Annotated in this window: 38 protein-coding genes and 9 pseudogenes (1 of these 47 running past the window's edge); 22 read left to right on the forward strand and 25 right to left on the reverse strand. The window is 67.7% G+C overall.

All coding sequences use genetic code 11. The annotated features are described in order from the left end of the window. Positions 1–109: 109 nt before the first annotated feature. Positions 110–520: pseudogene (locus ACFU8W_RS39385) on the forward strand (transposase); the annotation flags it as partial. A gap of 656 nt (positions 521–1,176) precedes the next feature. On the opposite strand, the gene ACFU8W_RS39390 reads toward ACFU8W_RS39385, so the two are convergent. The 3 genes from ACFU8W_RS39390 to ACFU8W_RS39400 all read right to left on the reverse strand — a co-directional run bounded on the left by ACFU8W_RS39390 (position 1,177) and on the right by ACFU8W_RS39400 (position 5,255). Continuing rightward, a complete protein-coding gene (locus ACFU8W_RS39390) occupies positions 1,177–1,833 on the reverse strand; it encodes an SMI1/KNR4 family protein (RefSeq protein WP_384048319.1) in 657 nt (218 codons plus the stop codon). Positions 1,834–1,974: 141 nt separating this feature from the next. Beyond that, complete coding sequence (locus tag ACFU8W_RS39395; protein WP_384048321.1) at positions 1,975–2,562, reverse strand: hypothetical protein; 588 nt, start codon at positions 2,560–2,562, stop codon at positions 1,975–1,977. 50 nt (positions 2,563–2,612) lie between these two features. Then, positions 2,613–5,255, reverse strand: coding sequence for a SpoIIE family protein phosphatase (locus tag ACFU8W_RS39400; RefSeq protein WP_384048324.1), 2,643 nt, complete (start codon positions 5,253–5,255; stop codon positions 2,613–2,615). A 780-nt stretch (positions 5,256–6,035) separates the two neighbouring features. On the opposite strand from ACFU8W_RS39400, the gene ACFU8W_RS39405 reads away from it, so the two are divergent. The 4 genes and pseudogenes from ACFU8W_RS39405 (at position 6,036) to ACFU8W_RS39420 (ending at position 11,814) form a co-directional block, all read left to right on the forward strand. Further along, entirely contained in the window at positions 6,036–6,449 is a 414-nt protein-coding gene (locus tag ACFU8W_RS39405) for a winged helix-turn-helix domain-containing protein (RefSeq protein WP_384048327.1), read from the forward strand. Then, complete coding sequence (locus tag ACFU8W_RS39410) at positions 6,446–6,988, forward strand: transposase (protein ID WP_384048330.1); 543 nt, start codon at positions 6,446–6,448, stop codon at positions 6,986–6,988. Before ACFU8W_RS39405 ends, ACFU8W_RS39410 begins: the two co-directional genes overlap by 4 nt. A gap of 335 nt (positions 6,989–7,323) precedes the next feature. Continuing rightward, positions 7,324–7,833 (forward strand): annotated as a pseudogene (locus tag ACFU8W_RS39415) (IS6 family transposase); the annotation flags it as partial. A 237-nt stretch (positions 7,834–8,070) separates the two neighbouring features. Beyond that, on the forward strand, positions 8,071–11,814 hold the full coding sequence (locus ACFU8W_RS39420) for a S8 family serine peptidase (protein WP_384048333.1): 3,744 nt from the start codon (positions 8,071–8,073) through the stop codon (positions 11,812–11,814). 109 nt (positions 11,815–11,923) lie between these two features. On the opposite strand, the pseudogene ACFU8W_RS39425 reads toward ACFU8W_RS39420, so the two are convergent. After that, a pseudogene (locus ACFU8W_RS39425) lies at positions 11,924–12,082 on the reverse strand (acetyl-CoA carboxylase carboxyl transferase subunit alpha/beta); the annotation flags it as partial. Positions 12,083–12,170: 88 nt separating this feature from the next. After that, complete coding sequence (locus ACFU8W_RS39430) at positions 12,171–12,419, reverse strand: hypothetical protein (RefSeq protein WP_384048335.1); 249 nt, start codon at positions 12,417–12,419, stop codon at positions 12,171–12,173. 379 nt (positions 12,420–12,798) lie between these two features. Here ACFU8W_RS39430 and ACFU8W_RS39435 point away from each other — a divergent pair, with 379 nt between their 5' ends. Further along, positions 12,799–13,014, forward strand: a complete 216-nt coding sequence (locus ACFU8W_RS39435) for a hypothetical protein (RefSeq protein WP_384048338.1) — start codon at positions 12,799–12,801, stop codon at positions 13,012–13,014. Positions 13,015–13,141: 127 nt separating this feature from the next. On the opposite strand, the gene ACFU8W_RS39440 is transcribed toward ACFU8W_RS39435, so the two are convergent. Beyond that, the gene (locus ACFU8W_RS39440) at positions 13,142–14,125 is read right to left on the reverse strand and encodes a hypothetical protein (protein ID WP_384048341.1); all 984 of its coding nucleotides are present in this window, start codon (positions 14,123–14,125) and stop codon (positions 13,142–13,144) included. A 312-nt stretch (positions 14,126–14,437) separates the two neighbouring features. On the opposite strand from ACFU8W_RS39440, the gene ACFU8W_RS39445 reads away from it, so the two are divergent. Beyond that, a complete protein-coding gene (locus ACFU8W_RS39445) occupies positions 14,438–14,671 on the forward strand; it encodes a helix-turn-helix domain-containing protein (RefSeq protein ID WP_384048344.1) in 234 nt (77 codons plus the stop codon). Between the two features lie 212 nt (positions 14,672–14,883). Here the strand turns inward: ACFU8W_RS39445 and ACFU8W_RS39450 are convergent, their stop codons facing one another. The 12 genes and pseudogenes from ACFU8W_RS39450 to ACFU8W_RS39505 all read right to left on the reverse strand — a co-directional run bounded on the left by ACFU8W_RS39450 (position 14,884) and on the right by ACFU8W_RS39505 (position 30,162). Next, complete coding sequence (locus tag ACFU8W_RS39450; protein WP_384048347.1) at positions 14,884–17,805, reverse strand: LamG domain-containing protein; 2,922 nt, start codon at positions 17,803–17,805, stop codon at positions 14,884–14,886. 178 nt (positions 17,806–17,983) lie between these two features. Further along, a complete protein-coding gene (locus tag ACFU8W_RS39455) occupies positions 17,984–18,178 on the reverse strand; it encodes a hypothetical protein (protein ID WP_384048350.1) in 195 nt (64 codons plus the stop codon). Positions 18,179–18,245: 67 nt separating this feature from the next. Further along, a complete protein-coding gene (locus ACFU8W_RS39460; RefSeq protein ID WP_384048353.1) occupies positions 18,246–22,247 on the reverse strand; it encodes a glycoside hydrolase domain-containing protein in 4,002 nt (1,333 codons plus the stop codon). A 521-nt stretch (positions 22,248–22,768) separates the two neighbouring features. After that, positions 22,769–23,398, reverse strand: a complete 630-nt coding sequence (locus tag ACFU8W_RS39465; protein WP_384048356.1) for a bifunctional 4-hydroxy-2-oxoglutarate aldolase/2-dehydro-3-deoxy-phosphogluconate aldolase — start codon at positions 23,396–23,398, stop codon at positions 22,769–22,771. A 63-nt stretch (positions 23,399–23,461) separates the two neighbouring features. After that, positions 23,462–24,019, reverse strand: coding sequence for a PfkB family carbohydrate kinase (locus tag ACFU8W_RS39470; RefSeq protein WP_384048439.1), 558 nt, complete (start codon positions 24,017–24,019; stop codon positions 23,462–23,464). A 56-nt stretch (positions 24,020–24,075) separates the two neighbouring features. Continuing rightward, positions 24,076–24,483, reverse strand: a pseudogene (locus ACFU8W_RS39475) (PfkB family carbohydrate kinase); the annotation flags it as partial. Positions 24,484–24,553: 70 nt separating this feature from the next. Next, positions 24,554–25,504, reverse strand: a complete 951-nt coding sequence (locus ACFU8W_RS39480) for an aldose 1-epimerase (RefSeq protein WP_384048359.1) — start codon at positions 25,502–25,504, stop codon at positions 24,554–24,556. A gap of 6 nt (positions 25,505–25,510) precedes the next feature. Further along, positions 25,511–26,377 (reverse strand): SMP-30/gluconolactonase/LRE family protein, encoded by an 867-nt coding sequence (locus ACFU8W_RS39485; protein WP_384048361.1) that lies wholly within the window; start codon positions 26,375–26,377, stop codon positions 25,511–25,513. 33 nt (positions 26,378–26,410) lie between these two features. Next, entirely contained in the window at positions 26,411–27,181 is a 771-nt protein-coding gene (locus ACFU8W_RS39490; protein WP_384048364.1) for an SDR family NAD(P)-dependent oxidoreductase, read from the reverse strand. Between the two features lie 89 nt (positions 27,182–27,270). Next, positions 27,271–28,257 (reverse strand): substrate-binding domain-containing protein, encoded by a 987-nt coding sequence (locus tag ACFU8W_RS39495; RefSeq protein WP_384048367.1) that lies wholly within the window; start codon positions 28,255–28,257, stop codon positions 27,271–27,273. Positions 28,258–28,288: 31 nt separating this feature from the next. Next, on the reverse strand, positions 28,289–29,344 hold the full coding sequence (locus tag ACFU8W_RS39500; protein WP_384048370.1) for an ABC transporter permease: 1,056 nt from the start codon (positions 29,342–29,344) through the stop codon (positions 28,289–28,291). Continuing rightward, positions 29,341–30,162 (reverse strand): ATP-binding cassette domain-containing protein, encoded by an 822-nt coding sequence (locus ACFU8W_RS39505; protein WP_384048374.1) that lies wholly within the window; start codon positions 30,160–30,162, stop codon positions 29,341–29,343. Before ACFU8W_RS39505 ends, ACFU8W_RS39500 begins: the two co-directional genes overlap by 4 nt. Before the next feature lie 140 nt (positions 30,163–30,302). Here ACFU8W_RS39505 and ACFU8W_RS39510 point away from each other — a divergent pair, with 140 nt between their 5' ends. From ACFU8W_RS39510 to ACFU8W_RS39530, 5 genes and pseudogenes are all read left to right on the forward strand, one after another. After that, the gene (locus tag ACFU8W_RS39510) at positions 30,303–31,022 is read left to right on the forward strand and encodes a GntR family transcriptional regulator (protein WP_384048377.1); all 720 of its coding nucleotides are present in this window, start codon (positions 30,303–30,305) and stop codon (positions 31,020–31,022) included. 97 nt (positions 31,023–31,119) lie between these two features. Continuing rightward, a pseudogene (locus tag ACFU8W_RS39515) lies at positions 31,120–31,973 on the forward strand (fumarylacetoacetate hydrolase family protein). After that, positions 31,970–33,004, forward strand: coding sequence for a mannonate dehydratase (locus tag ACFU8W_RS39520; RefSeq protein WP_384048380.1), 1,035 nt, complete (start codon positions 31,970–31,972; stop codon positions 33,002–33,004). Before ACFU8W_RS39515 ends, ACFU8W_RS39520 begins: the two are co-directional and overlap by 4 nt. A gap of 257 nt (positions 33,005–33,261) precedes the next feature. Beyond that, complete coding sequence (locus ACFU8W_RS39525; RefSeq protein WP_384048383.1) at positions 33,262–33,981, forward strand: GntR family transcriptional regulator; 720 nt, start codon at positions 33,262–33,264, stop codon at positions 33,979–33,981. Positions 33,982–34,244: 263 nt separating this feature from the next. Beyond that, positions 34,245–34,595 (forward strand): annotated as a pseudogene (locus ACFU8W_RS39530) (enolase C-terminal domain-like protein); the annotation flags it as partial. A gap of 268 nt (positions 34,596–34,863) precedes the next feature. Here the strand turns inward: ACFU8W_RS39530 and ACFU8W_RS39535 are convergent. From ACFU8W_RS39535 to ACFU8W_RS39545, 3 genes are all read right to left on the reverse strand, one after another. Then, positions 34,864–35,700 carry a carbohydrate ABC transporter permease gene (locus tag ACFU8W_RS39535; protein ID WP_384048386.1) on the reverse strand — a complete coding sequence of 279 codons (837 nt, stop codon included), beginning with the start codon at positions 35,698–35,700 and terminating at the stop codon, positions 34,864–34,866. Next, the gene (locus ACFU8W_RS39540) at positions 35,700–36,533 is read right to left on the reverse strand and encodes a carbohydrate ABC transporter permease (protein ID WP_384048389.1); all 834 of its coding nucleotides are present in this window, start codon (positions 36,531–36,533) and stop codon (positions 35,700–35,702) included. Before ACFU8W_RS39540 ends, ACFU8W_RS39535 begins: the two co-directional genes overlap by 1 nt. 235 nt (positions 36,534–36,768) lie before the next feature. Then, complete coding sequence (locus ACFU8W_RS39545) at positions 36,769–38,058, reverse strand: ABC transporter substrate-binding protein (protein WP_384048392.1); 1,290 nt, start codon at positions 38,056–38,058, stop codon at positions 36,769–36,771. Between the two features lie 497 nt (positions 38,059–38,555). Between ACFU8W_RS39545 and ACFU8W_RS39550 the strand changes: the two genes are divergently transcribed. Then, entirely contained in the window at positions 38,556–40,352 is a 1,797-nt protein-coding gene (locus tag ACFU8W_RS39550; protein WP_384048395.1) for a beta-galactosidase family protein, read from the forward strand. 180 nt (positions 40,353–40,532) lie between these two features. On the opposite strand, the pseudogene ACFU8W_RS39555 reads toward ACFU8W_RS39550, so the two are convergent. Next, positions 40,533–40,775 (reverse strand): annotated as a pseudogene (locus ACFU8W_RS39555) (IS3 family transposase); the annotation flags it as partial. Between the two features lie 1,201 nt (positions 40,776–41,976). Here ACFU8W_RS39555 and ACFU8W_RS39560 point away from each other — a divergent pair. Further along, positions 41,977–45,804 carry a discoidin domain-containing protein gene (locus ACFU8W_RS39560; protein ID WP_384048397.1) on the forward strand — a complete coding sequence of 1,276 codons (3,828 nt, stop codon included), beginning with the start codon at positions 41,977–41,979 and terminating at the stop codon, positions 45,802–45,804. Between the two features lie 670 nt (positions 45,805–46,474). Further along, the gene (locus ACFU8W_RS39565) at positions 46,475–46,669 is read left to right on the forward strand and encodes a hypothetical protein (RefSeq protein WP_384048400.1); all 195 of its coding nucleotides are present in this window, start codon (positions 46,475–46,477) and stop codon (positions 46,667–46,669) included. Positions 46,670–46,675: 6 nt separating this feature from the next. Here the strand turns inward: ACFU8W_RS39565 and ACFU8W_RS39570 are convergent, their stop codons facing one another. Further along, positions 46,676–48,325, reverse strand: a complete 1,650-nt coding sequence (locus tag ACFU8W_RS39570) for an IS4 family transposase (protein ID WP_384048403.1) — start codon at positions 48,323–48,325, stop codon at positions 46,676–46,678. Positions 48,326–48,459: 134 nt separating this feature from the next. On the opposite strand from ACFU8W_RS39570, the pseudogene ACFU8W_RS39575 reads away from it, so the two are divergent. Then, a pseudogene (locus ACFU8W_RS39575) lies at positions 48,460–48,709 on the forward strand (helix-turn-helix domain-containing protein); the annotation flags it as partial. 2 nt (positions 48,710–48,711) lie between these two features. On the opposite strand, the pseudogene ACFU8W_RS39580 reads toward ACFU8W_RS39575, so the two are convergent. After that, positions 48,712–49,271: pseudogene (locus ACFU8W_RS39580) on the reverse strand (tyrosine-type recombinase/integrase); the annotation flags it as partial. Between the two features lie 139 nt (positions 49,272–49,410). Between ACFU8W_RS39580 and ACFU8W_RS39585 the strand changes: the two are divergent. The 3 genes from ACFU8W_RS39585 to ACFU8W_RS39595 all read left to right on the forward strand — a co-directional run bounded on the left by ACFU8W_RS39585 (position 49,411) and on the right by ACFU8W_RS39595 (position 52,035). After that, on the forward strand, positions 49,411–49,818 hold the full coding sequence (locus ACFU8W_RS39585) for a hypothetical protein (protein ID WP_384048406.1): 408 nt from the start codon (positions 49,411–49,413) through the stop codon (positions 49,816–49,818). A gap of 86 nt (positions 49,819–49,904) precedes the next feature. Further along, complete coding sequence (locus ACFU8W_RS39590; RefSeq protein ID WP_384048409.1) at positions 49,905–51,377, forward strand: hypothetical protein; 1,473 nt, start codon at positions 49,905–49,907, stop codon at positions 51,375–51,377. Positions 51,378–51,792: 415 nt separating this feature from the next. Next, the gene (locus tag ACFU8W_RS39595; protein ID WP_384048412.1) at positions 51,793–52,035 is read left to right on the forward strand and encodes a hypothetical protein; all 243 of its coding nucleotides are present in this window, start codon (positions 51,793–51,795) and stop codon (positions 52,033–52,035) included. 1,779 nt (positions 52,036–53,814) lie between these two features. Here the strand turns inward: ACFU8W_RS39595 and ACFU8W_RS39600 are convergent. After that, positions 53,815–55,647, reverse strand: coding sequence for an exo-alpha-sialidase (locus tag ACFU8W_RS39600; protein ID WP_384048415.1), 1,833 nt, complete (start codon positions 55,645–55,647; stop codon positions 53,815–53,817). Between the two features lie 173 nt (positions 55,648–55,820). On the opposite strand from ACFU8W_RS39600, the gene ACFU8W_RS39605 reads away from it, so the two are divergent. The 3 genes from ACFU8W_RS39605 to ACFU8W_RS39615 all read left to right on the forward strand — a co-directional run. After that, positions 55,821–56,129 carry a hypothetical protein gene (locus ACFU8W_RS39605; protein ID WP_384048418.1) on the forward strand — a complete coding sequence of 103 codons (309 nt, stop codon included), beginning with the start codon at positions 55,821–55,823 and terminating at the stop codon, positions 56,127–56,129. A 51-nt stretch (positions 56,130–56,180) separates the two neighbouring features. Beyond that, entirely contained in the window at positions 56,181–56,534 is a 354-nt protein-coding gene (locus ACFU8W_RS39610; RefSeq protein ID WP_384048421.1) for a hypothetical protein, read from the forward strand. 1,010 nt (positions 56,535–57,544) lie between these two features. Continuing rightward, positions 57,545–57,671, forward strand: partial view of a hypothetical protein gene (locus tag ACFU8W_RS39615; RefSeq protein ID WP_384048424.1) — the 5' portion only. The gene runs 125 nt beyond the window's last position; only the first 127 of its 252 coding nucleotides appear in the window; the start codon lies at positions 57,545–57,547; its stop codon lies off the right edge, out of view.

Genomic DNA, 57,671 nt, shown 5'->3' on the forward strand with positions numbered 1-57,671 from the left:
CCTCCGGGGACGGGAACCACGGAGCCGCTCTACCTACAGGAGCTCACAGCCCGGGAGCCGTCGAGGCTTCCAGGTTCCCGTCACTGCCCATTAGGTACCCGGGCGCAAGCGGCACATCGTGACTGACTGCCTCGGCCTGCTCCTGGTTGTCGCGGTCACCGCCGCGAACATCGGCGACCGGGACGCCGCCGCGGGCCTGTTGATGCGGCTGCGCCGCCTGCACCGCGACATCACTCTCGTCTGGGCCGACGGCGGCTACACCGGCTCCCTCGTCGACTGGTGCCGTCAGAAACTCGCGCTGACCTTGGAGATCGTCAAACGCACCGACGACATGGAGGGGTTCGTGGTGCTGCCCAGGCGCTGGGTGGCAGAGCGCACCTTCGCGTCGTTGATGCATTCGCGCCGACTGGCCCGGGACTACGAGACGTTGCCGGCCAGCAGCGAGGCGATGATCCGGTGGTCGATGGTCACGCGGATGGGGCGGCGTCTGGCGCGGGCACGGGCCGCCGGCCGACGCTGAATGCCCCCGACGTCTCCTGCAGGAGCCACCCGCGCTCCGCCAGGCGCCGGGCCTTCGACCGCACTCCCCGACCTTCGCCGACGTTGCCTCCAAGCCCAGCTGAACCGTGATCTCCCTGGCCTTCAGCGGCCCTTGGCCCGCGGGCTGCCGCTCGTCAAGCACACCCAGAATCCGCTGGTAGTCCAGTGCCAGCACTGTCACCGGCAGTCCTTCGCGCCAAGGCGGCACGATCGAGCTCGGCACCGGCGCGGGCGAGGACACGGTTTCCGCCTCGGCCTCGGTCACGGCGGTGGTCTCGGCAACCGATGCTGCCAGGGCTTCGACCAGCTCTTCCCGCGCGATCACCCGCCGTTCCAGCTCGATCTCCGCAGCCTCCAACACCCCGGCCAGCCACGCGACTTGCAAGCGGCTCCCTGAACAACGCGGGCACACGGCCGTGTTGTACACGAGTACGACCGTAGGGCGGCAAGCGGGAACGCGATGCTTAACAAGGACACGCACTGGGTGGATATCGACGGTTTCCAGGACTGCGATTCCACAGCCGACGTGATCACGTGCGCACAGCATCCATAGCTTCCTGACTCTTTCCGCGAAGGGCTGGCCCGTGAACTCACCTGGGGTTCGGGGGCCAGCCCCTCAGCATGCGGCGGTGACATTCAGGCCGTGACGGGCCGCCATCCGTCCTGCTCGTAGGTGGGGTCGGGGTCGAACCAGGTCAGCCCGTCGCCAGTCGGCGTCATGTAAGGGCACATTCCCAGGATGCGGGTGGGGCGCGCCTCGGTCAGGGCGGTGGCGCCGTCTTCCAGCCATTCGGCCAGGCCGACGTCCAGCGATATCGACTCCTGCGCATCCACCCATGTGCCCAGCAATCCCGTTGCGGGGTCGAGGTATGTGCCGTCCATCATGGCGTATTTGGCGCTGGCGGTGACGGGCACGTAGGGCAGGTTTTCCTGATCGTACAGGGCCGGCAGGGGCCCACCGTGAGCAGTGATCACGTGCTCGAGGGGGAGCCACGCCTGGCCGTTCGGCATGAAGTCCACCGCGTTAGCCTGCCTGTGCCACGGATCGTCCTCGCCCCGTGGTGCGAACGGCTGCTCGCCGAGCTCGTCCAGGTCCGCTCCGCGCACCCCGTCGTGGATCAGGTAGAGCGCTCTCATCGCCAGCGGTAAGGCGACGCCTATGGCCTGTTCGGTTTGCTCTATCTGCTCAGGTGTCGCCGGCTCCCGCAGCAAGCTGTGAGAAAGCGGCGCGTACCTGCTCAGCCACTCCTCTATACGCCCCCATGCCGCCTCAACCCGAGCGTGTTCGGTCATCCGTGCCGTCCTTGTCCCTGGAAGTGATGTCGAGCCTGGAACACCGTAGATACACCGACGCACACGGCGCGCCAACGACTGCGCTGTGATGCGAACAGGATGGGTAGGGGTGCTGCTCACCCCGGCCCCGGGCATCGCAGTTCATCCGCCCTTCTGGTTCAGGGACGGATCACATGCAACCACGACGATCGTGCGCGGAACGGGGTCGGTGGAAGCAGCAGTGGGTGTCCAGTCGCACGGCAGGGTGGGACGAACGTCCCCCGGCTCATCGGACGGCGCCGGCTCCGGTGCGTGAACGGGCCGCGTGTTGGCATTGAGGACTTTCGTCGCGGTGTACCCGGCCACGCCTATCACCAGGCCCGCTGCGACGAACGCCTGCATGGCCCGACTCACTCGCAAGCCCCCTGTCCCGCATCGTGATGCACGCTCACGAACAGCAGCCCAGCCTTCCTGCGTAGCGGCAGCGCGGGTGGTGCGGTCAACCGCCTGGGGCTGATCCTCGGCCCGATCGTCGTCGGCATGATCTACGCGAGCGGCAACGTCGTCAGCGCCCTCGTGGCGCTGGGCTGCGTGGCACTGGTCGGTCGGTGCGGTCGTCGCCGGCGTCTTCGCGGACGAGACCGCCAACCGTCCGCTGAAAGAGATCTCGCCTTGACGTTGCGACGCTCCACCCGATCGGATCAGGGTCCCGGTCAGATCAGGGCGATGGCCGCCGCGGGTGGTGGCCATCGCCGCGGGGATGATCCGTAAGTCCTGGGCCGTCACTGACCCCGTCCGGATCACCACTGCATGTCGTCCAGCAGCGGCAGCAGGTCCATCTGCTGCTCCCCGTGCAAAGACTGCTCGGCCCAGATGATCTTGCCCCGGGCGGTGTACCGGGTGCCCCACCGATGCGAGAGCTGGGCGACCAGGAACAGGCCGCGGCCACCCTCGTCCGTCGTGGCCGCCCGGCGCAGGTGCGGGGAGGTGCTGCTGCCGTCGGCGACCTCGCAGATCAGACTGGCGCGGTCGTACAGCAGGCGCAGCCGGATGGGAGCGGTGCCGTAGCGGATGGCGTTGGTGACCAGCTCGCTGATCACCAGCTCGGTGCTGAAGGCGACCTGGTCCAGCCCCCAGGCCTCCAGCTGCCGACTGGTGTCGGCGCGGATGCGGGAGACGGCCGCGGGATCGGCCGGCACGTCCCAGTCGGCGACCTGGTTGGCGTCCAGCGTCCGGGTGCGGGCCACCAGCAGGGCGATGTCGTCGCTGGGGCGCGGGGGGAGCAGGGCGTCGAGGACGGCCTGGCAGGTCTGCTCCGGGGTCCGGCCGGGGCCGGCCAGCGCGGAGCGCAGCAGTGCCAGGCCGGCGTCGATGTCGCGGTCGCGGTCCTCGATGAGCCCGTCGGTGTAGAGAGCCAGTCGGCTGCCTTCGGGCAGCTGCAGTGTGGCGGTCTCGACCGGCAGGCCGGCGCCCAGGCCCAGGGGTGGGGAGACGGGGACGTCGGGGAAGGTGACGGTGCCGTCGGGGTGGACGAGGGCGGGCCCGGGGTGGCCGGCCCGGGCAAGCTCGCAGCGTCCGCTGACCGGGTCGTAGATGGCGTACAGGCAGGTGGCGCCGGTGATGGACGCATCACCACCCCCGTCCTCGGCCCTCTCGTCCTGGTCGATGTGGGCGACCAACTCGTCGAGGTGTACGAGAATTTCGTCGGGGGAGAGGTCGAGGGAGGAGAAGTTGTGTACGGCGGTGCGTAGGCGGCCCATGGTGGCCGCGGCGTGCAGGCCGTGGCCGACCACGTCGCCGACCACCAGGGCCACTCGGGTGCCCGGGAGGGGGATGACGTCGAACCAGTCCCCGCCCACGCCTGCCTGTGCGGGCAGATAGCGGTGGGCGACCTCCAGGGCGGTCTGCTCGGGCAGGGCCTTCGGCAACAGGCTGCGCTGGAGGGTGACGGCCAGGGCGTGCTCGCGGGTGTAGCGGCGGGCGTTGTCAATGGAGACCGCCGCCCGGGCCGCCAGCTCCTTGGCGAAGGACAGGTCTTCCTCCCCGAAGGCATCACTGTCGGAGCGCCAGAAGTTGACCACTCCCAGCAGGACGCCGCGGGCCTGCAGTGGCACCGAGATCAGGGAGTGGATGCCGTAGTCCAGGATCCTACGGGCACCCTCGGAGTCCTGGGCGTGCCAGCCGTGAGAGGTGGCCAGGTCGGCCTCGAGCATGGCGCGGCCGCCGACCACCGCGGCGGCCATAGGGGTGGTGGCAACGAACCGGATCAGCTCGCCGACGGGGTAGAGGGGCTGGTCCTTCCGGATGCCGGCAACGGCGGTGCGGCGCATGTCGGTGCTGGCCCCCAGGGGCTCCGCGCCGTGCAGGACCGGGTCCAGCAGCTCGACCGTAGCGAAGTCGGCGAACCGGGGCACCGCCACCTTCGCCAGCTCCTCGGCGGTGCGCACCACATCGAGGGTAGTCCCAATCCGCACGCCAGCGTCGTACAGCAGCTGCAGGCGTTCTCGGGCCACCTCGGCTCTGCCTGCGAGCGCGCGCAGCTCGGTGGTGTCGCGCAGTGTCGCCACGCTGCCGGGGGGCCCTCCGTAGCGGTCGGTGGGCCGAACGTTGACGGCCAGCAGCCGGTCCCCGGCCAGATGCACCTCATCCGTCGCTGTACGTCCCGAGGTCAGCAGCTCGGCGGTGTCCGGACCGAGGCCGAGCTCGGCGACGTGCCGCCGCTCCGCATCCGGCGGCAGCTCCAGCAGCCGCCGCGCCTCATCGTTGGCCAGCAGCAGCCGCCCGTCGGCCCCGACGATGAGCACGCCTTCCCGGACGGAGTGCAGGACCGCGTCGTGGTGCTCGTACATGCGGGTCATCCCGGCGGGGCCCAGGCTATGCGTCTGCCGCCGCAGCCGCCGGCTCACCAGCGCCGACCCGCCCCCGGCGAGGGCTAGCGCGGCGGCCGTGCTCCCCAGGAGGACCGGCAGCTGACGGCCCACGGCGTTGCTCACGGTCTCGACCCTGACCCCGGCGGAGACCATGCCGACGACCTCGCCATCGGCATTGGTGACGGGCACGATGGCCCGGACTGCGTCCTGCGGTTTCCCCTTGAAGTCCTCGATGAAGGTTTCGCCTCTCGCCGCTCGCGCGATGTCGCCTGGGGCACGCTTGCCGATCAACGCCGGCTGGGAGGCGGTATAGCGGATCCCGGCCGTGCTCAGCACGGCGATGAAGTCGACGCCGGAACCTCGCTGTGCCGCCTTGGCGCCGGGCTGGAGTGCCGACGTGGGATCGGGTGAACGCAGGGCCTCCACGATGCCCGGAGCGTGCGCGAAAGACTCCGCGGCGGCAAGCGAGCGATCGCGAGCGTCATCCCGGCCACCGTTCTCCGCCTGCAGCACCAGGGCCACCACCGCGGCGACGACGAGCAGCACCACCACCGCGATCTGCAGGACGAGCACCTGGCGGGCGACGCTGTACTCACTCGGGGTTCCCAGACGCCGTCCAAGGGAGCTGGGCGGGCCCTCTTTATCGGACCGATGAACTCGGCGTGTGTCAGCAAGTGGGCTCGCGCGGGAGATGAGGGATCGGCGAACCGCCGCCCAAGGACGGAAGCGAAATACACCCATTCTTAGAGGATTGCTCACTTCTGCGTGGAATAATAATCGTTGCACGCCCTAAACTTCGCTTTTTGCCGATAGTTCACCGGCCCAAGCCGGAACCCGACCATAACGAAACCCCCTGAGCACCCGAGGTGAGGCCATATCTCAGACATATAAGAGGATGCGGAGTGTCCGAGGAATCGCCACGTACACCCGATGGTCGCCGCAGGAATGTCCCGCACCGCCACGCACACGGCCCCGGGCCCGTGACATCGACTGAGTGCCAAGGGCCGCACTGCGATCTCTCGATTTCGTGTCAGTACGCGACCTGCGCCTATACAGCCCGGTGACAGTACCGACACCCCCGATCTCTGGTAGAAGGAGAACTGGACCTACGTCGACCCCGCTTGTACTGCACTGTCAACTACATACCCTTTACTGATTTCGGCGTTTCGGGGTCTGGATTTGTGTCGGGACTGGTGACGCGGTCCGTCCGGGCTGGTACGCCGAAGGCATGCGGTATCCGGACGGGGGCGGGCTGACCGCCGAGCAGCGCAGGCGCCGGGAAGAGGTGCGGAGCGGGCGGTTGACCTCTTCGAGGAGGGCGTGGAAGTCCCGGGCATCGCCCGGGAGTTACGGGTGAGTGAGAAGTCGGTCTACCAGGGGCGCCGTAGCTGGAGGACGGGCGGACGCGAGGCGCTGCGTTCCAGAGGCCCCTGCGGCTATGACTGTCGGCTCGGCCCACACCTGCAGGCCAAGCTCGCGATGTGGCTTGATGAGGGGCCGGCCGCGCACGGCTGGGCGGACGACCGGGTGTGGACCGCCGCGAGGGTGCGCACGCTGATCAGGCGGAAGTTCCACCTCTCCTACAGCGTCTGCGGGGTCACTCGGCTGCTGCACCGGATGGGCTGCAGCGTGCAGATGACCGCCCGGCCCGCCGCCGAACGCGACGAGGACGCGATCACCGCATGGCGGGAGGTGACCTGGCAGGAGGTAAAACCCTCCGGGCGGCGACCGGCGCGTTCATCTGCTTCGAGGACGAAGCGGGCGTGACCGGTCGGCCGCCCAAGGGCCGCACCTGGGGCCGGCGCGGCATCACCCCGAGGGTCAAGGTGTCCGGCCGCAGCCGGGGACGGCTCTCGGTGGCCGGTCTGCTGTGCTTCCGGCCGGGCCTGCTCGCCCGTCTGTGCTACCGGCTGCGTCGGCATACCGGCCGCAAGGGCGAGCGTCGCTCGCTGGGCGAGGCGGACTGCATCCGCCTGTTGGATGGCGCCCACCAACTCCTCAAGGCTCCGCTGATCGTGGTGTGGGACCGGCTGAGCACCCACATCTCCAAGACGATGAAGGCACTCGTTGCCGAGCGGGACTGGCTGACGGTGGTCCTGCTGCCCGGGTATGCGCCCGACCTCAACCCGGTCGAGGGCCTGTGGGCGCACATCAAGCGGAGCCTGGCCAACCTGGCCGCCCGCACCCTCAGCGAGCTGGAGACTCTGCTCCGCAGGCGGCTCAAGGCGCTGCAGTACCGGCACCGCATCCTCGGCGGATTCCTCGCCGGGACGGGCCTCGCTCTCGACAGACCGGACAGACCCTAATACGCCGAAGTCAGTAAAGGGTGGCCGGCCCATTCCCCCTCTGCCCCGTGAGCCACCACACCGTCGGGAAATCCGTGGACCTCTGGGGCCAGGGAGATGGCGGCTCCTCGGCCCGTGCTGGCAAGTGGGGTGAGGCCGTCGGGGGTGCCGAAAGTGATCTGTGGACGGTTGCAGATCACGCGAGGATCCTCGTCGGGCTCCAGGTCGTAGGACTCCCACAGGCGTTGTCAAGTTCGACTCGGGCCGGGGGATGATCTTGGTGTAGATCGTCGCGAGGAGAGGCTGCGGGTGGAGAGCGGGACGGCACCGTCGGTAACCGGTTTCCGCCCGAGGTAATCGGTCACGCTGTGTGGCTGTATTGCCGTTTCCAGATCTCCCACCGGGAGGTCGAGGAGCTCCTCCTTGAACGCGGCATCGCGGTCTCCCATGAGACGGTCCGGGCCTGGTGCGCCGCGTTCGGCCCCGCCTACGCCACGCAGTTGCGCCGCCGGCAGTCGCGTCCCGGCGACAGATGGCATCTGGATGAGGTGTTCATAAAGGTCAACGGGAAGATGCGGTACCTGTGGCGCGCGGTCGACCAGGACGGCAACGTCCTCGACCTTCTCGTCCAGGACCGCTGCGATACGGCCGCAGCCAGGCGCTTCTTCCGCAAGCTTCTCAAGGGCCTCGAGTACGTACCCCGCGTGGTCGTCACGGACAAGCTCCGCAGCTACGGTGACGCCCACCGCGAGGTCATGCCGTCGGTCGAGCACCGCAGTTCGAAGTACTTGACCAACAGAGCCGAGAACAGTCATCAGCCCACGAGGCAGCGCGAGCGCGCTATGAAGGGCCTCCGCTCCAGCGGAGCGCCGAACTCCCGTATCCCACCGGTACCACTGCCAAGTGCAATGACCCGGAGGGCACTTGTGCCGGCCATCCGCTTCGCAATCCACGTGCGGCCGTGCATCGCAGCGGACGCTGGCGGGAAGGCGCCATGCCCATTCCCGCCAGGACCCGTCCAGGTCCGTGCGCCACAGACCCCACCACACTCTTCGCAGCACTCGGGAATCATCCCCTCCCGGGTCCGATGAAGAGAGGGATCCATGACCAGAGTTCCCCCGAGACGCAGGGCCGGGCTGTTGTCGGCCGGACTCGTGCTCGTCCTGCTCCCGGCCGGTACGGCGGGGCAGGCCGCCGCGGCCGGACCGGACGGCGGCGGCCAGGCGGCCGCACACCCCACGGCCACTGCCCACGCCACCCACACCGTCACGCTCGTCACCGGCGACAAGGTCACCGTCACCGACCTTGGCCAAGGCCGGAAGACAGTCAGTGTAGAACGCCCGAAGGGCGCCACCGGCGCCGTCCGCACCGAGACGACGAACGGTCGCATCACCGTCGTCCCGGACGAGGCGCTGCCCTATCTGAGCGCCGGCACCCTCGACGCGCGGCTCTTCGACGTGACCGAGCTGATACGCCAGGGCTTCGCCGACGGAGACGAAGGCGCGGCGGACGGGCTGCCGTTGATCGTCACCTATGGCAGGAGCGCGCGGACGGCGCCGAGTGTGCCGCAGGGCGCCGAGAAGGTGCGGTCCCTGCCCAGCGTCGGCGGCTCCGCGGTCCGCGCTGGCCAGGAGCGCGCGTTCTGGCGGTCCGTGGCCCCGCAGGCAGCCAAGCCCGCCGCCCACGCGGTGACTTCGGGCGGCGCGGGCTTCGCCGACGGCATCGAGAAGATCTGGCTCGATGGGCGCGTCAAGGGCGACATGGCTGAGTCCAACGCGCAGATCGGCACGCCGCAGGCCTGGGATTCCGGACTCACCGGCAAGGGCGTGACGGTCGCCGTGCTGGACACCGGCGTCGACGCCGGGCACCCGGATCTCGCGGGACGCGTCTCCCAGTCGAAGAGCTTCATCGAGGGGCAGGAGGTCGCCGACCGCAAGGGACACGGCACCCATGTCACCTCCACTGTCGGCGGTAGTGGCGCCGCGTCGGACGGCAAGGAGAAGGGTGTCGCGCCCGATGCCACCCTCGCTGTCGGCAAGGTCCTCAGCGACCAGGGCTTCGGCAGCGAGTCGCAGATCATTGCCGGGATGGAGTGGGCCGCGCGGGACGTGCACGCCAAGGTCGTCTCGATGAGCCTCGGTTCATCGGAGGGCAGCGACGGCACCGACCCGATGGCGCAGGCCGTGAACACGCTCTCCAAGGAGACCGGCGCCCTCTTCGTCATCGCCGCCGGAAATTCCGGTGCCCCCGGCACGATCGGCTCGCCCGGTGCCGCCGACTCCGCGCTCACCGTCGGCGCTGTCGATTCCGCCGACCGGGCTGCGTCCTTCACCAGCCAGGGCCCCCGCACCGGCGACAACGCCCTCAAGCCCGATGTGTCCGCGCCCGGCGTGAGCATCCTCGCCGCCCGCTCCCAGCTGATCAGCGGCAGCGGCTACTACACCTCGCTGAGCGGTACGTCGATGGCGACGCCGCATGTCGCGGGCGTCGCCGCGCTGCTCGCCCAGAAGCACCCCGACTGGACCGGCGCGCAGCTCAAGGACGCGCTGATGTCGACCTCGAAGCAGCTCGGCGCGTCCGCGTACGCACTGGGCGCGGGCCGGGTCTCCGTGCCCGCCGCGATCAATGCGCAGATCACCGCGACCGGCAGCGCCGACCTGGGCTTCTACAGCTGGCCCTATGCGGACAACAAGCCGGTGACCAAGACGCTCACCTACGCCAACTCCTCGGACCAGCCGGTCGAGCTGAGCCTGGCCGCGCAGGGCGCTCCCGACGGCGTCGTCTCGCTCGCCGACACGTCGCTGACCGTGCCCGCGCACGGCACCGCGTCCACCACGGTGACCGGTGACGGCGCGAAGGCCGCCGTCGGCAACACCAGCGGACAGATCGTGGCGAGCGCCGACGGTGCCGCCGTCGCGCACACCGCCTTCGGCCTGGTGAAGGAGAACGAGCGGTACACGCTCACCGTCCACCTCAAGGACCGCGACGGCGCCGCGACCGCCGCACGCCTCGTGCTGCAGCAACTCGCCAAGGGCAGCGACCCGGTGCCGGCGTATGTCGGCGAATCCGGCACCCTGGAGCTGCGGCTGAACCCGGGCACGTACAGCGTGACGTCCTTCCTCGACGTGCGCGGCAGCCACGGCGCCGACTCGCTCGGCCTCGGCTTCCTCGCCGCCCCCGAGGTCACCCTCGACCAGGACCGCGAGGTCACGCTGGACGGGCGGCAGCTGAGGGAGATCAGTGCCAAGGTTGACCAGCGTACCGAGACCCGGCAGCTGCTCATGGAGTACAGCCGCAAGGCGAACGGCGCCGACCTGCTCGGCGCGGTACAGGTGCCCCTGACCTACGACAGCGTCTTCGCCGCTCCCACCGACAAGGTCACCGACGGCACCTTTGAGTACCGCACGGTCTGGCGGCTCGGCAAGCCGCTCCTGGAGGTCGAGGCAGGTGGCAGGCCGCTGGACGGTGCCACCGTCCAGTCCGGTAGCGCCCTCACCGACGGCCGCAGCACCGTGCCCGTCGTCGACGCGGGCAGCGGGGCACCGACCGACTACACGGGCAAGGACGTGCGCGGCAAGGCCGTCGTCGTCCGCGCGACCGGAGCGATCTCGCCGGTCGAGCTGGCTCAGGCGGCCCAGGACGCGGGCGCCAAGGCCCTGTTCGTCACCGACGACAAGCCGGGCCGGCTGATGGCCTGGTTCGGCAACGCCGACCGCACCGACCGGTCGCTGCTCATCGCCACGGTCAATGCCGCGGACGGCGCCCGGCTGCTGGCCGCGGCCAAGTCCGGCGAGCGCGTCAAACTCACGAGCACCCGCAACACGCCCTACGTCTACGACCTGTCCGACGGCCACCCCGGCGCCATCCCGGGCAACCTGACGTACACCCCGAAGCAGAGCGAACTCGCCCGGCTGGACGACAAGTTTCACGCGGTGAAGCCCGCCCAGGGTGGTGAGTTCCGCTTCTCCATCACCGACACCTTCCGTTACGGCGTCGGCTTCCTGGAGCGCATCGACTACCCGGCCGAGCGCACCGCATACGTCTCCACCGGCCCCGGCCAGAAGTGGCACGAGTCCGTGATCACCGTGCCCCGTGCCATCGAGGAGCGCAGCGGCCTGGTCACCTACCGGGGCGGCACGCGCAGTGAAGTCGACTGGTTCAAGCCGGTCTGGCACCCCTGGCTCGGCACCGGGCTCGCCTGGGGCCAGCAGCGGGCCGGGAACGACCTCCAGTTCAACACCCCCGGCTGGGGCGACTCCGGACCCGACCACACCGGTTTCGGTGACGTGTGGAACGACAAGTCCATCCAGCAGACCACCGAGGTCTACGTCGACGGGGTGCGCGTCGACCGGCGTACCGGCTCGGCCGGGTACGCGCGGAAGGCCGATCCGGCCGAGCGCACCTACAAGGTCGTTACCGACACCGCGCTCGACCCCGAGCGCTGGAAGCTGTCTACGAAGGGCCACTCCGAGTGGACTTTCAAGTCCGCCGAGACGCCCGCCGACAGGTGGACGGTCCTGCCGCTGCTCAACCTCGGCTTCGACGTCGACACCGACCTCGCGGGCGACGTCCGGGCCGGGCAGCGCCTGCCCGTCGGGATCTACTCCGAGTACGTCAAGGGCGCGTCGGGTACCGGGACCATCGGCGACGGCACCCTCCAGGTGTCGTACGACGACGGCCAGACCTGGACGTCCGTCGGCCTGGACCGCGACGGGAACCAGGCCGCCTGGCGCGGCACCCTGAAGGTGCCCGCGGACGCGCAATTCATCTCGCTGCACGCATCCGCCCGCGACGACCGGGGCGGCCAGGTCACCCAGGAGATCATCCGGGCGGTCGGCGTGAAGTGACGCGCCCCGGCCGCAGGGGCCATGGGGTGAGCCGCACGCGGCGCAACCCCGAATGACAGGACGGCGCCGTCTCCCATGGGACCCGGGAGACGGCGCCGCTCGTCGACTCAGCCGTCGGTTCAACGGTGCCGCGGACGACACCCAGCTCCACCAGGTCCTGCGGACACAGCCCGAGCTCGTCCGCGGTTTGCCGGACTTGGTCGGCCGGGCGTTTGAGGATCGCGGCCGCCAGTTCGGGCGCGATGATGGAGGAATAACTGTCTGGCGTGACCCCTGAAGGAAATTGCTGGGGATGCCGGACACCAGGCCGGTGCTGCCGCTGGTGTGAAGCACGCAGCCGACTCCGCTGTGTGTCGCTACAACACGCCGGTCAGGGCGTTGTTCTTCCACTGGTCGACGATCTCCAGGTACCCGGCGATGACCTTGGAGTGCGGAGCGCAGCCACCCTGCTTGGCGACGACGATCCGGACGTGGCCCTTGACGCGGGAGGAGGTGGCCAGTCCGCGGCGAGGGCTGTGGCCGATGAAGCGGATCTCGATCACGGCGCGCTCGCCGGCGCGAGTGATGACGTCGCCCACGGATTCCAGCTCCAGTCCACCCTGCATGACGGTGTGCCAACGTAAGTGCAGCCGCCGGAACGCAGGGTTGTTGGGCTCGTCGGCGAGGCCGGCGGCCTCCTTCCAGGCATTCAGGCGCGCACCAGGCAGATGGCAGGGCGGGAGCCATAGGTCACGGGCACCATGCGGGGCCAGGTCTTGGAGACGCGCATGTCGGGCGTGCAGGGCCCATGGCGAGGACCTGGACCACCTGCTACCCGAGGCCGCCGACGCCGCCCGACGATGGGCCGAGATGCACGGCGTGAACCTCGACGAGGCCCAAGGGCGCATCGCCATGGCTTACGGCACAGTCGCCGCCGTCATTGTGGAGGGCACGTCCCCCTACGGCTCGGGCCTCACACATGCCGCTCGGTAGGCCGGCCTGACCGTGATCGAGGTCAACCGGTCCGGCAAGGCGGAACGCCGCGGGATCGGCAAGTCCGACCCGAGCGACGCCTACGCCGTCGCCCGAGCCGTCGTCTCCGGACGGGCGGCGAGCGCTCCGAAGGACGGGGCCATCGCCGGGATACACGCCCTACAAACCGCGGCACGCTCCGCGATCAAGGCCGCAGTGCGACGCTCAACCAGATCGCGCACCCGCTGATCACCGCACCCGACGCCATCCGCGCCAGCGGCGGTGGGTGGCGAACACCGTCCCGTGCGCCCCGAGCTTGGGGCAGGCGGGCATCAGTCGGGCGGTACTGGCGTCGACGCCGGGCGCGACGCGCTGGTCATGCCCACCCCCGGCGGGCGGCGATCCAGCCCAGCTGGATTCGACTTTCGGCCCCCGCCTTGAGCATGAGTTCGCCGATGCGGCGCTGGATGGTACGGCGGGAGACGCCGAGCTGGCCGGCGGCGGCCTGGTCGGTGAGGCCGGCCAGGACGAGGGCGAGGACGCGGGCATCCGTCTCGTCCAGGCCGTCGGGGCGGATCTCGGTGACGCCGCCCACGGTGTTGGGAGAGAGCGGGTATGCGCGCTCCCAGGCGAGTTCGAAGTATGCGAGTAAGGACTCCAGCAGCCCGCAGGCCTGTATCAGGATGGAGGCGGGGGAGGTGCGGTGGGCCGGGATCAGCGGCACCATGGCCACATCGCGGTCGGCGATCATGAACTTCACGGGGACCGATTCCGCGACACTGACCTGCTGGCCGGCTGCCAGGGCGTCCAGCGCCTCTCCGACCACGCCCGGCTGGCCGAGCATGTCGCGCTGCACGATGGTGCGGTAGAGCACGCCGCGGCGCACACCGGCGGTCTCGGCGGTGTTGTGCTCGCGCTGCACGACGGTGGTCTCCTGCACCATCATCGCCCGGATCTCGTGCCGGGCGGACTCCTGGAGTTGTATGAAGCGGTGCCGGACGGCGCAGGGGTCGGTGATGACCTCGACGATGCCGCCGCCGCTGGCGGCCGCGTCACGGTACTCCTCGGTGAGCACGAGCAGGGCCTCCTCGGCTGCCCGCAGGTCGTCGCGGCGTTGCCGCAACGTTCCGCCGAGCGCGACGGCTGGGGGCGCGGCGGTGAAGACCGTGGCCACCGACGGCTCGCCGTCCGCACCGGACACCGCGAGGCCGCGCCGGGCCAGTGCGGTGAGCAGCGGCATTATCTCCGCCGGTTCACGGCCGGTTTCGGCCGCCAGCAGGTCGGCGTTGGCGCCGGCCCGGGCCACCAGGAGGCGGTAGACACCCTCCTCGGCAGGGCCAAGCCCGAACATCGAGAGCACGGGACCTCCTCGTGGTCGATCAAGCGAAGTCCCAGCCAGAATATGGGGGCTGTCGCTCCGTCAGTCACGCTGGGCGGGTGTGACACGAAGGAAGGGGACCGCCAGCCTCCGTACCCGGCTCGGAGTGGCGGATGTCGCCGTGCTCGCCGCCTACGGCTCACCGGACGCGCCGCCCGCAACCTCGCCGCCCTGTGGCGCACCGGCCGCGAGCCAAGGACCTTCCGTGACTGCGAGATCGAACCTCATTGACGACAGGCGACGCCGTTCCTCGGCGTTGCCGGCATCGACGACGCGATCGCACTCGTCGACCGAGTGCTCGGGCGGCTCCTCGAGTACGAGTCCAGCCACCGGGGCGAACTGCTGCCCACCCTCGAGAGCTTCGTCGACAATCAGCGCTCCTGGCAGAAGACGGCGGGCGCCTTGCATGTGCATCGGCAGACAGTGCTCTACCGCATCCGAATGGTCGAAGACATCAGACCGGGTCGTGCTCGGCCCGGCACCGGCCGCCCGCTGCCGCGTGGCAGCGGGCCACTCAGACAGCGCTGACTCGCACCGAGCCAGCCACAGGTCTGCCAACTCCTCAATCGCCGCGATGCGTACGGGAGACGCCGCAGAGGCAGGATGGGACAAAGCCGCACGGGCCCACTTCTTGGTCACACTCGAAGAACCCGTGCGGCCGCTGTCACGTCACGGCCCCGGTCGATCAGCAATTGCGGACCGAATCGTAATCGGTGGCGAGCTCATGGCCATGCGTGAAGTCATTGATCGTTCCCTCGATCCTGACCGCCGGCGATCACCAGCCCGGTCTTCGCCGAGCTGGTGATCGTGTAACTGGTTCCCTTGAAGACGAGTCCTGACAGTGTTCCTCTGAAGCCGCGGGCGTCGGCGGCGTCGCGCAGTTTCGGGTTTGTGCCGTCGGGAGCGAAACCGAACAGGTCACTGATGATCACGTCAGCGAACTTGCCCGCGCCCACGAGGTTGAAGGTCATGACGTCCCCTGCGGACACCGCGGTGGCGGAGGAGGCGGGGAACGTCAGGGCCTTGCCGAAGCCCGGCCTGCTACTGGCCCAAGTGGCCCCGTTGGTGGGGACTGTGGTACCCGTGACGCCTTCGCGGGTGGTTGTCCCGGTGCCTTCGTCGAAGGCGAAGCGGAGCACCAGGCCGGGATCGGGCGTGCCGCCGGAGGTGACGCCGACAGTCGGGTCGGTCGCCGCAGCGGCCGCGGCGATGTCGCTGGCGGTGAGCGCGCGGTTGTAGACGCGTGCTTCGTCGATGCTGCCGAGGAAGTCGCGGGACGAGTCGGCCGGGGAGCTGCCGACGACGGCGGGGGTGCCGGTCGAGGGGGTCAGCGCGCCGGTCTGGGTGCGGGTCGCTTGGAGTGCTCCGTCGATGTAGATCTTCACGGTGGCGCCGTCGTAGACGGCTGCCACGTGGTGCCATCCGCCTGTGGGGACGGTTGACGTGGTCTTCAGTTCGACCCACCTGTCGTCGATCACGAGCGCGAAGGAGATCTGCCCGCCCGCGCCGCCGCGAAGGACATAGCCGGCGTTGCCGGAGGCCCAGGTGTCCTTGGCGATGATGCTGCCCTCAAAGATCTGGGTCGGCCAGCTGGTCGCGTTCACCCAGGCCGAAACGGTGAGGGCGGAGGTAGGGTTGAGCGCGGGCCGGTCGTCCAGCGCGACGCTCAGGTGCAGCAGTTCCGCGGCCTGGCTGATCGGCCCTTGGGTGGTCACCCCGGCGAAGGCGGTGAGTTGGCTGAGGAATGACGGATAGTCGCTGAAGCGGGCGAAGGTCTGGGCGGTCAGGGCGGGCCAGGAGGCGTAGGCGCCGATGGTGCCGTGGTCGGGTCGTGGCACGGGCGCCTGGGAGTCGCTGAGCGACAGGGCCCGCATCCAGTCCGCGACGAGCAGTTCGTTGGTGACGAAGTTCTTCATCTCGGCCTGTTGCTGGGCCGTCAGCTTGTCCGCGATGAGGTTACCACCGATGGCGAAGTCGAGGACCGTCCGCACGGGCACCAGGGTTCCGTCGGCGTGGCGGCAGTTCCACACGCCCTGTCCGGCCACATACAGCGCCAGCACGTTTTGCAGCAGCGTGTTCGCCGAGGCAATGAGGCTCTTCGCGGTCGAGGCATTGCCCGCGTTCTGCTGGTGGGTCGCGGCCCGGTACATCATCCAGACGTTCGCTGCGTTGAAAGACGCGACCTGGTTGGTGTACTTGGGCAGGACTTCCAGCAGGTTGTGGTTGGCGCCGTAGTCCGCGAGCTGCTGGCCTGCGGGAACGAGTGACTTCCAGTGGGTGGCGTTGTCGGTGAGGTGTTGCAGGACCGTGGCGGAGCCCACGGTGGTCTGCAGGAAGTCCGTGTCGCCGCTGTAGTTGACGTAGTTGTCGACAGTGGTGAAGACGGTGAGGTCGTTGGCGGAGTACCACGGCCCGACGCCATTGCCCTGGACCTGGTCGACCGCGTAGCAGCCGTAGATGTTGCGGCCGAGCCAGTCCGTGGTCTGGGCGCGCATCACGGCCGGGTCGAGCAGGGCGAGCATGACGGACGCGTAGGAGGTGTCCCAGAAGTAGGTGACGGTGTTCGAGTACTCCGGAGCGCCGGTGACGTAGACCCGGTCGTAGCCACTGAACGAACCGTTGCGGCCGAGCAGGGCGTTGAACGATGGTCCGAGGTTGGTGCGCTCGCAGGCCAGGACGGACAGGATGCTCATGTAGTACAGCCGGGCGATGGCGTTGCCGGTCGGGCTGTTCTCGGGGGTCAGGACCGGTAGGCAGCCCGAGTAGTGGGTGTTGCCGGCGGTGAACGCCTGGGCCCAGCGCTTGGACCAGGCGTGGCCGGCCTTGCCGAAGACGGAAGCGAAGGACCGCAGGCTCGCGTTCGCGGTGTCGACGACGTGCTGACCCTCAGCGACCGCGGCGAGCGGCTTGCCGGTCGAGGTGTCACTGACTGCCATGACGACGTTCACGGTCCGGGTTGCACCCGGGGCGATTCTGAGGTTCCAACTCGCGGTGCCGGCGGCTCCGGAGGCGGTGAACACGACGCCGGAGTTGGCCGCGAACGCGGTGACGGCGGCACTGGAACCGTCCGAGACCATGACGTTCGCAACGGGGGAGCCGACGGTGCGTGCGGTGAAGTTCGTCCCGCTCGGCCGAGGGGCGGACCAGGACCAGCCCGTCGTCGCCTTACGGATCCGAGGACTCAGACTCATCGACAGCGTGGTGGACACGGTCGCGGAGGTCGGGTTGGTGACTGCGATCCGCATGAGCAGTTGGTTCGACTCGAACGCCAGCCGGGTTGCGGTCTGCACGGTCAGCCCGGTTTGCGTCGTGGCCTTGCGGCGAATCTCGTAGGCGGACCAGCGGAACGTGGCCGTGTTCAGCGCGGAGCCGTCGACGGTCAGCGTGCCACAGCTGCCGGCCTGCACGTAGGGGGCGAGGGTGAAGTTCGCGAAGCCCGCGACGTTCGCTGTGACGTTGACCGCGCCCCAGAAGTTGCTGACGGCGGGCAGACGACGCACGTTCGCCTTCGGGAGCCAGTCGCTGGTGAGCGAGTCCAGCGGTGGGATCGTGCCCGTGGCCGCGCTGGCGAGGGCTGCCGGCAGGGCGGGCGCGAGCCAGGCCGCGGCAGCGGTGACCGCCGACCACTTCAAGACACTGCGTCGGGTGGGGTGATGAGCCACGACGGGCCTCCTCAGAACTGGGTGGAGCCGGGACGGGGGGAAGGGAATCCACTTGCCCGCACCCGGCCTCACTCGCGTCAGTTGAGGCCGGGCACGGGCAGAGGATTGCGAGGTTCTGTCGCGATCTGCGCCCGCGTTGATCACGGACGCCGGGGTGGTGAGAGAGCGGCGGTGCGGTTCACCGAGCGAGGGCAGCCGTGAAGGATGTGGCGCGCCGGGTGACCTCCGCCCTGTCGCCGTTCGCGACCGCGTCCGGGGACCACGTCGGTGCCCGCACAGACGGCGGCGGCGCCGTGCGCCAGTATGCGGCGGCGTTGTCGGCGTTGACGCCGCCCGAGGCGATGAGCGGGACGTCCGGGTAGGGGCGGTGCACGTCCTTCAGTAGTGGGGCCCGAAGCCTCCCACCGGGAAGATGTTTCGGTCTTGGTTGTGCTTGCTGGTTATGGGGTGGTTTCGCGGATGGCGATGGCGTCGTAGACGAACCATGAGCCGGTTTGGGTGGTGATGGTGATGACGTTCTCTCCGGCGCGGAGTTGGTTGGTGGGCAGGGGGAAATCGAAGGTGGCGGGGCGGATGTTGCCACTACTCCCGTCGCCCCAGTGGTAGCCGTCCCCGCCGCCCGCCGGGAGCTGGATGGTGGTGGCGGTTTGTTCGTTCAGGCTGAGGGCCAGTTTCGGAGGGTTGGTCTGTTGGGTGTCGACCAGCCATGCGGTGAGGGCAAGATCGTTTTCGGGGGTTTGGGGGAGGTCGAAGCGCAGAGTGAAGGTGTGGGATCGTTTTCCGGCCCAGGCGTCGGACGGTCCGGGGTGGATGTAACTCCACGCGGACGCAGGGTCGCTGCTGCCGACGGTGAAGTCGACATCGTTGGGGAAGGTGCTGGGGTAGTTGGCGTAACGGTTGGGGGTGAGAGCGAATCCTGCCGTCGCCACATCGATGGCTCCGACCACCGCGATCGCGTGGTGGACGGTGGCGGCAACCTCGTGACGGGACGTGTCCGCCCCAGCCTTCACCGTCGCGGCAAGACTCTGCGCGCCCGAGGCGTTGGCCGGCGGGGTGACGGTGAAGGTTGGGGTAGCAGTCGCACCGGCGGCGAGTTGCAGCGTACGGGTAGCGGGTTCGACCTGCCAGCCCTGAGGGGTTTGCAGCGAGACTTCCGTGTCGCGGGCCTGGCTGTCGTTGTTGACCAGCCGGACCTGGAACGTGGCCGGGGTGTCCTGCAAGAGGGTCAGCGCGGCAGGTGCAGTCGTCACCGCGATCTTCGGGAGGCCGTGCACGTAGAGCACGCCGTCGGGGAGTTCGGTTCCGTCGGCGGCGACGGCGGTGAAGGCGATCCGGTGAAGCTCTTCCGGAGTGCCCTCGGCAACCCGCAGCGTCAGGTCCTGGCCGGTTGTGCCGTTGGCCGGGACGTTCAGCGTGCCGCTGGCCGGCTCGGTGCTCAGGCCCGCGGGAGCGTTGGTCCGCCAGTTCACCTTGACCGCTGCGCCGGTGAGATTCTTCGCCTCCAGCCTGACCGTGCCGCTCTCGCCGGGACCGACCCGAACCTTGTCAGGTGTGGAGTAGATGATTGCGGGTGACTGCGGTGACTGGGAGAACGGCAGTCGCTTGACGCCCCACGCCTTGTTTGGCTGATCACCCATCCACAGCTCCAGCGTGCCGCCCTCGGTCAGCTGGTCGTGGTAGAACCAGGCATTGTCCAGCTTCCGCCCGTTGAGCGTGGCGCGCTGGATGTACATGTTGGCCACGGAGTTGTTGTGGGTGACGATCCGGAACTGCTTGCCCGAATAGTAGTCTCGGTTCAGGCCGATGGTGACCTTGTCGAAGACCGGGGAGGTGATGTCGTAGATCGGCCGCTGCAGGCTCCCCCCGGTGACTTCGAACAACCCCATCGCCATCAGAGCACTTATCCCGCCCATCTGGCCCTGATCCTCGTCATGGTGGCCATACCCGTCGGTGGTGGAGGTCGATCCGAAGACCGTCTCCTGCACCTGCCGCACCCAATACTGGGTCAACCACGGATAACCCACATAGTTGAACAGATGTGCCACCTCCAGACCCGGCTGGTTGCCGTAACTGACGTAGCCGTTCCCGTATGTTCCAATGAAGTCGTCCGCTTTGGCGTGCTCGAAGGCGTAGTTGAGCTTGTCGGCGTACGCGGCCGGACCGCCCAGCCGATTCGCCAGACCCATCACGTCGTGGACGGTGAACCAGGTAGCCTGCCAGGCGTTGGACTCCACGAAATCATTCCCGGACAGCGGGTCGAACCGTTCCAGCCACTCGCCGTTCGAGCCCCGGGGACGGATGAACCCGGTGGACCTGTCGAACAGGTTCTGCCAGTTGCCCGACCGCTTGGTCAGATAGGCTCCAACATTGGTTTCGTCCCATACCTCGATCTCGTTCAGCCCCACGTTCTCGCCTGTGCCGCCGGTCGCCTCGAACCGGACCCAGCTGACGTTTCTCGGCCGGAAGGTCACCGCCTTGTTCGTGCCATCGGTGGGGATCCCTCTCACCATGACCGTCGACCCGTCGCTGAACGTCAGAACGCCGGAGTTCACGTTCGACCTCGGGTCCGCCCGATCGCTGATCACCACCTTGTGGACGCGTCTCTCCTCACGCCAGCCGAGCTTGATCCACGGGTTCCGTTCCGTGGACACCCACTCCACATTTTGAGACGACCCCATGCTGGAGCGGGCCGGTCGGCCGTCCACCGCCCGCACACCGGCAAAGTTCGAATCGTTCACCTGCGAGGACACCGACACCTCGGCGAACTGCGAAATGTTGAGCCCCGACTTACCCAGCCGTCGAGCCAACCGCCCCAACGTCCAGTCCTGGAATGCGAACTCCACCGTCTCCCCGGCGCCATCTCCCGCCCGGTCGTGCGGCACATAGCCATAATCCATGTACGGCCGTGCGCTCCCGCCATTTTCGTCCCAGCTGGAGTACCCGTACCGCTTCATGTCAAACAGGCCGCCGATGGAGTGGGCGTCGAGCATGGCCTCGTAGGCCAGGTCGGCATCGAAGTCGCGGATCCCCTTGTTGAAGGCGCCGGTGATGAACGACGTCACCGCCGAGCCAGTCATCACGAACGTGTAGTCGCCGGCCGCGGGGCCGCGCGGCAACAGCCCCCCGTCCTGGTACATCCGCAGCTGGGATTGGACGAAACTGCTGTAGATCTCCGGGTAGGCCAACCCCAGCACGGTGTTGAGGTTCCACTGGGTCAACCACAACGCGTCGTAGTTGTATATCGCGAACCGAGGCACACCGTTCTTGTCCAGCGGGATCTGCTTGACTTTGCCGTTCCGCCACGTGTTGTCCAGGTACTTGCCGTCCACGTCGCTGATCGCGCTGCGCCCGCACAGCACGTGGAACAGGTCGGTGTAGAACTTGACCTGCTGCTGCTCGGAGCCGCCCTCGACATCGATGCGGCCCAACATCGCGTTCCAGTGTCCCTGGGAGGCCTGCTTAACCGCCTCGAAATCCCAGCCCGGCAGCTCTGCTTGGAGATTCTTGCGCGCCCCCGCCGCCCCGGTGAACGACAGCCCCACCTTCATCTGCACGACCGCACCGGCGTCCAGCTGCTCGTAGCAGGCGTACACCCCCATGTTGCTGCCCGACAACTCCTCGATCGCCGACCCACCGTTGGCCAGGCTCCCACCCGCCCAACCACGCAACGAATCAAACGGCTTGTCGAACTGAATGTTGAAGAACAGCTTGCTGACTTGCTGCGACGATTGCCTGCTTCCCTGCAGGACGACGTAGCCTTCGATCTCGTCGTCACTGACCTTGGTGGCTTGGGCGTTCTTCATCGTCGCTTCGCCCATCGCACCGCCGAGGTTGATGAGGATCTCGCTCCGGCCGGCGTTGTCGTAGGTGTAGCGGTGCAGGCCCACGCGATCGGTGCACGTCAGCTCGGCGGTGATGCCGTACCGGTCCAGATGCAGCCGGTGATAGCCCGGCTCGGCGACCTCACCCACGTCGTGGTTCACGTACGACTGCCAACCGGTCTGGCCCTGCAGTTTCGACACACCCGCGCCTGTTGTGGGCATCACCTGCACCCCGCCGAGCTGCCAGCAATGAAGATGACTGAAACCCTTGACCTGGTTCTGATTCCGGCGGTACCCCGTCCCCCACGCAGCGTTTGTGCTCGTATCCGGCCGCAACTTCACCATGCCGAACGGGTTGCTTGCCGACTGGAAGAAGAAGAAGCGCGCGATGTCGGCCTCCACCCACGGATTGACCAGGCGCACATAATCCCGGCCCGCCTCGGCCGGAAACGCATCCCCCGGCGCGGATGCCCAGGCATTGCCGCCGGAACCGCCAACTCCCGCAACGCCTGCGGCCAGCACTCCACCGGCGGACAACAGAAGATGACGACGGGCCAACTGACCACTTGCCTGTTGCTCGGTCACTTCGCGCTTCCCTTCACTTGCCTTTGGCTCGGTCACTTTGCGCTTCCCTTCGGGATTGATTCGAGTGATGAGGGCGTGATCGGGGCCTGCCTCACCTGTCGGCAGGCTCTTGCTCGGGAGAAGCACCCCGGCCGTTCGGGGCGCGGTCGTAGCTGTAGCCGCCGAGCCTGGGACCGGTCAGCACAGGCCTGCCCCCGCGGGCACGGCTTGCGCGGCCAAGTGCAGTCCGATGGCGCTCAACGTGCCTCGATTGAACTGTCGCCGACTGATGTCGGACATGCGACATGGCGACTCCTTGATCGATGGGGGCAGGGCAGTGGTGCGGGACCATCCCGGGGTTGACGTGTGGAAGATGCGGAATTCGGTTGGCGGGGCCGTCCCCGCTGTGGGGCGGAGAGGGCTCGGCCCGCCGGTTGTCTCAGGCGATGACCAAGTCGTTGAGCACGCCTTGAGGTTGTTGAGCGCGACGCCGGTCATGGGTGTCGATCCGCTACGCGAAAGAGCGGTGCGTGCGGACCCTTAGCTGCACGCCCTTGGCCACGCCCGGCGCGTTGGGACTACCTGGTGAGGGGATCCGTGAACGTCGCTGCGCGGCGTGTGATCTCGTCCCAGTCGCCCTCGGCGACGGCTGTCGGGGGAACCACCTCGGTTCCGGCGCAGACGGCGATGGCTCCGTGGGCGAGGTATTCGGCGGCGTTGGCTGTGTTGACTCCACCGGAGGCGACGAGGCGGATGCCCGGGTAGGGGCCGTGGAGTTCCTCGAGGTAGCGGGGGCCGAACCCGCTGGCGGGGAAGATCTTCACGGCGGCTGCGCCGAGGTCGACGGCTTGGGCTACTTCGGTGGGAGTGAGGGCGCCAAGGACGACGGGCAGTCCCGCCTCGTGGGCGGCTGCGGCTACTTCGGGGCGGCAGCCGGGTGTGACGAGGAAGCGGGCGCCCGCGTCGATGGCGAGTTCGGCTTGGCGGCGGGTGAGGACGGTGCCGATGCCGACGTGGGCGCCGGTGGCGGCTGCTTGGGCGAGGTGCCGGGTGACGTCGGGGGTGGTGAAGGTGAACTCGACGTGGTGGATACCGCCTTCGGCGAGGGCCGCGCACAGGGCCGGCGCGTCGGCGATGTGGGGCGCGCGGACGACGGCGATCACTGGGTTGGCGGCGAGCTCCGCCGTAAAGGACAGGGGCGTGGTCATGGTGTGGTGCTCCCTGGTCGGGGTTGTCGTTATGCGGGTGCGGAGGCCGATCAGGCTGTGCGGTCAGGACAGGGCGGGTGAATGGATACCGGCGGCGGTGACCCGGGTCGCGGCCCATTCGTCGGGGGAGGCGGCGAGAAGGGCGGCGGTGAGCTCGGGGGAGAGCGGGACACCGTGGTCGCCGTGGGTGGTAAGGGCGGTTGCGGCGGTGAGGTGGCCCAGACGCAGGCAGGAGTGCTGGTCCAGGCCGCGCAGGGTCGCGGCGAGGTAGCCCGCGGCGAACGCGTCGCCGGCGCCGGTGGGTTCGACGACTTCGACGACGAGCGCGGGTTCGCTGACGGTGGTGATGTCCGCGTTCAGCACGGTGACCTGGTGCTCGGAGTTCTTGACGACCACGGTTGCGGGGGCGGGGAACGTTGCCCGAATGGCGGCGTGGCTGCTGAGGCCGAAGGCGGCTTCGGCCTCGTCGGCTCCGAGGAGGAGCAGGTCGGCGGCGTTGCATAGTTCGAGCAGGACGGCCGGGTCGCGGCCGTGCCAGAGGGCGGGCCGCCAGTTGAGGTCGAAGCTGACGGTGTGGCCGGGGCGGGGGCGGTGAGCAGGGCCCGGATCAGGCCGAGGCAGCTGTCCGAGAGCGCGGGGGTGATGCCCGACAGATGCAGTAGTCGGGCGCCGGAGAGGAGTCGGTTGAACACGGGGTTGATGAGGGTGTCGGGGCCGAGGGCGGAGGCGGCGGAGCCGGTGCGGTAGTAGCGCATCCGGTTGTGCGGGTGGGTTTCCTTGATGTAGAGGCCCGTCGGTCGTAGGTGATCGATGGTGACGGCCGAGACATCGACCCCGCGTGCGGTGAGCTCGCTGATGATGCGTCGGCCGAAGCCGTCGTTGCCGACGCGGCTGATCCAGGCGGTGGTGAGCCCGTGCCCGGCGAGGCCGCAGGCGACGTTGGACTCGGCGCCGCCCACGCCGATCCGGAACTCTTCGACGGACTCGGTGGGGCCGGGGTGTCCGGGCTGCAGGACGGCCATGGTCTCGCCGAGGCACACCGCTTGCGGGTTGTGGACTGCTGGTTCGGTGTCGACGTAAGCCATGGGTCTGTGGTCCTTTCGTGGTCTGTCCGGTGCCGAAGGGTGGTGTGCTGCTCGCGTGCGGCCGCCGGCTTCAACGAAGGTCGGTGATGGTGAGGGTGATGTCGCTGGTCCAGACGGTGCCCGCCGGCAGGAGGGGTGCCTGGCCGCGGGTGGGGCAGGCCAGGGAAGGGGCGCCGGGCAGGACGTTGGCGGGTTCGATGGCGACGACGTAGGCGCGGCGGTACCAGGGGAAGCCGCTGCTCGCGTGGCACTCCTGCCACAGCCAGGCATGCGGGAGGACGGACGCGTCCCACTCGACGCGGATGCCGAATCCCGCGTTGGGGCTTTCGATGGCGAAGGAGCCGGTCCGGAAGTCGGTGAGGCAGGCGAACACGGCGCGCCCGCTGTCCGGTCCGGGGCACTGCCGCAGGTCCAGGACGTCCCCGTCGACGGTGGGCGCGAGCGGGAACGCCGCGCGGACATCGGGTGGCAGGACCGTGCCGGGCTGCTCGGCGTCGGTGAGGACGGTGCGGGCCGCGGCCGTGATGGTGCAGTGCTCGTCGATGAACGGTGCCCCGAAGCCCGGGTGCTGGACCCACATCACCGGTACCGGTTCCCCGGAGGTGTTGTGGACGGTGTCACGGACGTGCAGGGCCGGCCCGTCCAGGCGCAGGCTGCGGGTGAGGCTGAGCGGGGCGGTGATCAGGTCGGTGGCGAGGCGGACTTCGGCCTCGTTCGCGCTCTCGACCGTCCAGGCGACGACGGCCGCCTCGCCGTGGTAACCGCGGCGGACGCCGTCGACGGTCCGCTCGGCGCCGGCGTTGGGCACGAGCTGCTGCCAGCCGCCGCCGTAGCGGGCGAGCCAGTCGGTCTGGCTGTCGCCGGTGACGGGTGCCCCGGCCAGGTCGCGGCGCCCCCACGGCGTGCGCCACAAGACGTCGATGCCGCTGGTGCGTTCGGTGATGGACGTGATGTCCGCGCCCTTGTCGGGGCGTACTTCGACCGACAGATGGTCGCCGTGCAGCCGCAGAGAAGAGGTCATGGCCGGTCAGCCTCCGAACCGGTGGGCGGGCAGGCCGCGGACGCCGAGGCCGCGGACGGCCAGGACGGAGCCGGCGGGCCCGGCCGGGCTGGCTCCGAGGCCTTCGCGCGCCGTGGTGACGTAGAGGATGTCGAGGTTCGGGCCACCGAAGGTGCAGGAGGTGGGCTGGTCGACGGGAAGGGAGACTTCGGCGAGGACGCCCCCTTCGGGGGAAAGGCGGAGGAGCCTGCCGCCGCGCCACATGGCGATCCACAGGCAGCCGTCGGCGTCGACGGTCATCCCGTCAGGCTCTCCGGCGGCTTCGGGGAAGCGGGCGAGGGTGCGGCGACGGGCGGGGGCGAGCCGGTCGGGCAGCACGTCGAAGGCGTTGACCTCGTGGGCGACGGTGTCGATGAGGTAGAAGGTGCGGCCGTCGGGGCTCCAGCCGAGGCCGTTGGGCTGTGTCAGGCCGTCGAGGACCGGTTCCGTCACCCAGTCAGGGGTCAGGACGTGGAGAGCCCCGCGGCCGGCGGCGAAGTCCATGGCGCAACTGCCCGCCCACAGCCGTCCTTGCGCGTCGCACTTGGCGTCGTTCATCCGGCGCCCGGGCGGCAGGACAGCCCGGCGGGTGGTCCAGCTGCCGTCGGCATGGACATCCGTGAACCCCTCGGTGGTGGCCGCGACGTATCCACCGGACGCCTTGGGGACGGCGGCGCCGACGAAGGTCGGCAGGGTGAGGGTGTGCGGGCGGGGCACGGCCGGGGCAGCGGTGTGAACGCGGCCGGTGAGGATGTCCACCCAGGTCAGCTGTCCGGTCTCACTGTCCCAGAACGGTCCTTCTCCGACGCGGGCCTCCCCGGGTATCGCGACGGTGATGTCGATGCTCAACTTCACTGCTCCGATCGTGGGTTGAAGGATCGTCGGTGATCAGTCGGGGAGGGCCACGGCAACTTGGGCGAGCAGGCCGCCGTCGACGGGTAGGGCGATGCCGGTGATGAAGGAGGCGCGGTCGCTCGCCAGGAAGGCGATGGCCTCGGCGACCTCCTCGGGACGGGCCACCCGCCCGAGCGGATGGCTGCGGCCCCACGTGGCGACGAGTTCGTCCGTCTCCTTCGGGCTGCCGGCGAACCCGGCGGCGGCGGTGCGCAGCATGGGGGTGTCGACGGAGCCCGGGCAGACGGTGTTGGCGCGGACACCGAAGGCGGCCTCGTCGACGGCGAGAGAGCGGGCGAACGCGTTGAGGGCTCCCTTGCTGGCGGTGTACGCGGCGACGTTCTTCTGGGTGACGAAGGCCTGGACGGACGAGACGAGCACGATCGAACCCGCGCCGCGGGCGCGCAGGGCGGGCAGGGCGTGCTTGGTGGCGAGGAAGGCGCCCTCGACGTTGACTGCCATCACCTCCTGCCAGGTCGTGCGCGGGGTGTCGGCTGCGGTGCCGTAGCGCTGGATGCCGGCGCAGGCGACGAGGATGTCGAGTCCGCCGTGGTGCCGGACGGCGTGACCGACGGCGGCGGCTACCGAGGACTCGTCGGTGACGTCGGTTTCGACGTAGGTGATCGCGTCGTGGACGGCGGCCTCCGGCGGTGTGACGGACGCGCACACCACCCGCGCGCCGCGGGCGGCCAGGAGCTCGGCCGCGGCCAGGCCGATGCCACTCGATCCGCCGGTGACCAGTGCGGACTTGCCCTCGAATTCCATGGGTGTGCGGTCCTTCTGCGAGGAGGCTGCGGGGAGGAGGTCACGGGGCCGAAGGGGGCGGCCCCGTGACGGAGCGCGGGAGGCGCGGTTTACTTGTACAGGCCGGTCTGCGAGGCCGGGGCGTCCAGGTTGTCCTTGGTGATGACCAGCGGGACGAGCGGCTGATCCTTGGGGATGCTGCGGTCGCCCTCGATGTACTTCAGCGCGTTCTTCACAGCCAGCTGGCCGATCTCGTACGGGTTCTGGGAGACGAGGGCGGTGAGGGTGCCGTTCTTGAGGTTGGTGACCTCCTGCGGGCTCGCGTCGTAGCCGAGCACGGCGATCTTGCCGGTCTTTCCGGCGGCCCTGACCGCGTTGGCCGCGCCCTCGGCGGTGATGACGTTCGAGGCGAAGACGGCGACCAGGTCGGGGTTGGCGGTGATGGCGGACTGCACCAGGCCGGCGGCCTGCGTGGCGGAGTCGTTGCCGGCGTACAGGTTGGGCAGCACCTTGTACTTGGACTGACCGTCGAAGGCCTCCCGGAAGCCCTTCTCGCGGTCGTCGATGGAGCTGATGCCCGGCTTGATGTGGACGAACACCACCTTGCCGCCTTCGGGCTTCTGCTTCATGAGCTCCTGGGCGCCCAGCTTGCCGCCCTGGACGGAGCTGGCCGCGATGGCGGTGAAGATCTTGTCGCTGTTGACGTTGTTGCCGGTCGTCATCACCGGGATGCCCTGGGCGACGGCCGCGGCGATCGGGGCGGCGAGCGCGGTGGCGTCGGTCGGGTCGATGACGATGGCGTCGGGCTTCTTCTGGACGACGGCCTGGAGGACGGGGATCTGCTCGGAGGCCTGGAAGTTGGCCGCGCCCTGCACGATCGGGGTGACCCCTGCGGCCTTGGCCGCGGCCTCGAAGCCGGTGATCTCGGTGGAGTAGTACGGGTCGCAGGTGCACCCGGGGATGAAGGCGATGGTGCGCTGCTTGCCGGAGCCGCCGGTCGCGCTCGCGGGGGCTTCGGAAGAGGAACAGGCCGACAGGGCGAGGGCGGCGACCGCGGCCGTGACCGCCAGCGCGGCCTGGGTGATTCTGCGGGACATGGGTTGATCCGTTCCGTGTGTACGGGGGAGGTCAGGACGCGCGCAGTTGCTGGCGGCGTTTGATGTCGTCGACGGCGACCGCGACGATGAGGATGGCGCCGATGGCCACCGTCTGCCAGAACGGCTGGACGTTGACGATGACCAGTCCGTTGTTGAGCACGGCCGGGATCATGACGCCGACGGCGGTGCCGAAGAGGGTGCCGCGGCCGCCGAAGAGGCTGGCCCCGCCGATGATGACGGCGGCGATGGCGACGAGGTTGTCGGCACTGTGGCCGCTGACCTGGGTGGTGGTGTACCGGGCGACGTCCAGGACGCCAGCCAGACCCGCGAGGGCGCCCATCATGGTGAAGAGTACGACCTGGTGGCGGGTCACCTTGATGCCGCTGCGGCGGGCGCCTTCGGCGTTGGAGCCGATGGCGTAGGTGTACCGGCCGAACTGCGTCTTGGCAAGGACGAGGCCGGCCACGACGGCCACGGCGGCGGCGATCCACACAGGCAGCGGCAGCCCGAGCACCTGGCGCATGCCGATGCTGGTGACTATCTGTGGCGGCAGCCCGGTGACGTCGGTGCCCTTGGTGATGACCTGTGCCAGGCCGAGGCCCATGCCGAGGGTGCCGAGCGTGATGATGAACGAGGGGATCTTCAGCCGGGTGACAAGGACACCGTTGAGCAGGCCCCACGCCGCGCCGACGGCCACGGCAACGGCGATGCCGAGCGTGATGGCGGCAGCGGCGTTGGGGTAGCCACTTTCCGCGGACCCGCTGACCGCGACGATCGTCTTGGCGGCGATCACCTGGCTGAAGACCAGCACGGATCCGATGGACAGGTCGAGCTGGCCGCCGATGATCAGATAGGCGGTGCCGACGGCCAGCAGGATCGTCCCGGAGGCGTTGAACAGGATGTTGCGGAAGTTGTCCGCGTTGAGGAACGTTCCGCCGGCCTGAACCGAGAAGGCCACAACGAGGACGATCAGCGCCAGGAAGACCCAGTTGCTCGTCAGCGCGGCGACTGCGCGGCGCACGCGGTTCGCGGTGTCCGGACCGGACACGTCCGCGCCAACCGTGGGGACGGAGAGATGGGGAGTCATGGTGTGTTTCCCTGCGGGTCGGTCGGGGTTCCGGTCGCCGCGCCTGTGATGGCGGCGACGATCTCGTCGTGCGAGGTGGTGGCGGGCGACAGCGTCGCGGCGGTGGAGCCCAGACGGAGCACGACGATGCGGTCGGCCACGTCGGTCACGAACGGCACGCTGTGGCTGATGACGACGACGGCGATGCCCCGGTCCCGGGTGCGCTTGATCAGCTGGGCGACCTGCTCGGTCTGTACCAGGCCCAGCGCGGCCGTGGGCTCGTCCATGATGACCAGCTCGCGGGCCCAGATCCCGGCCCGGGCGATCGCCACGGTCTGGCGCTGGCCGCCGGAGAACATCCGCACCGGAGCCTGGTAGTCGGGAACGCGGGCGCCGAGGGTGCGCAGGTAGTCCTCCGCCTCGGTCTGCATCCGCTTGTTGTCGAGGACGCCCAGCCCGCCCAGCAGTCCAGGCTTGCGGCGCTCACGGCCCAGGAACAGATTGGCGGGGGCGGACAGGTCGTCGGCCAGTGCGAGGTCCTGGTAGACGGTCTCGATGCCCGCGGCACGGGCGTCCGAGGGATTGGCGAAGTGGACCTGTTCGCCGCGTACGCGCAACTCGCCGCTGTCCGGAGCGAGGGCGCCCGACAGGATCTTGATCAGCGTGGACTTGCCCGCGCCGTTGTCCCCCATCAGGGCCACGACCTCGCCGGGGGCCACATCCAGGGACACGTCGGTCAGTGCCGTGACGTGGCCGAAGCGCTTGGAGATCCCAGTGGCCGAGAGCACGGGGACGTCCGGGCCGGAACCGGAGGGTGGTGTCGTATTCGATAGATGCATCAGCACGAGTCTTCCTCTCTCATTGGCGACTCAGCTGCTCTGCGCAAGAAGTTCCAGGTGCATCCGTTTGTAACCCGGAGGCGGCCTGGCGGTAACTCGGATGCTTGCATACAAGTTCTCCAGTATGCAAGGATCATGTCGTGAAATCGGATCGAAACCTCTCAGGCGGCCCGCCGGCCCTCGCATCGGTGGGGCGGGTGCGTGTCCGCCAGCGGACCTCCGACCGGGTGTACGAGGAGTTGGCTGCGGCCATTCGTGACCTGCGGATCGAGCCGGGTGCGTCGTTGTCGGAGACGGATCTGGCCGAGCAGCTGCAGGTCAGCCGCACGCCGCTGCGCGAGGCCATCGCGCGGCTGGTGGACGGCGGTCTCGTTTCGGTCGTGCCCCAGGTGGGCACCCGGGTGGAGCCGATCCGGCTGCACGATGTGGAGCAGGCGCGCTTCGTTCGCGAGAGCCTGGAACTGGCCGCGTTCGCCGCGGCTTGCGAGAAGCCGGAGCGGGACGTCACCGGGCTGCGCACCCTTCTCGCTGAACAGGAACGCTGTCATGAGGCCCATGACCTCGGCGGTTTCTTCGCCGCCGACGAGGCGCTCCACCGGCAGATCTTCGAGATGAGCGGCTATCCGGGCGCCTGGCAGCTGATGCAGCCGATGAAGATGCACCTGGACCGGTTCCGGCGGCTCAGCCTGCCCGACCCCGAGACAGTGCGGGTCCTCATCGACGAGCACACGGCGATCGTGGACGCGCTGGAGTCCGGCGACGCCATACACGGCCACGCCAACATCAGCAGGCACGCCCGCAGGGTCCTGGAGACCGCCCCCGGCCTCCAGGACCGCTACCCCGGGTACTTCGCCGGATGAGGACCGGACGAGCAGGCCAGGCCGGACCGACTGCGCCGGCCGCCGACGGCGGGCTCCGCACGGGGCCGGCCTTTCCTTCCCTACGGAAAGGACCATCATGAGATTCCTGCGCATCGGCCCCCCCGGCGCCGAGACGCCCGTCGTGGCCACCCAAGACGGCGAGTACCACGACCTGCGCTCCGTCACCGCCGACATCGACGGCGCCTTCCTCGGCAGCGGCGGAGTGGAACGCGCCCGCGCCGCGCTTGCGGTCGGCGCCCTGCCGCCCTTCGACGTCACCGGCCTGCGCATCGGCCCCCCCCCGTGGCCCGCCCCGGCGTCGTGCTGTGCGTCGGCCTGAACTACGCCGCCCACGCTGCCGAGTCCGGAACGCCTCCGCCGGAACACCCGGTGGTGTTCTACAAGGCCCCCAACACCGTCGTCGGCCCGTACGACGACCTCCTGCTCCCGCGCGGATCGGACCGGACCGACTGGGAGGTCGAACTCGCCGTCGTGATCGGCCGGAAGGCCCGCTACCTGGAGTCACCCGAGCAGGCACTTGCCTGCGTCGGGGGATACACCGTCTCCAACGACGTCTCGGAGCGCCGGCTCCAGCTGGAGACCAGCGGTGGCCAGTGGTCCAAAGGCAAGAGCTGCGAGACGTTCAACCCATTGGGCCCCTGGCTGCTGACGCCCGACGAGGTCCCCGACCCCCAGGGGCTCGGGCTGCGGTCCTGGGTCAACGGCGAGCCCCGGCAGTCCTCCTCGACGGCGGACATGATCTTCGATGTCGCCAAGCTGATCCACCTGCTCAGCCAGGTCACGGTCCTGGAACCCGGCGACATCGTCAACACCGGCACCCCCGAGGGCGTCGCGCTCTCCGGCCGGTTCCCCTATCTCACCGAAGGCGACCTCGTCGAGGTCGAAATCGACGGCCTCGGCCGGCAGACCCAGAAAGCGGTACGAGCATGACCCTGAGGCTCTCCCTCGGTCACATCGACATCTACGACGACAGGACGGCGACCTTCGCCCATCAGCTCGGGCTCACCGGCGTCCAGCTCCATACCCCCAACCTGCTGCCCGGCGTGGCGGGTTACTGGAGCCTGGAGGAGCTGCGGGCGCTGCGGGAACGCTGCGACGCCGACGGGTTGCGGATCGACGGCCTGGAGAACGTCCCCCTGGCCCACTTCTGGAAGATCCAGCGGGGCCTTCCCGGGCGGGACGAACAGATCGAGAACTACCGCACGACCATCCGGAACATGGGCGCGGTCGGCATAGACATGCTCGGCTACAACTGGCTGCCGACGTTCGTGTGGCGCACCGACATGGACGTGGCCGGCCGCGGCGGCGCCAAGGTCACCTCCTTCGACCTGGCAGGTATCGGCGCCGGCAACGCGCTCGCCTCCTACCGACTTTCGCCCACCGAGCCGCTGTCCGAGCCGATCACAGCCGAGCAGATGTGGGCCAACCACCAGTACTTCCTCGACGCCGTCCTGCCCGTCGCGGAGGAGGCCGGGGTACGGCTGGCACTGCACCCGGACGACCCGCCGGTGGACGAGCCGCTGGGCGGCGCGGCGCGCATCTTCAACTCGCCGGCCTCGCTGGCCGCAGCGCGCGAGCAGGCGAAGGGAAGCCCGGCCTGGGGATTGGACCTCTGCCTCGGCACGGTCTCCGAGATGGGGGGCGAGGACGCCGTCGCCGAGGTCATCGACACGCTCGGTCCGCTCGGTGCGATCTTCTACGTCCATTTCCGGGACGTCCAGGGAACCGTCCCGTCCTTCCGTGAGTGCTTCCTCGGCGAGGGCAACTACAACCCGGCGCGTGTCATACGCCGCCTCCACGACGTGGGATTCGACGGCTTCATCATCGACGACCATGTGCCGGCCATGGTCGGCGACCCCGACACCTGGCTCGACATTTCTTCCGACGCCTACTGCAGCCGCGGCCGCGCCCATGCGATCGGCTATCTCCAGGGCGTCCTCAACGCCCTCGACCTCGACTGAGGCGCGATTTTCCCCGGAAGTTCCAGCGGAAAGCTCCGGACGCGCACGCAGAAAGACCGAGTGCGCGTCCGGGGCTTCGGCAGTTCGGTGGCAGGAATTCTCCGGGAGTATTCGGGAGTCCTGCCCGCGACTACGAGAGGCTGGGAAACCGGTCCGGACGCGGCAGCTCTCCAGGGGCCGCGTCCAGACCGGGCGGGCACCCTCAGCCCCGCAGGGATACTTGCATACAAGTGGGCGGGCGTGCGATGATGATCGACATGAAGTCGGAGCGCAGTGGTCTGAATGCGGTGTCGGCGCTGGCGTCGGTCGGTCGTCCCCGGACGCGCCAGCGGACCTCCGACCGGGTGTACGAGGAGTTGGCTGCGGCCATTCGTGACCTGCGGATCGAGCCGGGTGCGTCGTTGTCGGAGACGGATCTGGCCGAGCAGCTGCAGGTCAGCCGCACGCCGCTGCGCGAGGCCATCGCGCGGCTGGTGGACGGCGGTCTCGTTTCGGTCGTGCCCCAGGTGGGCACCCGGGTGGAGCCGATCCGGCTGCACGATGTGGAGCAGGCGCGCTTCGTTCGCGAGAGCCTGGAACTGGCCGCGTTCGCCGCGGCTTGCGAGAAGCCGGAGCGGGACGTCACCGGGCTGCGCACCCTTCTCGCTGAACAGGAACGCTGTCATGAGGCCCATGACCTCGGCGGTTTCTTCGCCGCCGACGAGGCGCTCCACCGGCAGATCTTCGAGATGAGCGGCTATCCGGGCGCCTGGCAGCTGATGCAGCCGATGAAGATGCACCTGGACCGGTTCCGGCGGCTCAGCCTGCCCGACCCCGAGACAGTGCGGGTCCTCATCGACGAGCACACGGCGATCGTGGACGCGCTGGAGTCCGGCGACGCCATACACGGCCACGCCAACATCAGCAGGCACGCCCGCAGGGTCCTGGAGACCGCACCGGTCTTCCAGGCCCGGTATCCCGACTACTTCGCGGACTGAGTTCCGAGAATTCCCGCACTCTTCCGGTCGATCCGACCTGCACGTGCCCGGCCGACACCGCGTACACGCCAACCAGGCCAAGCTCACGCAGTGGCTCCGCTACAAGACCACGCCGGGTACTGCGGGCAACCTGAACTCGATGGACAAGCGGCAGGAGGACTTCCCGACCACGCCGGAGGGTTCGAAAACCTGCCCCCCGTCTCCTTCTACGTGGGCAACGGCCAGCAGAGCATGCATGACGGGACCCTCGCGCAGGGCGAGGCGAGCAGGTCGATGTCCCGCTGTTGGTCGCGGAGACCTCCGACGGCGCGCACATGAACGTCGGCGACTTCATCGCGACCGGCTCGGCGGGCCGGGTCAGGAGAAGCGCGCAGTTGAAGGGCGGGATCACCGGGGCCATGCGCATCGCGCATCTGGCCAACAGCTGCCAGCTGCGGGCCGAGGTGCACGGCAGCGGCGTGGTCAACGCCCACCTGTGCATGGCGATTTCCAACACCACCTACTACGAGTCCCTGGTGTACACCAACCCCGTGCAGCGCGAGCCGGCGGTGGGTGCCGACGGGCTGGTGCAGGCCCCGACGGCACCCGGCATCGGCTTCGGCCAGCCGGGTTGATGAACTCTCGCCGGTCGCTACGCTCCGCATGCTCATCCGGCCGGCGACACCGCAATACCGCTGGGACGGCCGCCCGACCACCCGACGTCTCAAGTGATCTCTACTGCCGGAGGCCCGAAAGGCAGATTGTCGCAGGACCGTGATCCCGGCCCTGCGGCGATCTGCCGCTCCGCGGCACGAGGTACTCGGCAACCGGGCCCTCTTCACTCTTTGTGTGCTGGTCCCTCCAGAGCGTAGCCCGAGCCGGTATGGGTCGGGCGAACCGGGACTAGAGCTTGACGGCGCTGGAGGCCAAGCCGGAGCGCCAGAACCGCTGGAGCAGGACGAAAGCTAGGACAAGCGGGAAGATCGAGACCAGGCAACCGGTGACGACGACGTTGTAGTAGAGGGTCTGGGGCTGGCTGTTCCAGGAGAAGATCCCGAGCGTCACGGGCCACAGCCGGTGATCGTTGAGCGTGACCAACGGGAGGAAGAAGTTGTTCCAGATGCCGACGAACTGGAAGAGGAAGATTGTCGCCAAGGCGGGGGTCATCATCCTGACACCGATGGTGAAGAAGATCCGGAACTCACCGGCGCCGTCCATCCGCGCGGCGTTGAGGACGTCTTCGGGTACGGCGTCAGCAGCGTAGACCCGGGCAAGGTAGACCCCGAACGGGCTGGCGACAGTGGGGATCAGCACCGACCACACAGTGTTGATCAGGCCGATCTGCGAGAACAACAGGTACAGCGGCATCACCAGCAGCGACGACGGGAGCAGGACGGCTCCGAGGATGACTCCGAACACGACCTGCCGTCCGGTGAAGGTGTAGCGGGCCAGCGCGTAGCCGGCCATGGCCGACACCAGGGTCGCCGCGGCGGCGCCCACGCCCGCGTACAGCACGCTGTTGAGCAGCCAGCGGCCGAAGATCCCGTCGTCCATGGTGAACAGCTGTCTGAGGTTGGTGACCAGGTTGAAGTGGGAGAACCACAGGGGCTGGCTGCTGAACAGCGCGGTGCTGCTCTTGGTCGAGGAGATGAGAAGCCACCACAGCGGCATCAGGAAGTAGGCGCCAGCGACGAACATCAGGGACGCGGGGAGCAGGCCGCGGGGGCGGGTCGGGAGCATCAGCTGGCGGACCTCTCGGTGAATCGGCGTGTCAGGTGCAGGAATCCGAAGGACAGGACGAAGGTGCCGAGAGCGAGCAGTACCGCCATGGCGGCCGACAGGTTGTAGTCGTTGAAGGTGAAGGCCACGTTCTGCACGGCCATGTTCGGTGTGTAGGTGGCGTTGATCGTCGAGGTCAGGGCTCTGAGGACGGTGGGCTCGTTGTAGAGCTGCACCGTGCCGATGATCGAGAACACGCCGGTGAGGACGAGTGCCGGGGCGACCAGGGGGATCTTGATGTGCCAGGCGATGCGCCAGGGGCCGCAGCCGTCGACCTCGGCGGCCTGGTAGAGCTCGGTAGGCACGGCTTGCAGCGCCGAATAGATGACGATCATGTTGTAGCCGGTCCAGGTCCAGGTCACGATGTTCGCGATCGAGGCCAACACCAGGTGCCGGGACAGGAAGTCGACGTCGAGGCCGAACGTCGAGAATGCCTGCACGAACGGGCTGGACCCCTTCAGATAGAGGAACGCCCACATGATCGCCCCGATCACCCCGGGCACGGCGTAAGGGAGGAAGGCCGCCAGCCGGAACCACCGCGCCAAGCGATCCTTCTTGGCGTCGACGACCAATGCCAGCAGCAGCGCGATGCCGAGCATGACCGGGACCTGAACAGCTCCGAACAGCAGCACGCGCCACACGCCCGCGGTGAAGTCGTGATTGTGTAAAGCCTGGGTGTAGTTGGTGAATCCTGCGAACGCCTGCGTCGGCGGGGTCAAACCCAGGCCTGAACGCTTCTGCTTGAAGAAGCTCTCGTATACGGCGTAGCCCAGCGGGGCGAGGAACGACAGCATGAACGTGACGGCGAACGGCGCGAGCAGGCCGCAGACCGCGATGCGTCGACTACGTTGGGCAATGCGCCGTCGGCCACGTTGCCGGGAAGGTGCCGACCGTCGGTGGGCTGTTGTGGGAGGTGCTTCGGCGACACGAGTATCCATGTTCTTCCCTGATCTTCAGGCCGATGGGGCGGCCGGTGAGTGAGGCGGGGCTGTCGTGGGGTCCGGCCGCAGCGGACCCCACGACCTGGCCTCACCCGGTGGCGACCGACAGGCCCTTGGCCTTCATATCGGCGTGCATCTTGGCCTCGGCCGACGTCAGCGCGTCCAGGATGCTCGGCCCACCGGATTGCACCTTGCCGAGCTGGTCCAGGATGTTGCTGTTCATCTGGCTGTTCATCGGGCCCCACGTCCAGGTGGACGGGATGGTGGGCATTTCGGCGCCGAAGACCTTGTAGACCTGCTGGCCGCCGTAGAACGGCAGTCCTTCCGCCAGCATCGGGGAGTTCACGCCGGACTTCGCCGCCGGCAGGATGCCGGCGGCCTTGACGATCGGGTCCAGGCCGGCGGCTTCGGTGCTGATCCAGGTGGCCGCGGCGACGGCCTGCTCGGGGTGCTTGCAGCCGGTCAGGACGGAGGTGGCCGAGCCTCCCATGTTTCCCCCCGCCGGATTGGCGGCGTCCCAGGAGGGCACCGGGGCCACAGCCCACTTCCCGCTGGAGGTGGCCGCGTTGTCCTTGAGGATCGGAGCGAACCAGACCGGCCCGATGTAGGAGGCGATGGTGCCGTCCTGCAGGTGGTTGAACCAGGTCGGTTCGTAGCCGTTCTCGGACAGGGCGAGCTTCCCGTCGAGCAGGTGCTGCCAGTAGGCGGCGACCTTCGCGGTGGCCGGGTCGTTGAAGTCCACCTTCCAGGAGTCGCCTACTGTGTCGAACCACTTGGCGCCGGCCTGCTGGGCCAGGGCGATCAGCCAGCTGACGTCGTTGCCGGTGTAGGTCGCCAGATACTTGTGAGGGTCAGCCGCGTGGACGGTGGCGGCCTGCTTGGCGTATTCGTCCCACGTCTTGGCCGGTTTGATGCCGTACTTCTTGAACAAGTCGGCGCGGTAGAACATCCCGATCGGTGAGGAGTCCATCGGGATGCCGTACACCTTGCCGCCGACCTGCACGCCGCTCCAGGCCACCGGGTAGAACTTGTCCTGCTCCGGTGATGCCTTCTCGGAGATGTCCATCAAGGTGCCGTCCATCACGAAGCTCGGTATCGACTCGTCGCCGACCTGCCCAAGACACGGACCGTTGCCGGCCTTCACGGCGGCCTGCATCTTCGCGTAGCCGCCCTTGCCGCCGGAGGCAATGGTGTTGTATTTGACCTTGATGTCCTTGTGGCTCGCGTTGAACGCGGCGACGGCCTTGTCGTAGCCCGGCGCCCAGCCCCAGAACTCGATGGTGACCGGTCCGGACGACGCGGCCTCCGGGGCCGAGTCACCGGAGCCGCAGGCCGTCAGGACCAGACCCGCGGCCATGGCCACAGCTGCCACTCTCATGGCAGTGATGCGAGAACGTGCCATTGTGTTTCCTCCGACGGCTCAGGGAAGCGATTGGTGACGGACAGGGCACCCGAGGAGGCCCTGTGGATGAGGTGGTGCGCAGCCGCAGGCCCATCCCAGAGACTCGCGTTCCCTCGCGCCATGCGCAGCGCGCCGGGCCGATCGTGAGGCCCAGGGTCGATACATCGTCGCGACCCGGTGCTCGATGTATCCCACTTATTCGACAGGCGAGTTGAGCGCCCGTCATGTTTACTTTCGGTGGTTCTAGTCCGAAACTGTTGTAGATTCGGGCCTGCAGTGGGCATAAGTGTGCGGGTCTGTGCCCGACGCGTCAAGAGTCAAGCCGCATCTATCGGCCCCTGGAGGGCACTTAGTTGGGAAACATGCATGCCCACAGATGGGAATCATGCATGTCCGCGAGGCCAGCGTTCGGGCAGAGTCCCGACGCTCGGCATCCACCGTCCGTCACCCACAACCACTGGAGATGAGGCACCATGAACCCCCAGCCAGGACTCACCGTCGACAGGGACCGTTTGCTGCGCAACGGCCGCGAACACCGCGTCGTCTCGGCGGCGATCCACTACTTCCGCATTCACCCCGGCCTGTGGCGCGACCGTCTGGAGCGGGTGCGCGCCCTCGGATGCAACACCGTGGAAACCTACGTGCCTTGGAACTTCCACCAGCCGACACCGGACGTCGCCCGCTTCGACGGCTGGCGCGATGTTGAAGCCTTCATCGGCGAGGCCGGTGCTCTCGGGCTGGACGTGATCGTCCGGCCCGGACCGTACATCTGCGCTGAGTGGGACTTCGGGGGCCTGCCTTGGTGGCTGCTCGCCGACGACGCCCCGGGTCTGCGGTGTGCGGACCCTGACTTCCTCGCCGCCGTGGACCGCTGGTACGACACGCTGATCCCGATCATCGCCCGGCTTCAGAGCTCGGCAGGAGGTCCGGTTGTAGCGGTGCAGGTGGAGAACGAGTACGGCAGCTACGGCGCCGACTCCGAATATCTGGCACACCTGCGCGACGGCCTGACGGCGCGCGGCATCGACTGTCTGCTGTTCACCTCCGACGGGTACGAGTCCTGGAACCTGGCGGGCGGGACCCTGCCGGGAACACTGGCCACGGTGAACTTCGGATCCCGGGCCCACGACGCGTTCGCCGCGCTGCGCGAGGCCCGGCCCGACAGCCCCCTGTTCTGCATGGAGTTCTGGAACGGCTGGTTCGACCACTGGGGCGAGCAGCACCACGGACGGCGGGCCGACGACGCGGCGAAGTCCCTCGAGGAGATCCTCGCCGCTGGTGCGTCGGTGAACATCTATATGGCGCACGGCGGTACCAACTTCGGCTGGTGGGCCGGGGCGAACCACACTGGCGTCCGGCAGAGCGATCCCGGATATCAGCCCACGACAACGAGCTACGACTACGACGCTCCGGTCGGCGAGGCCGGCGAGCTGACCGAGAAGTTCCACCTGTTCCGCGAGGTCATCGGTCGCTACGCCGAGCTGCCGGACGGCCCACTGCCCGCGCCGCCGTCCCGTGTACGGCCGCAGACGGTCGCCCTGCGCCCGACGGCTGCGCTCCGCGACCACACCGATGCGCTGGCTGCGACCTACCGGCGGCGCACACCCGAACCGCTGGAGAAGCTGGGCCATGGCCACGGGCTGGTGCTCTACCGGCGCCGCGTGACCGCGGCCCCGGGACCGGCGACCCTCTACATCGAGGGTGTCCGCGACTTCGCGCACGTCTTCGTGGACGGCTGCCTGGTCGGATGCCTGGAGCGTGACATGCCGGTGCCGGGCTTCGAAATCGACGTCCCCGACGGCGGGTTCGACCTGGAGATCCTGGTCGAACCTTTCGGCCGAGTGAACTACGGCCCCCATATAACCGATCGCAAAGGTCTGATCGGCAGCGTGCGGGTGCGGCAGCAGCTCCAGTTCGGGTGGGACATCCACGTCATGCCCCTGGATGATCTCAGCCCTGTGCCGACCGATGCGGCGGCGATCGGCACCGAAGGCCCAGTGTTCCGCCGCGCGGAGGTCGAACTCCCGGAGAGCGCCGACGCCTTCCTCGCCCTGCCGGGAACTTCCCGCGCTCTCATCTGGGTCAACGGCTTTCTGCTCGGCCGGCATTGGGACCGCGGACCTCAGCGCACGCTGTATGCACCGGGCCCGCTCTGGCGCGCCGGAAGCAACGACGTCGTGGTGCTCGACATGGAGGGGACAGGGGCTTCGGTACTGGAGGTGAGGAGCGAGCCGGACCTCGGACCGCAGGATTTCCTCGCATCCGCCTGACCGTGTCGGAAGCTCTTCGACGGCCCATGACGGCTCCCTCGTACAGCGGATACATGGGCCATTGAAATCAGGTGGTTGGCCTCCGCGAACGGCCTGCGCAGACGGCGCCGCCGAGAGAGGTCACCTGCCGCCGATCGCGCTCCAAGCCCCTGTGCTGTATGGGCTTGCTGCGCGTCAGATCGTGCGGATCTTCTTCCCGCGTCGGGCGCCCTCAAGGCGGTCGAGCATCAGCCGGGCGACGGTGCAACGGGCCACCGGTATGCCTTCGCGGTGCATCTGCCGCCGGACCTTCCGAACTCCGTAGACGCTGAAGTTGTCCGTGTGGACGCGGCTGATCTGAGTTTTCAGCTCCGTGTCGCGGATCGACCGGGCGCTGGGGGAGCGGTTCTTGGCTGCATAGTAGGCGCTCGTTGCGATTCGAAGGCACGGAAGCCGGGCCACGAGTCGACGAGAGAGCGACACGGGACCCGTTGCGCGTGCCTGGCCATCGTCATGGGTTGGCTTTGTTGCATGCCGGCGCGCCACAAGTGCCTCCATTAGAGCCCTTGCCGGGCGAGAATAGATCTGATCTACTTCCCCCGTTCTTGGCCAGGATGCGAAACATCCTGGCATCCCTGAATGCAGCGGTGTGGGCAGGAGGGAGGCTTCGATTCTGCGACTTGAGGACGGCTGTGGGGGCGGATGGGCCGCTGAAGATCTACAACAGCGGGGCATCGGCCATCTCGACAAGTACAAGGACGTGTAATGAAAAGATTGCACAAGATCCAGTGCAGCGTCGTCGCGATCGCGATGGCGCTCGCCTCTGCGGTCGGCAATTTCCGCAGCAGACGCAGGGGTATTCACTCCCCTTGTCCGCCACCATCTGCTGTGCGACCAGCGTGCCGTCCTGCAACATCGCCCCCCAGCACCATCACTGCCTGCCCGGCTGTATCCCGCGAGCCCCGCAGGCACTTGCTGTCCACGGCCACCCGCGCCTGCCCCTCGAAGCCTCGCAGCAGCTTCTCCAGTCCGCCCCATGACCGCGCTGCGGTGCCTTCGGCCTGGGGAAGGCACCGAACTCGGACACGATGCGCCGCGTGGTCACCGACCTGTAGTGGGTCAGATGTATTAGGTCTATCTTCCTGAAGGTGACAGATAGATTTTGTTTGACTGCTTGACTGGCCCGCGATCAAACCACACACTGCTGTGGGTCTGGGGTGCATACGCAGGTCTGGGCGGGGAGGGGGGCTTCGGTGAGGACTGCAGGCCGTCAAAAGAGTCTGAACCATGCGAGATCTGCGGTCAGTTGAAGTTGAGCATCTCGCAACCCGTCTCGGCACGACATCGAGGCGCCGCCGCTCCCGTGCCCGGGGTGCCACCGTGGACTGGCGCGTCGCTTCCCTCGCAGCAGAGGTAGCCGGCTGGTCCTGAACAACGACACTGGCGCTGTCGCCGGTGTTCTGAGTGAAGGAACGCCGACAAGTTCACCCTCACCTCCGCCACGGTAGGAGCCGTTCCTGACGCGTCGCGCGCCTGTCACTCCCGCATGCCCTGCAATGGCGGGGCGCGGAATGGTCACTGATGAAGAGGGGATCACTCGGCAGTGAGAAAAAGTCATAGAAAGATTGCGTCTTCCTTAGGGGTGATGATCATTGCATCACTCCTATTTGGTGCATCAACGGCAAATCAGGCATCTGCGCAGCAGGTGACAGGGAACGCTCCGTTCATCAACTCGTGGCTGGTGTCGGGCCCGTTCGATTCTCCGGTGGTCGACAAGCAGTACGACTGTGAAGCCGATGACTCGAAGCCCGGGTGGTCAGCCGTCGCCGACAGTGTCGAGACCGCGGCGGAGAACGGTGCCGCGGCCAACGCGGTCGACGGTGACCCGTCGACCATCTGGCACACCGCGTACTCCGGCGGTGTCGCACCCATGCCGCACTGGCTCGACATCACGCTGACCGAGCCGCACGTGATCGACAAGCTGACGTACCTGCCACGGCAGGGCGGCGGCACCAACGGGAACATCGCGAACTACGAGGTGTCGGTCAGCAACGACGGCGTCTCGTGGGGCACACCGATAGCCACTGGCACATTCAGCGCCGGGGCCGAAGTGAAGACGGTCACCTTCCCACCGGTCACTGCCAAGCACGTGCGGCTGCGGGCCCTGAGTTCGCAAAACGGGCAACCCTTCACCTCGGCCGCCGAGGTCAGCCTGTACGGTTCTGCGGGATTGCCGTCCGGCACCTACACCCCAGTCGACGGGAAGACGAAGGTCACCCCGAAGGTGGGCGAGTCGCTGAGCTTCGGTGACGAAGGCGCCAAGTGGGAGTACCTCGACGACCGCATTTACAACCGGACCTACGACGACTACCAGGATCTCTACGGGTACTACTCCGTAAAGAAGGGTGTCGATACGCGGAACAAGTACGTGTACGCGCACACGTACGTCTACAGTCCGGTCGAGCGGCAGGCATATTTCAATGTCGGGGCGAGCGGTTCGTATCGGCTGTATGCGAACGATAGCTGCCTGACGGCCCCAAGCACTCCGGTGGAGGTGCAGAAGGATCTGACGAAGCAAGCTGTTCAGCTGCACGCAGGCTGGAACAAGCTGATGATTCAGATCAAGCACACCTACACCGAGGACGTGAATTCAAATGGCGTGCCGATCGCCAAAGACCAGAACGTAGCCTATCTCGGGTTCTACGGCCGGGTGACGGACCAGAACGGCAACAAGATCAATGACCTGGTCAATTCCGTGGCAGGGCCGTCGGGGAGCCTGCAGATCGTGTCGCAAGGACTCTCGACCGACGATGCGATCCACACTTCGCTTCCGCAGGGCAACATGCCGACCGGCTACAAGGAATGGCCGTACGTCTGGAACAAGTCAGCCGCCTCCAACAAGTACGGCGTCTCCGCTTCGGCTTTCCAGTTCATGGCTGCTGGTGGCGCGCCGGGTTATACGTGGAAGATCGTCGACGGGAAGTTGCCCGGAGGTCTGGAGCTGGACCCTGACGGCTCCATCGCGACCGGACTGGTCGACGGGAAAGCCGACCTGAACAGCACCAAAGGCATCATCAGCATCAACACCAGGCCGGGCGACTACCACTTCACCGTCCAGGTGGCCGACAAGGACGGGAACACTGCTTCAAAGGACTTCACCATCACGGTGAAGGAGCGCCCCAACAAGTGGTTCGAAGAAGGCAGGGTCGGTGCACTGACCCATGCCACCCCGACATACAACTACTTCGTGGATCCGAACTACTCCGTTGACCGATGGGCAGAGAGAGCGAAGCGTCAAGGACACTCGCTGGTGTCGGTCGAGTCGCTGCAGCAGAACTACCTCTGGCCGTCCAAATTCGCAGACCCGAAGCACAGCAGGGCAGAGTATCTTCCCAAGGATGAGAACGGGAAGGTGGTAGACGGACTGAGGCAGTACGAGCAAGCAGTAAAGCGTCACGGCATGAAGTTCGGCTTGTACTACGCAACCGAGGGTGGCGGTCTGCAGCATTACTCCACTGATGTGCTCGTGCAGAACGTGGAGGATCTCATCCACCGCTATGCTCCGGACTATCTTTACTTTGACGGTCCGCAGGCAATGCCCAACGCCAATTTCGACGTGATGTACAGCCTCATTCGCAACTACAGCGACGAGGTCGTCGTGAACTCGAACGCCTGGGGCGTCGAGTACGGCGATCCGGACCTGCGAACCGACGAGGCGTCAGGCATCTACTCCCCAGCGCATGGGAATCACCTTCTGAAGCGGACGGTCATGGAACCGTGGAAGATGATCCACACGAAGAACATGTTGTCGCCGTACTACGGAAAGCGCGACGACTTCAGGCAGGTCGCCAAAGAAATGCTGATGAACGCTGGTCGAGGTCTTGTCGACAACAACGATCAAAGTGTTATCGACAGCCGGGGACCGAACTGGGACTCTCCCCAGGACATCGCCACGAGGTACCCGAAGGCTGTACAGGAGTTCATCGATGTAAGAGAAGGGCTGGCCGACTGGTTCGGGCCGAAGGGTAAGCCGGAGCGGCACGAGTCCACGACGGGCACAACGCCGTACTTCCTGGCCGGCTACGGCTACGAGGACGACGGACGAGGAAATTACGAAAAGTTCGCTCGCCCCAACAGCACGACTGGCCCGCAATGGGGTTACGCGACCGCCCGGGACAACAACATCTACCTTCACATCATGAAGGGGCCGGACGGCAAGAAGGGCCTCGATGCGATCAGCGACAAGTCGCTGACCATTCGCCCGGTCAAGGATCGGGTCAGTTCGGTGAAATGGCTGAACAGTGACAGCCCGGTCACGTCGTTCGAGCAGGACGGCGACAGCCTGACCATCAACCTGGCTGATCTGCAGGAAGACCCGATCGACACGATCATCAAGATCGTGACCGACAATCCTGAGCGCAAGTACAAGCTGACCAACATCGATGTGACCGGTGAGCAGCTGGCGCCGAAGGTGTTGAAGGTCAATGCCGAGGGCTACATGACGTATCCCGCCCTGAAGGCCAAGCTTTCGCGCGTGACCTACAGCAGCGCGAATCCTGGGATAGCTGAGGTTCGCCCGAGTGGAATCGTGCATCCGGTGTCGGATGGCACGACGAGCATCACGGTTCGCGGCACTTATGAAGGAGTGACCAAGCAAGGCGAACTGAAGGTGACGGTCAAGGATGGCCTCGTCTATGCCGCCGACACGATCAGCGCATCGCTGATGGTGGAGGGGAAAGAGGCATACGGCGAGTTCGGCCTGAACGACGGGCTCGAGTACAAGCTCGAAGGCAGGTCGGCCACAGGCGGGCCCATCGGATTGGACGCTGCACAGGTCAAATGGCATGGCGGAGTCGTCGATCTGACCGGCGGGGACAAGTACAAGCCGGTCGCCATCAAGGAAACAGATACGTTCGCGTTCAAGGGGAACAAGGTCATCACCCCGCAGGTCGAGGCATCCACGAGAGGAGTCGTCTGGGCAGACGTGACACTGAACGGTAAGACCTATACGACAAACCGGGTATTCATGGACCTGCTGCCGTACCGGAACCTTGCGAAGGGTGCCGAGATCACAGCCGGCCAGGGCCAAGATGCGGTGTCGAACCTCACCGACGGCAGGCTCATCGACGGCGATCACTTCGATCAGTCGAAGTGGTCGGTACCAGGAAGCGAGCAGACTTGGATTCAATTCAAGCTTCCCGCGAAGTCTGATGTCTCGAACATCGCCATCAACTTCAACACGCTGGATCAGCGATACGTCAACACGCCCAAGACGATCAAGATCCAAACCAGTGTCGACGGCGTGACCTGGAACGATGCCAGCACCGTCAACGGCCCAAAGGGCACTGCCTATTTCGGGTTCAGCGACCAGTACCCGCTTAGCGCACAGGCCCAGTACGTGAAGTTGGTGTTCGACGGCGGCTCGAACGGGTCAACTACCGACCTGCTCGAGGTCGCCATCAACGGAAGGTAGGTGACCGGTAGCCGGTCAGCGTCGTGGTTTTTACCAGTCACGACGCTGGCCGGTTGCCAACGAAGGAGGACCGGTGCCAGCGCCTCAGTCCGTGCAGGTCAGTGCCTACGGTCGATGTGTCCACCATCAGTGACCCAGGCCGGGGGTGCCCAATGAGCCAGCCCGGGAGTGATGCCGACCGCATGCGTCGCAGAGAGTTGCACGACGCCGCGTCGGCTGGGGAAGGTCCCCGCCCATTGCCGTGGACCAGCCCGGAGGGGAAGCCCTGCTACCTGAGCACTGATGGCCGGGGCTACCTCTCTACCTCGCCGACAGCATCGAGACGGTGCAGCTTGGCATGGGCCAGGAGCTGCTGGAGTACGCCCGAGAAGCCACGGCACCCGGAGCGCCAACTCTTTCGGCACCGAATACCGTTGGCTGGCCTGCCGGTTGATCGAGGCCCTGGCGGACGCGCTCCGTCTGTTCGCCACGCACCGCCGTGTAACTGTCAACGTGGTCTCCGCGGAAGTCGCCACGAGCTGACCGGAGTTTCGGCCAAGCCTGAGGCCGGGGGAACGGTTGCAGTGGGTTCAGGCGAGGCCTTGGCGGTGCGCGTAGGCGATGGCCTGGCCTCGGTCGCAGCTGCCGGTCCAAGGACGCCGAGTTGCTTGTGCTCCGGCATGAGAATGCGGTGCTACGGCGTCAGCTTGCAGAGCCTGTCCGCTACGAGCCCGCAGACCGGTTCTGGCTGGCCGCCCTGTCCAGGCTGATACCCCGCTGCCGCTGGCGCGAAGTCTTCCCCGTCATGCCCGGGACCCTGCTGGCCTGGCATCTCAGGTTGATCGCCGCGAAGTGGGACTACGGGGCTTCCCCCAAGGCCGGGTAGTTAGCGTTATCGCAGGTCATGCAAGGGAGTTGGTGACCACATTGTGGCGGTGTAGAGGCCGGGGCCGATCTTGTGGATGAGGCCGTCGGCGGCCCAGCGGTTCAGTTGTCTGTACATGGTGTCCAAGGTGATGTCGCCGAAGTGAGCGGCGATTTCACGAGGCCGCCACAGGCGGGTGGGGTCTTCGTGAAGCAGGGACAGGATCCGGTGCCGACGGCGCTCGGCGGGGGCGGCATGCCGGTCGTCCCTCGATGCGGTGGGCAGCGTGCGCTCTTCGGCCCCGGGCACGAGGACGGTGACGTCAAGGCTCGTGACCGCACGGCTGGTGTCGGGCCGGCTGTCGTCGCGGCGCTCGCTGTAGCGGGACATGGGTGACTTGACTTTGCGGGTGCTGACGCGCTGCCGCCTGGGTGGCAGGAGGCGGTTCAGGAGCCGGTGCCCGATCAGCCCGACCAGTTCGGTGCCGTCGCTGCTGGAGACGACATCGGCGGCCTGGATGACCTGGTCACGGGCGGTTTGGAGGGCAATGGTGAAGCAGCAGCGGTCCGGATCGGTGCCGGGCCGCGACTCCGCGGCGTCGACCATCACGGTCCGCAGCACCTGGTAGAGCGTCAGCAGGGCCCACATCTCCTGCTCGACGCCGACCGGGTCGCCCGAGCGGAGGTTCCGCCCGGCCATGATCGTGTGCCGGAGGGCGTAGTACGCCGATTCGTGTTCCCACCGCTGGTGATAGAGGGCGACCAGGGCGGTGGCGGGGTAGCGGCGGGCATCGGTCAGGGTCGTGACCAGCCGGTAGGCGCCGGTAAAGGTCGTGCCGTCCGCGCAGGTCACCGTGATCTGCGCGTCGACGATCCGCACGCGTACGGTGCCGATGACCGACAGGTACGAGCCGTCGGCGAGCCGGGCCAGGACAGGGGTGCGGCGATTACTGCGGAGCCGGCCCAGCACCTGAGCGCGGGTCGCGGCCACCGCGGCCAGGAAGTCGTTGCCGTCGAAGCCCTTGTCCCACAAGACCAGCATGTCCGGCCGCAGCAGATGCAGCAGGCGGGAGGCATAGCCGGTCTCGCCCTCGGCGGTCGGTCCGAACACCGCGCCGATCAAGGCCCGCGTTCCGGTCTCGACCAGCGTCATCAACTCCACTGTCGGATAACCGTGATGAGACGTACGTCCCAGCCAGGCCCGGTTGCGTGCGCTGTCGGGGACCCGCTGGGAACTGCAGCCGTCGAACGACACCGTCCGGTACGGGCCGAACCGCACACCCGGCGTTGTCGGCTGGGCCAGTGGCCCCACGAGTATCTCGAACAACGCCCGCACCGGCGCCACCCCCAGCCTGCGGCGCAGGTCCCGCAACGCCTTCGCGGTCGGAGAGACGACCGGCATCCCCACCAGCGGTGCCGTCAGCTTGTCCCAGACGAGCCGGTAGCCGACCTCGGGGAACAGACACATCGCGAGCAGGAAGTAGACCCCTACCCGGGACGGGAGATCACGCAGCCGCCGCTGTACCGTCCGCGTCTCCTGAAGGACCGCGTCGACGAGCTCAAACGGCACGACAGCGGTCAGTGCACCCAGATGGCCCGGCGCGAACCGGCCCGCGGCCACGGTGACCGTACGGGTGATGGCCGTCACGGCGGACGGCAGGACAGAATGGAACGGCAACGGAGCTCCTCGGGTACAAGCTGTCTTGGACGACTTTCTGTACCAACGAGCTCCGTTGCTCTGCGTCGGGAATCCTTCAACTCCCTTGCATGACCTGCGAGAACGCTAACTACCCGGCCTTGGGGGAGGGCCCCTACAGCGCCCGACGCGCCCGCACCGGACGGCCACCGACCAGTGCCGCCCTCAGGGAGCTGATCCTGCAGTTTGCCCGGGAGAACCCGCGATGGGGGCACAGGCGGATCCAGGGCGAACTGGCCCGACTTTGGGTATCCGACCGCAGCCTCCACGGTCTGGGGGATCCTCCACACGGCCGGCATCGACCCGGCCCCGCGCCGTACCGGCCCGACCTGGACGGAGTTCCTCACCAACCAGGCCGAAGGCATCCCCGTCGAACCCTGCGTGCGGGTGCGCTGGAGGGAGCGGTGGATGGTGACGGTGCCGCCGTCGAGGTCGAGGTCTTCCCAGTGGAGGCCGAGGAGTTCGCCCTTGCGGAGTCCGGTGCGCAGTGCGAGTTCGTACAGAGCGTGCAGCCGGTTGTCGTTGGCCTCGTAGAGGAACTGCCGGGCTTCGGAGACGGTGAGAGGCTGGAAGCGTCTGGGGCGGGGCGTGGCGGTCTTGACGTTCCGGGCGACGTTGCGTGGCAGCTCGTCCTCGCGGACGGCGCGTTCCAGGGCGGATTTGAGGACGGCGTGGACGTACGTCACGGTCAGCGGGGACAGGCGCTTTTCGCAGCACTGGCCGATGGCGCAGCAGGACCGCCGGACGGAGTCTCGTTCCTGGGCGCAGCATTGGCAGGTGGTGCGGAGCCCGTCGAGCAAGGTGCGGACGTCGCGGGCGGTGAGCCGGGCGAGCTTCTTGGTACCGAGGCCGGGGTTGAGGTGGAGGCGGCGTAGCGGGGGTGGGTGTTCTCTCGCAAGTGGTGAACGGCGACGCCGTCCAGCCAGTACGCAGGGAGATTCGGGTGTCCTTTCAACCGGATACGTCGTTGTCCACAGAGACCTCTCTGTCCACAGGGGGCTGGGAGCTTTGACGGGGCGGTGCCACGATTGCCTTATACACACATTTTCAGGGAGGGGATCGAGGTCATGAGCGCAGAGCTGAACAGAGTGAGTGAAGCGCTGTCGGAGTCGGACGCATACACGGTTCTGGCCGCCGCATGGGATGCGCTGGACCTCGCGGGCCGTCTGGCGGACGCCATCGCTTGGGACAACGCGAGCGACGAACTGCAGGCGCTCGTCGTTGCGCAGGAATGCTTCACCGCCCGGGATCTGCTGCCCGTGCCGGAGACGGGCGTTCCCCTCAAGCTGGCAGAGATCGAGCCCGGAACGGCCGGTGTTGCTCCCTACATCGGCCTGCTCGATCGGACCCATGGGGCGCTTGTTCGCCTCGCCTCGGCCGGGGACAGCAGCTCAGGCGCGCAGAGCCGCCTGAGCGAGGCGGCCCGACACGCATCCGCCGCGCGGGAGGCCCTCACGACGGTCCGGGAGCAGTAGTGGCCACTCTGGGAGAGCTCTTCGATACAGCCGGCGCGAATCTGCGAGCCGCGGCCGAGCAGCCCGTCACGTCTGACCGGGCAGCCGTGAGCCGCCTCTTAGACCAGTTCTTGGCGGATCTGGCTGCGGGGCTCAGCGTCATCGACGACGCCTCGCCGGCCAGCGACCTCGGCTTCCACGTTGCCCAGGCCCGAGATGCATTGCAGACAGCTCAGCGACTGCTGCCATCCCCGGCGGCGATCGCGTCCGGCTCGGCGGGGGACGGCATCGCGGGTGCGACCGCAGCTGTCAACGCGGTGCGTGATCTCATCGAGAGCCATCACGGGCCCGACCGGGCCCCGCTGACCGCTTACGCCTACGCGTTCAGTACCCGTCCCGCTCGCGAATACCTTGCCCGACGGTCCGCCGAACTCGTGTGGGAGGCAAATCGGATCGTTATCGTCCTGGGCAGGGGCGTCGAGGACCCCGGCGTTGAAGCAGCCTTCGCCAATGTCCGATCATCTCTGGCCAAGGCTGCGGTATTCGGCCGGGAGGGGACCCGGAACGCCGACTGGGGGATCGCGGCCTTCTCGCTCGCATTGCCCGTCGAACCGGTCCAGGCGCACGGCAGCGACGACACCCGGGATGTTCCCGAGCGCCTGGCTGAGGACTGCGACCGGCTGTCCCGGGTCGCGTTCGACACCCTGCACGACCGATCCGGACATCGGCTGAGCGGATCGGACCTGCAACAGCTGTCCCGCTGGACAGCGATGGGACGCCTGCTGTCGGGCCGATTGCTGTTGCGCGTCGCCGAACAGCTCCCGGACGCGGCGATCGCTGCAGTTCAGCGGGAGGCAGCCGGAGCCCTGCGGAGTTCCGCACAGGCGTGGCAGCAGTCTGCGGCCGCGTGGCATCGGATTGTGGACCTGGCAGACCCTCGGGCCCACCCCAAACTGCCGCCGCCCAGCTATGACATCGTCCGACGCGGCCAGGTGGTCCGCCTGCCGCAGGTCGTCCCCCACCCGGCCACCGTGATCGCCCACACCTCGGCCGTGCGGGTGGGCCAGCTGCTGTTCGGTGCGCAGTGGCGACCGGACGGAGCAGGACGCGCCGAAGCGCGGCCAGTTCGCGAAATCCTGGACGACGTGCAGGGCGTGGGCGCTCTGGCGGCATTGCTGTACCGGCTGCCCGCCACCGGGTGGCAGCTGGCCGCAGCCGCGCCGCTGGCGGTGAAGCGGGCACAGAGCGGACTGGTTACCGACTCCGTCGAGCACCGACCCGGCCCCGACAATCCAGGACAGCGGCGCTTCTACTCTGTTCACCACCGACAACTGGACTCGCTGACCGGCACGTACCGAGCCGTGATGCCCGCCGAGCAGATCGCTGCGGCAGCACTGCTGGAGACGGCACGCCAGGGCGGAGCCACCGTCCCACGAGCTCTCCTCGATGCCGCGGCGCACCGTAACATCGCGGCACAGCAGCCATGGGGCCATGCGCAAACGCCGCGTCCCGCCGTACGAGCTGGGATCCCCGGGCCGCGCACGCAGCCATCTGCACTGGGGGGAGGATTCCGTCTGTAGCTCCTGCCCGGCAGATTCGTCCTTTGCGGACCGGTCGGATCGCTCGTCGCAGCGCGGCGTTTCTGCTGGTCAGAGCAGGCATGGTGGGCACGGATGCACAGGCTTACGAAATCAAATAGGGCCATCCTTCACACCCAGTAGCCCAAGGAGGTGTGGCCTCACAACCGCCTCGTGTGGGTGATGGCCCATGTGTCGTCCGCACTTCTGCGGCGGAGAGCCGTTGACCCTGGCATGTGAAGGATCATGTGTATGACAGTCGGTGCCGTACTACTCGTGTCGGCCCCGACGCTCGCGGAGGCCAACGGCAAGGTCAGTTCCGTTGAGACTCACCGATGTACCCGGAGCGAGGACTACTGCATCGTCATCGAATACACCGAGGCGTCGCCCCACCGGGTGCCGAATCATCGCCCACAAGGTGTCGGGCAAGAAGGGGCACGCCTACTGGGCCTGGTGGACGTACAGGAAGTCCGGAGGGGGCTCGAAGGTCAGCGGTTGGAAGAAGTCCAGCTGGACAGGCGACAACGGCAGGGCACCCGGCGTTGCAGTGGAGACCCTGTGGGGCCACAGCGGACGGGCAGGCGGGTACAAACTGACCAAGGGGACGGTCTGTACCCAGTTCAAGGGCTCGAAGCAGAAGGCACGCTTCCGGCTCGGCTGACGCAGCGACTTACCATTCGTTCGCCCTCCACGGACCGCCCACACTGCTGTTGCCGGGAGACACTCCTCCACGCTGAATCCGCAGACCACTCGTGATCGAAGGTCGCCTGTATGGCCGAGCGAGTCTCGCCAGTGTCCGTTTCGCAGGAAGCGCTCAGGGATACGGTCGCCTCCACGAGTCCGGCCCGTGTCGTCGTCCGCGCCGATTCCGTGTTGAGGTGGAGCGGGCTCCCCAGACCCGGTGCCGGTCCAGGTCCTTGAATCCGCAGGCGAGGAGCAGGCGGACGGTTTCGATTTTGTAGCCGACGCCCCATGCGCCGGAGCGCAGCGCGAGGCTGAACGTGGCGCCAGGGGGCTGGTGCGGGTCGTCGGCTCGACGAGCTGCGTGGCGCGTACCGTCCCACCTGGGCTGTTCGTACGGGCACTGGCTCTGCGTCGCAGCGAGCCTCCAGGAGTGCGTTCGGCTCGATTCGCTTGGCCGCCAGCAGCCGCGCTGCTCGGCATCGGCCGGGACGGTGACGGGGAGGTCGGACCGGTGCCGAGACGGCGGCGCATCGTGATCGCGACTGTATGAGTGCCGTCCGGAGTGCTCGAGGGAACTCCCTTCGTACTTCCTTCCCAGATGTCAGATCTTGCGTACTTTCCGGCTGTCCGATCTTGCGTACGGCGCCGGGAAGCATCGCGCGGTGCGCGATGCTTCCCGCTTGCTGGTGGCAGTTCTTGATCGGCTTCTGCGGGCTGGCGGGTAGCCCGGGACAGGTCTCGTCTCCAAAGGCTTCGGTCTGGTCTCCACCAGCAGGGGATCGGGCTTGAGGATGCCCACACCAGCGGCTCGTGTGGCAACAGAACACGTCAAGCCCACCCCGAACGGGCCCTTCGTTTTCCGTTCCGGGTGGCTTTGACCGCCGGACGCTACTGCTGGACGAGGCACTGTCAGACGCGAGCAATTGGCGCGGATCGTCCGTGCTGTCGCTGGTCTCGGCCCTGCCCACCGACACGGGCGTGGTCCGGAAGATGAGCTGGTACATCGTCGAAGACGGGCAGTGCGTCGAGGCCGGGGAGCTGAACCAGCGCGAGTACGGCGCTTGTGCGGGCCACATTCACCCCGGGCGGAGGCTGAAAGAGCGGCCGAGGAAGGACGCACGGTCGCCACCCTGCCCGGCCGCTTCGGCGCCATCTGACGACACCTCCCTCGTCACGCACCCGCCCAACATCCATCCCCAGGAGTCTGCTTGTCCCTGTCCCTGATCCAGGGTTCCGTCGTTCTCGCGATCGGCCGGGAAGGATCACGTGAGTCCGAGGGTCACCAGCGGCCGCGTCATGTCCCGCCCGTGATGGCGCAGGCCCTCGGCGATGTAGTCCCGCCCTGCCAGGCGGAGCGCGCCGATGGCCAGGTTCCGCAGGGAGGCATCGCCCGCGGTGCGCTGCCGGTCCGCACCCGCGAGGCATCCTCCCCGAATGTCACATCCTTGACATGGTGCTCACGATTCTCAATCGCCCAGTGCCCGCGTACGCGTTCGGCCAGGTCAGCGGGTGTCGCCTGGTGGGCCGTCAGGCTGGTGACTGCGTAGACGCGTTCGATTCGACCCAGAACAGCCTGTAGCAGCACTCCTCGGTCGTCCTGGACGAGCCGCAGCGGGTGGACCGGATCGCGCTCGGCGAGGACATCCGACGCGGAGGCATGCAGGCCCAAGCCGTCGCGGTCGAAGGGGCGGACCTCGATGACTGGGCACGGGGCGCGCAGCGCCGTTCGAAGCGGTGCGCGCCGCGTGCGACAGACTCAGCCGAGGTTGATGCGCTCGCCGGTGTGCTCCACGGCGGTGACCGTGTTGCCGGAGGTGGAGGTCCAGCTCGAGCGGGGGGTGAAGTGGCCTGCGGTCAGGTCCTCCTGGGTGACGACGTGGTACGGGGTAGTGCAGGTGTACGAGGCGTCCGCGGCCAGGCCGCGCCAGCGGCAGTTGCGGGCGGCGGTCGCCGGGTCGAAGTCCTCGAGGTTCCCGCTCGGCGCGACTGTGGTGGCGGCGTCCGAGAGGTTGGTGACGGTGTAGGTGAAGGCCAGCTCGTCGCCGACCTGGTAGCCGTCTGTCTGCGGGTTGGTCAGCTTGCCGCCCGTGACGAGGATGCGGCCCGGCGTGAGCTCGTCCTCGGTCTTCGGCACCTTGACCGTGAGGGTGCTCTTCGAGGTATGTCCCTTCGTGTCGGTCAGCGTGGCGGTCAGGGGGTACGCGCCGCCTCGCGCGCTCGCCGGGGCGGTGAGGGTGGTCTTCACGGTGGCGGATGCGTCGGGCAGGATCCGGTCCGGCGCTGTCAGGTCGTACGACCAGCCAGCGGGCACCGTGAGGGCGAGGTCCTGCACGTGGAGCGCGCTCCCGCTCTGGTTGGTCACCGTGAGCTCGAACGACTGCGTGGTGCCGCGCTCGACGGAGGCGCCGGAGGCCGTGACCGGAGCGGCGACGCCGTTCAGCCAGGCGAGGTTGAACTGCGCGAACCGGATGCCGGCGTTGCCCCCGCCGGGCTCGTAGAGCAGGCCCATGTTGCCGTTCGGCAGGGTCGCCAGGGTTGAGTAGGCCATCCCGCCCGGCTGGAAGACGCGGCTGACCGGCCAAGTCTCACCGTCGTCGAAGCTCATCCGGATCGTGCCGTTGGCGCGCTGGCTGGTGGAGCCGGCGTTGGAGAACAGCAGCACCTTGGCCCGGTCGGAGCCCTTCGGTGCGTTGGGGTAGGCGCGGACGATGGAGGCGTTGTTCGTCGGGTCCGGCAGCTCGCGGTCGATCGTCACCTCGCCGTAGGTGACGCCGCCGTCCTCGGAGATGGCGACCTTGCGGTAGCCGGAGCGTTGGGAGTCGCGGGAGTTGAGCATGACGCGGCCGTCGGAGAGCTCCACGGTCTTGTTCTCGTCCATGCCGACGCCGACGGGCTTTCCGGCCTTCCAGCTCTTGCCGTGGTCGTCGGAGTAGACGGACATGGCCTGGAAGGCGCCAGCAGCGTTGATGATGGTGAACTGCTGGATCAGGCGCCCCGCGTGCTCGCCGTACTTCAGCTGGATGCCCCGGCCGGCGGCCGCGAACCGGGACCGCCAGCCGAGGTCGGTGGTGATGTCTGCGGTGATGACCTCGTGCTCCCAGGTCCGGCCGTCGTCGCGGGAGACGCTGACCTCGGCGTGCAGCACATTGCGGTTGTCGGGGGCGACGCCCGCCTGCGAGCCGCCGAAGCCCTTGTCGAAGGACTTCACATGGAAGTTGAAGATGTCGCCGGTGTGGCGGTTGACGATGTAGCTCGGGTCGGAGTAGCCCTCGATGGGTGCTTCGACGTTGCCCTTGTGGACGAGGGTCGGCTCGCCCCACGTCGTGCCGCCGTCGGTGGAGCGACGCTGCACGATGGAGTTGGGGCCGGGCGCGTCCATCGAGGTAGGCCGGCCGTCGTATGAGGCGAGGATGTCGCCGCCGTTGGTGACGGTCAGTGCCGGGATGCGGTAGTTGGGGAATCCGCCCTCGCCGTTGGTGGCGAGTTGCTGTTCCGTGTAGAAGGGCGTGCCCGCTTGCGGAGGCGTGGCGTCGAAGTCCGGTGCCGGCTCGGCGGCCGCGGCCGTGGGTGTGACGCCGGTCAGGGCCACGACGGCGGAGAGGCTGGCCAGCCCTGCTTGCCAGTGAAGTCTTCGACTAAAACGGGACATAACTGCCCTTTCGTCCGGAGTGGCGCGTGTCCGCTCCTTCTAATTTCGCCGAAGCATAAGACGTCAGATGTCCTCAAGTGAAGGCCTGCCGTGGAGGAGAAGTGTGAAGTCGGGTGACGGTGACCCGCCGCCACTTCGACGGCATGAGCATGGCCAGCATCTACATCTCGTCCGATGCCTACCAGTGGTTCGAATCGGGCCCGGTGCAAGACGTGGTCATTCGCAACAACGTCTTCGAGCGGCCGGCCGGTCCGGTGATCTGGTTCGATCCGACCAACCGCGAGGTCGTGCCGGGGCAACCGATGCACCGTAACGTGTTGATCGAGGACAACAGGTTCGACATGGCCGGGGGCGCCTTGGCGGCCGGCCGGAGCGTCGGGGACCTGACCTTCCGGAGCAACCACGTCAGGCGGCACGCATGAGTGAAGCTCCAGGGCGGCGCTGAACGGATGCGCATCGGTGACACGGCCCGGGTGACCGCCCAGACGCTGCCCGCGCGGTACACGGCTCCGTTGTTTACCTTCGACAGTGCCGACGACATCACGATTGCCCGCAGCGACTACGCGGACGACTTCAACGATCGGATCAACACCCGGAACATGGATCCGACCGGGGGCACGGTGGTCGGCGACGACCTTGCCCTCAAAGCCGACAACCAGACGTCCGGCCCAGTGGTGATCACCTATTCGAGCAGCAACGAGAAGGTTGCACAGGTCGATGCCGACGAGGTCGTCACAGCGGTCGGCAGCGGCAAGGCACAGATCTGTGCCCATGTCACCGTCGGCGGGCGGGAGATCGCGGGGTTGTGGATGCACTCAAGTCGCTGAGGGGGCAGACTGAAGTTAAAGGACAACACAGCCTCGTGCTGCTCTCTGTGCGTCAGTCTGGATACGGCGTGCAGAGCTCTGATGATCGTGTCCGTTCCCGAGAGTGGGCAACGCGCTTGCGGGGCAAGGCCCCCCGTGGCTGCCATTGAACGTGTGCGGACCCTCGCCGAACACGAACGCCCCATGCAGGTGCAGGGTTCGAGTCACTCGGAAGTAGGCGAAACGATGGCTAGGAAAACTACGCGATGGGCTGTGGCTTCGATTGCCGCCGCCTTTCTGGCGGTGGGTGGGGTAGCGATACCCAGCAGCTCCGCCTCCGCAGCTGTGAACGCTAAACCGTGTGCCTCACCGTCGGCGAACTGCAAGATGGTGAACCTTCTTAGCTGCACGATCGACGGCTGTAAGTGGACGAAAACCCAGGAGTGCCCTATGCCTCATGCCTCCTCCTAAGTGCCAGGGCCCATTGGATTTCGATTGCCATATGGGTATTTCGGGCATGTTTCGGGGGTGAGCACGGCTGCGCCGTAACGCCACACGCGGCACACAGCCCCGTCGGCCACCGCACAGGGTATGGCTGACGCGGAGTTCTCTAGTCCGGAGACTGCGGGAACACAGCTGGCCCCGGACCAGTACGCCGGTTCGGGGCCAGCGTGGGACAGATCAGTAGCTGCCGCTGGAGAGAATGTCGCCGGCCGTGTCGTAGTTGTGCGGGTACTGCTGAGACACGGGCGTGGTCTCCTGATGGGGCGGTAGCGGGGGACTCGACGCCAACAACCCGACCCGTCCTCTCTTCCGAGCCCTGTCGACGAAGGGCAACCTGAAGGGGCGCAGCAACGCCACGGTGCGGGGGCTGCACCTGTCCGGCAGAACGATCAACGAGATCGTGAAGAAGCGTGCGGCCGCCGGGGTGACCTATATCAACGTGTCCCGCTCGAACGATTTCGCGGCTGTGGCCTGCACGTTTGCTGATTCTGGCGACAAGGCCTCGACTGGCCTGCGGCGATCTGCGGATGTCGCTGTCGGTCGTCGCCACGCTCGTCCGGAATCTGATCACCGTGCCCGCTGCCGTACTGCGCAGCCGTATGGCCAAAGATGCGGAAGTTCTCGCGCTCCGGCATGAGAACGCGGTGCTGCGTC

The organism is Streptomyces sp. NPDC057565, from assembly GCF_042801455.1.
In the GTDB taxonomy this organism is placed as follows: domain Bacteria; phylum Actinomycetota; class Actinomycetes; order Streptomycetales; family Streptomycetaceae; genus Streptomyces; species Streptomyces yanii.

Bases quoted from the DNA above. Each gene is read 5' to 3' on its own strand.
- ACFU8W_RS39390 (WP_384048319.1), bottom strand. From the start codon at position 1,833: ATGACCGAACACGCTCGGGTTGAGGCGGCATGGGGGCGTATAGAGGAG.
- ACFU8W_RS39395 (WP_384048321.1), bottom strand. From the start codon at position 2,562: ATGGCCACCACCCGCGGCGGCCATCGCCCTGATCTGACCGGGACCCTG.
- ACFU8W_RS39420 (WP_384048333.1), top strand. From the start codon at position 8,071: ATGACCAGAGTTCCCCCGAGACGCAGGGCCGGGCTGTTGTCGGCCGGA.
- ACFU8W_RS39430 (WP_384048335.1), bottom strand. From the start codon at position 12,419: ATGCAGGGTGGACTGGAGCTGGAATCCGTGGGCGACGTCATCACTCGC.
- ACFU8W_RS39465 (WP_384048356.1), bottom strand. From the start codon at position 23,398: ATGACCACGCCCCTGTCCTTTACGGCGGAGCTCGCCGCCAACCCAGTG.
- ACFU8W_RS39480 (WP_384048359.1), bottom strand. From the start codon at position 25,504: ATGACCTCTTCTCTGCGGCTGCACGGCGACCATCTGTCGGTCGAAGTA.
- ACFU8W_RS39490 (WP_384048364.1), bottom strand. From the start codon at position 27,181: ATGGAATTCGAGGGCAAGTCCGCACTGGTCACCGGCGGATCGAGTGGC.
- ACFU8W_RS39495 (WP_384048367.1), bottom strand. From the start codon at position 28,257: ATGTCCCGCAGAATCACCCAGGCCGCGCTGGCGGTCACGGCCGCGGTC.
- ACFU8W_RS39500 (WP_384048370.1), bottom strand. From the start codon at position 29,344: ATGACTCCCCATCTCTCCGTCCCCACGGTTGGCGCGGACGTGTCCGGT.
- ACFU8W_RS39505 (WP_384048374.1), bottom strand. From the start codon at position 30,162: ATGCATCTATCGAATACGACACCACCCTCCGGTTCCGGCCCGGACGTC.
- ACFU8W_RS39520 (WP_384048380.1), top strand. From the start codon at position 31,970: ATGACCCTGAGGCTCTCCCTCGGTCACATCGACATCTACGACGACAGG.
- ACFU8W_RS39525 (WP_384048383.1), top strand. From the start codon at position 33,262: ATGAAGTCGGAGCGCAGTGGTCTGAATGCGGTGTCGGCGCTGGCGTCG.
- ACFU8W_RS39535 (WP_384048386.1), bottom strand. From the start codon at position 35,700: ATGCTCCCGACCCGCCCCCGCGGCCTGCTCCCCGCGTCCCTGATGTTC.
- ACFU8W_RS39540 (WP_384048389.1), bottom strand. From the start codon at position 36,533: ATGCTGTCGTTCCTCGCCCCGCTGGGCTACGCCGTATACGAGAGCTTC.
- ACFU8W_RS39545 (WP_384048392.1), bottom strand. From the start codon at position 38,058: ATGAGAGTGGCAGCTGTGGCCATGGCCGCGGGTCTGGTCCTGACGGCC.
- ACFU8W_RS39550 (WP_384048395.1), top strand. From the start codon at position 38,556: ATGAACCCCCAGCCAGGACTCACCGTCGACAGGGACCGTTTGCTGCGC.
- ACFU8W_RS39560 (WP_384048397.1), top strand. From the start codon at position 41,977: ATGATCATTGCATCACTCCTATTTGGTGCATCAACGGCAAATCAGGCA.
- ACFU8W_RS39585 (WP_384048406.1), top strand. From the start codon at position 49,411: ATGAGCGCAGAGCTGAACAGAGTGAGTGAAGCGCTGTCGGAGTCGGAC.